The sequence below is a fragment of the Spirosoma gilvum genome (assembly GCF_054776815.1).
Genome location: NZ_BAAHBH010000020.1, coordinates 1 through 57,671 on the forward strand (window position 1 = coordinate 1; position 57,671 = coordinate 57,671).

At 49.5% G+C, this 57,671-nt stretch carries 46 protein-coding genes; 26 read left to right on the plus strand and 20 right to left on the minus strand.

The features are described from left to right. The first annotated feature begins 303 nt into the window (after positions 1-303). A complete protein-coding gene (locus ACYVFD_RS33485) occupies positions 304-636 on the plus strand; it encodes a hypothetical protein (RefSeq protein WP_461094926.1) in 333 nt (110 codons plus the stop codon). A gap of 97 nt (positions 637-733) precedes the next feature. Here ACYVFD_RS33485 and ACYVFD_RS33490 read toward each other — a convergent pair whose 3' ends face one another. From ACYVFD_RS33490 to ACYVFD_RS33500, 3 genes are all read right to left on the minus strand, one after another. Then, positions 734-994, minus strand: coding sequence for an Ada metal-binding domain-containing protein (locus ACYVFD_RS33490; protein WP_461094927.1), 261 nt, complete (start codon positions 992-994; stop codon positions 734-736). After that, positions 991-1,689, minus strand: a complete 699-nt coding sequence (locus ACYVFD_RS33495) for a 2OG-Fe(II) oxygenase (protein WP_461094929.1) — start codon at positions 1,687-1,689, stop codon at positions 991-993. Before ACYVFD_RS33495 ends, ACYVFD_RS33490 begins: the two co-directional genes overlap by 4 nt. Before the next feature lie 113 nt (positions 1,690-1,802). Further along, complete coding sequence (locus tag ACYVFD_RS33500; RefSeq protein ID WP_461094930.1) at positions 1,803-2,654, minus strand: bifunctional transcriptional activator/DNA repair enzyme AdaA; 852 nt, start codon at positions 2,652-2,654, stop codon at positions 1,803-1,805. Positions 2,655-2,870: 216 nt separating this feature from the next. Here ACYVFD_RS33500 and ACYVFD_RS33505 point away from each other — a divergent pair, with 216 nt between their 5' ends. Together ACYVFD_RS33505 and ACYVFD_RS33510 are read left to right on the plus strand one after the other, a co-directional pair. Beyond that, complete coding sequence (locus ACYVFD_RS33505; protein WP_461094931.1) at positions 2,871-3,596, plus strand: DUF4386 domain-containing protein; 726 nt, start codon at positions 2,871-2,873, stop codon at positions 3,594-3,596. Positions 3,597-3,695: 99 nt separating this feature from the next. After that, complete coding sequence (locus tag ACYVFD_RS33510) at positions 3,696-3,992, plus strand: YtxH domain-containing protein (RefSeq protein WP_461094932.1); 297 nt, start codon at positions 3,696-3,698, stop codon at positions 3,990-3,992. A 124-nt stretch (positions 3,993-4,116) separates the two neighbouring features. Here ACYVFD_RS33510 and katG read toward each other — a convergent pair whose 3' ends face one another. Together katG and ACYVFD_RS33520 are read right to left on the minus strand one after the other, a co-directional pair. After that, on the minus strand, positions 4,117-6,411 hold the full coding sequence (gene katG, locus ACYVFD_RS33515; RefSeq protein WP_461095039.1) for a catalase/peroxidase HPI: 2,295 nt from the start codon (positions 6,409-6,411) through the stop codon (positions 4,117-4,119). A gap of 151 nt (positions 6,412-6,562) precedes the next feature. Next, on the minus strand, positions 6,563-7,276 hold the full coding sequence (locus ACYVFD_RS33520) for a lysoplasmalogenase (protein ID WP_461094933.1): 714 nt from the start codon (positions 7,274-7,276) through the stop codon (positions 6,563-6,565). A 410-nt stretch (positions 7,277-7,686) separates the two neighbouring features. Here ACYVFD_RS33520 and ACYVFD_RS33525 point away from each other — a divergent pair, with 410 nt between their 5' ends. Next, on the plus strand, positions 7,687-10,290 hold the full coding sequence (locus ACYVFD_RS33525) for a response regulator (protein WP_461094934.1): 2,604 nt from the start codon (positions 7,687-7,689) through the stop codon (positions 10,288-10,290). 116 nt (positions 10,291-10,406) lie between these two features. Continuing rightward, the gene (locus ACYVFD_RS33530; RefSeq protein ID WP_461094936.1) at positions 10,407-10,691 is read left to right on the plus strand and encodes a hypothetical protein; all 285 of its coding nucleotides are present in this window, start codon (positions 10,407-10,409) and stop codon (positions 10,689-10,691) included. Positions 10,692-10,771: 80 nt separating this feature from the next. Here the strand turns inward: ACYVFD_RS33530 and ACYVFD_RS33535 are convergent, their stop codons facing one another. Further along, positions 10,772-12,310 (minus strand): serine hydrolase, encoded by a 1,539-nt coding sequence (locus ACYVFD_RS33535; RefSeq protein WP_461094937.1) that lies wholly within the window; start codon positions 12,308-12,310, stop codon positions 10,772-10,774. Between the two features lie 173 nt (positions 12,311-12,483). On the opposite strand from ACYVFD_RS33535, the gene ACYVFD_RS33540 reads away from it, so the two are divergent. The 3 genes from ACYVFD_RS33540 to ACYVFD_RS33550 all read left to right on the plus strand — a co-directional run bounded on the left by ACYVFD_RS33540 (position 12,484) and on the right by ACYVFD_RS33550 (position 16,245). Further along, positions 12,484-12,888, plus strand: coding sequence for a BlaI/MecI/CopY family transcriptional regulator (locus ACYVFD_RS33540; RefSeq protein ID WP_461094938.1), 405 nt, complete (start codon positions 12,484-12,486; stop codon positions 12,886-12,888). Between the two features lie 6 nt (positions 12,889-12,894). Next, positions 12,895-14,895 carry a M56 family metallopeptidase gene (locus tag ACYVFD_RS33545; protein WP_461094940.1) on the plus strand — a complete coding sequence of 667 codons (2,001 nt, stop codon included), beginning with the start codon at positions 12,895-12,897 and terminating at the stop codon, positions 14,893-14,895. A gap of 204 nt (positions 14,896-15,099) precedes the next feature. Then, on the plus strand, positions 15,100-16,245 hold the full coding sequence (locus ACYVFD_RS33550) for an alpha/beta hydrolase-fold protein (RefSeq protein ID WP_461094941.1): 1,146 nt from the start codon (positions 15,100-15,102) through the stop codon (positions 16,243-16,245). 113 nt (positions 16,246-16,358) lie between these two features. Here the strand turns inward: ACYVFD_RS33550 and ACYVFD_RS33555 are convergent, their stop codons facing one another. The 3 genes from ACYVFD_RS33555 to ACYVFD_RS33565 all read right to left on the minus strand — a co-directional run bounded on the left by ACYVFD_RS33555 (position 16,359) and on the right by ACYVFD_RS33565 (position 19,607). Next, entirely contained in the window at positions 16,359-17,714 is a 1,356-nt protein-coding gene (locus ACYVFD_RS33555) for a cytochrome P450 (RefSeq protein WP_461094942.1), read from the minus strand. A gap of 63 nt (positions 17,715-17,777) precedes the next feature. Beyond that, the gene (locus ACYVFD_RS33560; protein WP_461094943.1) at positions 17,778-18,641 is read right to left on the minus strand and encodes an SDR family oxidoreductase; all 864 of its coding nucleotides are present in this window, start codon (positions 18,639-18,641) and stop codon (positions 17,778-17,780) included. Positions 18,642-18,752: 111 nt separating this feature from the next. Then, a complete protein-coding gene (locus ACYVFD_RS33565; RefSeq protein ID WP_461094944.1) occupies positions 18,753-19,607 on the minus strand; it encodes an SDR family oxidoreductase in 855 nt (284 codons plus the stop codon). Positions 19,608-19,864: 257 nt separating this feature from the next. Between ACYVFD_RS33565 and ACYVFD_RS33570 the strand changes: the two genes are divergently transcribed. Both ACYVFD_RS33570 and ACYVFD_RS33575 read left to right on the plus strand, forming a co-directional pair. Next, the gene (locus ACYVFD_RS33570; protein WP_461094945.1) at positions 19,865-21,577 is read left to right on the plus strand and encodes a GMC oxidoreductase; all 1,713 of its coding nucleotides are present in this window, start codon (positions 19,865-19,867) and stop codon (positions 21,575-21,577) included. 4 nt (positions 21,578-21,581) lie between these two features. Then, positions 21,582-22,043, plus strand: coding sequence for a 3-oxoacyl-ACP synthase (locus tag ACYVFD_RS33575; protein ID WP_461095040.1), 462 nt, complete (start codon positions 21,582-21,584; stop codon positions 22,041-22,043). Positions 22,044-22,142: 99 nt separating this feature from the next. Here the strand turns inward: ACYVFD_RS33575 and ACYVFD_RS33580 are convergent, their stop codons facing one another. Then, positions 22,143-23,774: an amidohydrolase gene (locus tag ACYVFD_RS33580; RefSeq protein ID WP_461094946.1), complete on the minus strand. Its 1,632-nt coding sequence runs from the start codon at positions 23,772-23,774 to the stop codon at positions 22,143-22,145. Between the two features lie 112 nt (positions 23,775-23,886). Here ACYVFD_RS33580 and ACYVFD_RS33585 point away from each other — a divergent pair, with 112 nt between their 5' ends. Beyond that, on the plus strand, positions 23,887-25,275 hold the full coding sequence (locus tag ACYVFD_RS33585; RefSeq protein WP_461094947.1) for a TolC family protein: 1,389 nt from the start codon (positions 23,887-23,889) through the stop codon (positions 25,273-25,275). 12 nt (positions 25,276-25,287) lie between these two features. Here ACYVFD_RS33585 and ACYVFD_RS33590 read toward each other — a convergent pair whose 3' ends face one another. From ACYVFD_RS33590 to ACYVFD_RS33605, 4 genes are all read right to left on the minus strand, one after another. Continuing rightward, complete coding sequence (locus ACYVFD_RS33590) at positions 25,288-25,605, minus strand: DUF3817 domain-containing protein (protein ID WP_461094948.1); 318 nt, start codon at positions 25,603-25,605, stop codon at positions 25,288-25,290. A 283-nt stretch (positions 25,606-25,888) separates the two neighbouring features. Continuing rightward, positions 25,889-26,356: a hypothetical protein gene (locus tag ACYVFD_RS33595; protein ID WP_461094949.1), complete on the minus strand. Its 468-nt coding sequence runs from the start codon at positions 26,354-26,356 to the stop codon at positions 25,889-25,891. A 104-nt stretch (positions 26,357-26,460) separates the two neighbouring features. Then, positions 26,461-27,378, minus strand: a complete 918-nt coding sequence (locus ACYVFD_RS33600; RefSeq protein ID WP_461094950.1) for a helix-turn-helix domain-containing protein — start codon at positions 27,376-27,378, stop codon at positions 26,461-26,463. Further along, a complete protein-coding gene (locus ACYVFD_RS33605; RefSeq protein WP_461095041.1) occupies positions 27,375-29,939 on the minus strand; it encodes a M1 family metallopeptidase in 2,565 nt (854 codons plus the stop codon). The genes ACYVFD_RS33600 and ACYVFD_RS33605 overlap by 4 nt, the downstream gene beginning before the upstream one ends. Before the next feature lie 155 nt (positions 29,940-30,094). On the opposite strand from ACYVFD_RS33605, the gene ACYVFD_RS33610 reads away from it, so the two are divergent. The 4 genes from ACYVFD_RS33610 (at position 30,095) to ACYVFD_RS33625 (ending at position 35,436) form a co-directional block, all read left to right on the plus strand. Further along, on the plus strand, positions 30,095-31,366 hold the full coding sequence (locus tag ACYVFD_RS33610) for an asparagine synthetase B (RefSeq protein WP_461094951.1): 1,272 nt from the start codon (positions 30,095-30,097) through the stop codon (positions 31,364-31,366). 97 nt (positions 31,367-31,463) lie between these two features. Next, complete coding sequence (locus ACYVFD_RS33615; protein ID WP_461094952.1) at positions 31,464-33,008, plus strand: hypothetical protein; 1,545 nt, start codon at positions 31,464-31,466, stop codon at positions 33,006-33,008. 226 nt (positions 33,009-33,234) lie between these two features. Next, positions 33,235-34,767, plus strand: coding sequence for a sulfatase family protein (locus ACYVFD_RS33620; RefSeq protein ID WP_461094953.1), 1,533 nt, complete (start codon positions 33,235-33,237; stop codon positions 34,765-34,767). 168 nt (positions 34,768-34,935) lie between these two features. Beyond that, complete coding sequence (locus tag ACYVFD_RS33625) at positions 34,936-35,436, plus strand: DinB family protein (RefSeq protein WP_461094955.1); 501 nt, start codon at positions 34,936-34,938, stop codon at positions 35,434-35,436. Between the two features lie 87 nt (positions 35,437-35,523). Here the strand turns inward: ACYVFD_RS33625 and ACYVFD_RS33630 are convergent, their stop codons facing one another. After that, positions 35,524-35,871, minus strand: a complete 348-nt coding sequence (locus ACYVFD_RS33630; RefSeq protein WP_461094956.1) for a nuclear transport factor 2 family protein — start codon at positions 35,869-35,871, stop codon at positions 35,524-35,526. A 165-nt stretch (positions 35,872-36,036) separates the two neighbouring features. Here ACYVFD_RS33630 and ACYVFD_RS33635 point away from each other — a divergent pair, with 165 nt between their 5' ends. The 3 genes from ACYVFD_RS33635 (at position 36,037) to gnd (ending at position 38,742) form a co-directional block, all read left to right on the plus strand. Then, positions 36,037-36,252, plus strand: a complete 216-nt coding sequence (locus ACYVFD_RS33635) for a hypothetical protein (RefSeq protein WP_461094957.1) — start codon at positions 36,037-36,039, stop codon at positions 36,250-36,252. Between the two features lie 116 nt (positions 36,253-36,368). Continuing rightward, a complete protein-coding gene (locus ACYVFD_RS33640; RefSeq protein WP_461094958.1) occupies positions 36,369-37,097 on the plus strand; it encodes an SDR family oxidoreductase in 729 nt (242 codons plus the stop codon). A gap of 190 nt (positions 37,098-37,287) precedes the next feature. After that, positions 37,288-38,742 carry a decarboxylating NADP(+)-dependent phosphogluconate dehydrogenase gene (gene gnd, locus ACYVFD_RS33645; RefSeq protein ID WP_461094959.1) on the plus strand — a complete coding sequence of 485 codons (1,455 nt, stop codon included), beginning with the start codon at positions 37,288-37,290 and terminating at the stop codon, positions 38,740-38,742. Between the two features lie 226 nt (positions 38,743-38,968). Here the strand turns inward: gnd and ACYVFD_RS33650 are convergent, their stop codons facing one another. From ACYVFD_RS33650 to ACYVFD_RS33660, 3 genes are all read right to left on the minus strand, one after another. Beyond that, positions 38,969-40,216, minus strand: a complete 1,248-nt coding sequence (locus tag ACYVFD_RS33650; protein ID WP_461094960.1) for an FG-GAP repeat domain-containing protein — start codon at positions 40,214-40,216, stop codon at positions 38,969-38,971. Positions 40,217-40,319: 103 nt separating this feature from the next. Next, positions 40,320-43,193 carry a PVC-type heme-binding CxxCH protein gene (locus tag ACYVFD_RS33655; protein WP_461094961.1) on the minus strand — a complete coding sequence of 958 codons (2,874 nt, stop codon included), beginning with the start codon at positions 43,191-43,193 and terminating at the stop codon, positions 40,320-40,322. A gap of 241 nt (positions 43,194-43,434) precedes the next feature. After that, positions 43,435-44,124 (minus strand): 3-keto-disaccharide hydrolase, encoded by a 690-nt coding sequence (locus ACYVFD_RS33660; RefSeq protein WP_461094962.1) that lies wholly within the window; start codon positions 44,122-44,124, stop codon positions 43,435-43,437. A gap of 259 nt (positions 44,125-44,383) precedes the next feature. Between ACYVFD_RS33660 and ACYVFD_RS33665 the strand changes: the two genes are divergently transcribed. From ACYVFD_RS33665 to ACYVFD_RS33700, 8 genes are all read left to right on the plus strand, one after another. Next, the gene (locus ACYVFD_RS33665) at positions 44,384-44,827 is read left to right on the plus strand and encodes an EVE domain-containing protein (RefSeq protein ID WP_461094963.1); all 444 of its coding nucleotides are present in this window, start codon (positions 44,384-44,386) and stop codon (positions 44,825-44,827) included. Continuing rightward, on the plus strand, positions 44,814-45,680 hold the full coding sequence (locus tag ACYVFD_RS33670) for an alpha/beta fold hydrolase (protein ID WP_461094965.1): 867 nt from the start codon (positions 44,814-44,816) through the stop codon (positions 45,678-45,680). The genes ACYVFD_RS33665 and ACYVFD_RS33670 overlap by 14 nt, the downstream gene beginning before the upstream one ends. Before the next feature lie 318 nt (positions 45,681-45,998). Next, the gene (locus ACYVFD_RS33675; RefSeq protein ID WP_461094966.1) at positions 45,999-46,697 is read left to right on the plus strand and encodes an RNA polymerase sigma-70 factor; all 699 of its coding nucleotides are present in this window, start codon (positions 45,999-46,001) and stop codon (positions 46,695-46,697) included. A gap of 11 nt (positions 46,698-46,708) precedes the next feature. After that, a complete protein-coding gene (locus ACYVFD_RS33680) occupies positions 46,709-47,701 on the plus strand; it encodes a FecR family protein (RefSeq protein ID WP_461094967.1) in 993 nt (330 codons plus the stop codon). 36 nt (positions 47,702-47,737) lie between these two features. After that, on the plus strand, positions 47,738-51,226 hold the full coding sequence (locus ACYVFD_RS33685; RefSeq protein ID WP_461094969.1) for a SusC/RagA family TonB-linked outer membrane protein: 3,489 nt from the start codon (positions 47,738-47,740) through the stop codon (positions 51,224-51,226). Between the two features lie 40 nt (positions 51,227-51,266). Beyond that, complete coding sequence (locus ACYVFD_RS33690) at positions 51,267-52,730, plus strand: RagB/SusD family nutrient uptake outer membrane protein (RefSeq protein ID WP_461094970.1); 1,464 nt, start codon at positions 51,267-51,269, stop codon at positions 52,728-52,730. A gap of 139 nt (positions 52,731-52,869) precedes the next feature. After that, the gene (locus ACYVFD_RS33695; RefSeq protein ID WP_461094972.1) at positions 52,870-53,925 is read left to right on the plus strand and encodes a cellulase family glycosylhydrolase; all 1,056 of its coding nucleotides are present in this window, start codon (positions 52,870-52,872) and stop codon (positions 53,923-53,925) included. A 107-nt stretch (positions 53,926-54,032) separates the two neighbouring features. Next, positions 54,033-55,745, plus strand: a complete 1,713-nt coding sequence (locus tag ACYVFD_RS33700) for an arylsulfatase (RefSeq protein WP_461094974.1) — start codon at positions 54,033-54,035, stop codon at positions 55,743-55,745. Positions 55,746-55,986: 241 nt separating this feature from the next. On the opposite strand, the gene ACYVFD_RS33705 is transcribed toward ACYVFD_RS33700, so the two are convergent. Both ACYVFD_RS33705 and ACYVFD_RS33710 read right to left on the minus strand, forming a co-directional pair. Beyond that, positions 55,987-56,787, minus strand: a complete 801-nt coding sequence (locus ACYVFD_RS33705; RefSeq protein WP_461094975.1) for a ferritin-like domain-containing protein — start codon at positions 56,785-56,787, stop codon at positions 55,987-55,989. A gap of 14 nt (positions 56,788-56,801) precedes the next feature. Further along, on the minus strand, positions 56,802-57,518 hold the full coding sequence (locus ACYVFD_RS33710) for a ferritin-like domain-containing protein (protein ID WP_461094977.1): 717 nt from the start codon (positions 57,516-57,518) through the stop codon (positions 56,802-56,804). Positions 57,519-57,671 lie beyond the last annotated feature (153 nt).

The following is a 57,671-nucleotide window of genomic DNA, read 5'->3' on the forward strand; positions in this document are numbered from 1 at the left end:
TGTTGAAAGGCTTGCTCCAGGCTTTTTTTACCTGAGGACGGAAGGTTTTGATCTGGCTGAATTCACTCATGGTTTTCTGGGTTAGGCTACTAAACTCGCTCTTTTTCAAAACCCCTACAAGATTAGCCTACAACAGGAGAGGGGAGAAAAGTGCCCCTCGTGTTCCCCTCTCCTGTTGTAGGAGAGGGGGCAGGGGGTGAGGTAAGGTCGACCTAACAAAAGTCAATTTTGGCCCTGACAAACGTCATGTAGGTTCAGGACGGCCATGCCGTGATTTGTAATGTAATTCAAACACACAAAATCATGGCAACGCTCACACAAGTAACTTCTGACTATACTACAACCACCGATAAAAGCACACTCTCTGCTGTTGAAAAATTCATCACTAAAGCTGAGTTCTATCGCTTTGGTTGGGCTGTCGGTGCTTTAGCTATTCAGGGATGCATTCTGTCGCCCGTTCTTTTGCTGATCATGGCTAACTTTGGTGGTGGCGATTGGCAGTTTCTGGTCAGCATGCTTTGCTTCTTAGGTGTATTGGTTCCTGTCTTGTCCGCTTTACCCGTACGATATATTTTCTCCGGCTTCGCCGTTAGCCTGGTCCTGCACATACTGATGCTCGCTATCGATCTATTATAAGGACAATGGATAATGTACAATGAATAATGCATAATGTAAAATGGATAATGCCAGATATGTACCTGACCATTATTCATTTTACATTATGCATTATCCATTATTTATTAGCTTTCCACACGCTATAGGCTTCTGGCATGCACACGGCGCAGGGACGATACCCGGCCGCAGTAGCTTCCGGTTCGTCACGAAAAAACACCCGATTTTCAGCCTTCATACGCTTACCCGTTCGGCAGTTGAGCCGACCATAAATTTTACCGGGACGGTGTCCACCTAAAGTAATGGCTCCTGTTTGTATTCGGATAGCCAGTACTCGCAATCGGGCGAAGGGCGTTGGGCCGAGGTCTACATGACGGATCATGCGGCATCGTGAAAAATAAGCCCAACATTGATACGGGTACCCGACCGAACCTCACTGACACCATGCCGCATCGTTAGTCGGTAATAGCCGCGCGAGCCTTTCGTTGGACGATATTTTGTCGTGAACACAACCACCTGGCCTTGTTCGGGTTGCAGGACGATGGGTTTCGATTGCATACGGGGTCGTTGTTCGAGCATCACAAATTCCCCACCGGTATAGTCGCGGCCAGGTTGACTCAGGAACAAAACCGCCTGAAACGGAAAATACAATTCGCCGTACATATCCTGATGCAGGGCATTCCAGTCGCCAGAGCAATATTTCAGAATAAGGGGAGTTGGTTTGATTTGTCCGGCGGCATGGCAAGTTGCCAGCCACTCATCAAGATTAGTCGGGTAGCGGAGGTCAATACCGAGTTTCGCATTCCAGTCGTTGGCGACGGGAGCCAGTTGGGCAAACAACTTATGCCTGAGTTGATCAACAATAGGGGGTAAGGGATAGCTAAAATACTTGTATTCACCACTACCGTACCCATGCCGTTGCATCACGACCGTTTTGCGATATAGATCCGACGCATCGAAGAGAGCCGTTAACGTTTCACATTCATCTGCTGTAAGCAGTGGCGGTAAAACTGCATAACCTGTTTCGGAAAGAGTAGATAAGGTCATTTGATGGTCATTTCCTTCGTGGTCATTCATTGTCATTAGGTAGTCATTTTCTTCGCGTCATTTGTTGTCATTGATCGGTGTTCACTGTTTTCAATCAATGACAACAAATGACGCGAAGAAAATGACTACCTAATGACCAATATTTATCCGTTAACGCGAGCGGCTTCCCAGCCCAGCATTGCCTGTTTGCGTCCGCTTCCCCAGCGATAACCGCCGAAAAGTCCGGTTTTCTTGATGACCCGATGGCAGGGAATCAGGTAACCAATCGGGTTAGAACCAATGGCCGTTCCGACCGCTCGTGAGGCCGTTGGTTGGCCAATCGCATCCGCAATCTGATCATAACTAGCCAGCCGCCCTTCTGGTATTTTCAACAACGCTTCCCAAACCTTTAGTTGGAACGCTGACCCTCGTAGCAATACAGGCAGGGGCTTATTAAGCACCGGATTAGATTCGCCCACAATTGGGAAAATCTGGTCAGCCAACACCTGAACGGCTTCGGAATCCTGATTGAGCAATGCTTCGGGCCAGGCCGATTTCAGAATGGCTTCGGCATTATCGTCTTCATCTAAAAAATGTAACAGCGCTATTTTTCCGTTGATGGCACCCAATACGTACGCTCCGAATGGGCTATCGAATACACCGTAGGCTAATGGCAACCCCGAACCGGCCTGCTTGAATTGTCCTGGTGTAACGCCTTCGATCGTAACAAATAAATCGTGCAGGCGACCCGTACCCGACAAACCCGCTTCATAGGCAGCATCGGAAAGGGCAGCGCCTTTGCGGAGTTGGGTTTTAGCGTGTTCGAGCGTTAGGTACTGGCTGAATTTCTTGGGACTAACACCAGCCCATTCGGTAAACAGCCGTTGGAAGTGAAACTCACTCATGTTGACCTCATTGGCCAGTTCACTCAACGAAGGTTGCTCCTGAAAGGTAGCAGTCAGGTGCTCGATAGCGTGGGCGATTTGCTTATAGGTGTACGTGCTGTTGGTTGTCATTGTATTTGTGTTTTGACTAGACAAAAGTCGCCATAATCGCCCTGGTGGGAAACCCGATTCTTGCGGAGTTTTCTGTGTAATTTCTGTTTGGAGGGTTTATGTCCAAGCTGTGTCTCTAAGTTAACAGAATTCGCAAGTTCGAACGATTTGGACATTTGTCTAAGAGATCAGGCATGTCGACAAACCACATTTGTATCGTCAAACAATCGTATACAAATGAATTCGCCTACATTACCGTCAACTCGTCAGATCAGTAACCTGCTTATCGCTGGGGTTATTCTGGTCATTGCTCCTTATACAGCCTTAACCATGCTGTTCGACTACCCGAATGTGCTGCGCTACGAACCCGGCATCATCCTGACCCGCTTTCATCAGGGCGGTAGTCTGCTGATTTTCGTTTGGTGGCTCTTCGCTATCAGTGGTTTTCTCCTGCTGCAAGCCTACGTACTCATTGGGCAGCGACTGGAACCAGAGGAACCCAATCTGCGATGGGCCACGACGTTGGGTGTTATTTCGGGTATTGTGCAAATCATTGGGTTGTTGCGATGGCCTTTTGTAATACCTGTTTTGGCATCGCACTATGTTCAAACGACCGATCCCGCTACCCGACAGGCTGTTGAAGTCGTCTTTATGGCGATTCACCAGTACGGTGGTGTGCTGCTGGGCGAACACCTGGGCCAACTGCTGACCATTGCCTATACAGTTCTGCTGTCGATGGCTCTACTTCGAATAGCGTTGGTCCCGCGCTGGGTAAGTTATTTGGGGCTGGCAGCTTCAGCGATTTACTTATTGGCTCAGGGTGATCTGTTTGCTACTGTGATGCCTGGTTTTCCAGTCTGGGAACCGGCTGGTTTGGTGGGTAGTACACTTTGGCTGGTATGGCTGCTGGTGTTGGGCGTTCAGTTTCGACGTATAGATGTAGCTGCCGTTCAGAAAGCCTAATTTACCTTCCAACTACAGGTAGAGCGGGTGATGTATTTTAATAGTGAGCACTTAAAACTTTTTAGTAGGTTACATCGGTCATTAAACCAGATAGAACCTATGCCAGTTAACGCCAAACATTTAGCCACGTTTATTTTAGGAGCAGCCGCTGGAGTGGCGCTCAACAAATACGCTCAGACAGAAGACGGTCAGAAGTTGATGTCCGATCTGAAAGAAAAAGGTCTGCAACTCAAGTCGGAAGCCGAAGGCGCTATTGATAACGCACCCGAATATTTTGAAAAGCTAAAATCTCAATTAGCTGATATGCTCAAGGCTAACTTCCCGGATGCCGAAGCAACCATCAATGATGTACTCGGAAAAAAACCAGACGCGCCAAATCCAACACCTGAAGGATAGCAAAATGAAAAACTTCCCGAAAGTTTTGAACTTTCGGGAAGTTCATACCAAATGCCAAAAACAACGCCGGGCAATCTTGTCCGGCGTGTTTCGTTTTAGAGAAAGCTAAAAATTAGGTACTCGATTAAGCTAAGTCAAAGCGATCAAGATTCATCACTTTGGTCCAGGCCGCCACAAAATCAGTAACAAATTTAGCCTGTGCATCCGAGCTTGCATACACTTCGGCCAGGGCGCGCAGTTCAGAGTTCGAGCCGAAAATAAGATCGGCACGGGTTCCACTCCATTTTAGTTCGCCGGTGTTACGGTCGCGTCCTTCAAACACTTCTTTATGATCCGAAACGGCTTTCCAGGCCGTGCTCATGTCGAGCAGATTGACGAAGAAATCGTTGGTAAGTACTCCGGTTTGTGCGGTGAAAACACCGTGTTTAGAACCATCATAGTTGGCGTTCAATACGCGCAAACCACCGATCAGAACCGTCAACTCTGGCGCTGTAAGTGTTAATAATTGGGCTTTGTCGATTAGCAGCTCTTCCGTCGAAATCGTGAACTTGGCTTTCAGATAACTGCGGAAGCCATCGGCAAGCGGTTCCAGTACGGCAAATGATTCGACATCGGTTTCCTCCTGCGAGGCATCCATCCGGCCGGGCGTAAACGGAACCGTAATGTCGTGGCCCGCATCTTTGGCCGCTTTCTCAACAGCAGCACTACCAGCCAGCACAATGAGGTCGGCCAGCGACACTTTTTTGCCATTAGACTGCGTGCTGTTGAATTCTTCCTGGATACTTTCCAGCGTACCCAGCACTTTCGCCAGTTGAGTCGGATTATTCACCGCCCAGTCTTTTTGGGGAGTCAGACGAATGCGGGCACCGTTGGCACCGCCCCGTTTGTCAGATCCCCGGAAGGTAGACGCCGAAGCCCAGGCCGTCGATACCAGTTCCGATACGGTTAATCCCGAAGCCAGAATGTTTGCTTTCAGAGATGCAACGTCGGCTTCATCGACCAGCGCATGATCAACGGCCGGAATCGGGTCTTGCCAGATCAGCACTTCTGCGGGTACGTCGGGGCCCAGGTAACGGGCGCGAGGGCCCATATCGCGGTGCGTCAGCTTGAACCAGGCACGAGCGAAAGCATCGGCAAACGCGTCGGGATTTTCGAGGAAATGTCTTGAAATTTTTTCGTAAGCTGGATCAAACCGCAGAGCCAGGTCGGTGGTCAGCATCCGGGGCTCATGGCTCTTCGATGGATCGTGGGCATCAGGAATGGTACCAGCACCCGCGCCATTTTTGGGTTTCCACTGCTGGGCACCACCTGGGCTCTTGGTTAGTTCCCAATCGAAGCCGAACAGGTTTTCGAAAAAGCCATTGCCCCATTTTGTGGGTGTGTTGGTCCAGGTAACTTCAAGACCGCTGGTGATGGTGTCGCCCCCTTTACCCGTGCCAAAACTGTTGCTCCAGCCAAAACCCTGTTGCTCAATATCGGCTGCTTCAGGCTCAGGCCCCACATGCGACGACGGAGCCGCACCGTGAGTCTTACCAAATGTATGCCCTCCGGCGATCAGCGCAACGGTTTCTTCATCGTTCATCGCCATCCGGCCGAAGGTATCCCGAATGTCTTTAGCGGCTTTAATCGGGTCTGGGTTACCGTCGGGACCTTCTGGATTAACGTAAATCAAGCCCATTTGGACAGCCGCCAGTGGGTTTTCCAGATTCCGGGAGTGAATGTCGCCATCGGCATCATCGTCCGATACGAGTACCCCACCTGGTTTCTCCACACCTTCTGAACCATGGGCATACCGTATGTCGCCACCCAGCCAGGTTTTCTCAGCACCCCAGTATACGTCTACTTCAGGTTCCCAAACGTCGGGACGTCCACCGGCAAAGCCGAAGGTCTTGAACCCCATCGATTCCAGCGCTACGTTACCCGTCAGGATCATCAGGTCGGCCCAGGAGATTTTCCGGCCATATTTCTGTTTGATCGGCCAAAGCAGTCGGCGGGCTTTGTCAAGGCTAACATTGTCGGGCCAGCTATTGAGGGGAGCAAACCGCTGTTGACCGGCACCGGCGCCACCACGTCCATCGCCCGTACGGTAGGTACCCGCGCTGTGCCAGGCCATACGGATGAACAACGGTCCATAATGACCAAAATCGGCTGGCCACCACTCCTGCGAATCCGTCATCAGTGCATGAAGATCCTGCTTCACGGCTTCCAGATCCAGACTCTTAAACTCCTCGGCGTAGTTGAAGGCCTCGCCCATCGGGTTCGACAACGACGAGTTCTGACGAAGAATATTGACTTTCAATTGATTTGGCCACCAATCCTGATTTTGTGTTCCGTTACCGGCTACACTAATTTTTTCAGCAACCTTCATTGTCCCGTTGTGAAAGGGGCACTTGCTGATATCACCTGACATATTGTCCATCATGTATGAAAGATTTGGTTTAAGCGTGAACGTGGTCTGTTCTGTTATTCTCAATTTGTTTTACAAGGCAATACTAACAGGAAGTTACTTATCAATCAAATTGATTTAATTTATTATCACATCGACAATATTTATAAAAGGCGATTGGTAGTTAGAGCTGGTCAGGCACCTCGCTGGCAACCTGCTGAATCATACCGATCATAATCAGGTATTGTGCAGCGGCATAGGTGGTCATTACCAGCCAGGTTGAACCCGCAAATGAACTAAGAAACTTGTCGATAGCAATAACCGAGTCGGATATAATGAATAATAAAGCTCCCAGCATAACCTGATTATAACCAGGTAATCCTTGCCGTTGGGTAGCTAAGATTCCCATACTGTTCAGGCAGATGGCATAGACAACAACGGGCCACCAAAGCGCTTCTAATTCAGGCTTGCCGACGAATGCGGGACGCAATACAATCAAAAAAACGATGAGGTACGCGCCAAATGGAACAGCGCTTCTCCCTAACCGACTACCCGTAATTGGTTGCCCGCTAGCCCGGATCGATCTTAGGAAAGCCGTGCTGTAGCAGAGTTGCATAACCAGAAAAGCCCCCAGCCCCGGCGCAAACAGATCGACCTCCTGAATCATTAGCAGGATGTCGCCCAGCATAGCAAACACCATTCCGATCAATAGCCAGCGTATGTACGTGACAAAGCCAACCGCCCGGCAGAATTGCCAGACATACAGCATCAACAAGGCCATGATCAGCGGTTTGCATCCATAGTGCAACACGCGGATATGCAGCGTATCGCCAAGAATTTCGAGCAGTGTGATGGCTACAAATGTACGTGTGAAGGTACGGGTGGGTTTAATGACCATACTAGTAAATAGTAAAGGAGTGCTAAATGTACAGATTTCACCTGTAGAATAGAGACTGTTCGCTGAACTGTGGCACGGTTGGTAATCAAACGCTTGTATTAGCCGTGCCACAGTTTGTAATACACTCTTCTAGAATGCCTGAAGCAAGTGCTGTGTAGGCAACTGGCTACCCTTAGATATTAGTTCTGTTGATGATAAACTAGGAGTTGGTTAAATTTATTTTTTGAACAAAAACTATATTTATTATTTAGTTATTTATCTATATGGTAACTATCCGATTCTGTACAGTATTTTTATTCGATTTTAATGCCGGGTCACTCTCCACAAAATAGATCGATTGCTTCTTTCCTGACTCTGTTGAAGCATTTAGTAGGGAGAGCCATTGGATTTTGCTGACATACGAGCCTGATATGAACAGAAACCGACGCATCTCCCTGATGGTAATAGTGGGGGTACTGACAACAGTAATCATTGGTATCAATGCATGGCAGACAGTTAATCGGTTAACTGAAATGAATAACTGGGTTGTCCATACCCATCAGGTACTTAGTAAGACCCAGCGTATGCTGGCCCTACTGACCAATATGGACAATGATTTGCGTGGCTATCTGCTGAGTAACAATCTCTATTTTAAATCAGACTTTGAGAATACGAGCCATGAAATGAATAAAGAGATCAAAGCGATCCAGGTGTTAACCGTCGATAATGCAATTCAGGAAAAACGATTAAAGCAACTGGATGATCTTTTTCAAGCTAAGGTAGAGCGGAGTCGGTCTTTATTTGTAGAAGGGGCAATCACGCCAGGAATGGCCAGGTTAGATTCGATTGAACATTTTTTGAGCATTAGCAACAACTTTAATCAGGTTTTAAAAGAGTTCGACAGCTACGAAAATGTACTCCTCGAAACCCGCGTTGCACAAAGTGAACGATCAGCTTCCTATGCTACCATTAGTAATCTGGTGGGGGCTGCTGTGGCGTTACTCATGATAATAGGAGCTATCTACCTGTTATATCGTTCGTTAAAAGAAAGTAATCGGCTCAATCAGAAGCTGACCGAAAGCGAACAGCAAACTAAGAAACTGCTGGAAGCTGTACCGGTTCCTATCGTTATCATTGATCGGGAAGGTAAGTTCTATTATGCCAATCAGGCGGCTACTCAATTATTCGGTGATCAGCTCAAATTCGGTCAGTATACGGTAGGATCCAATGCCGATTACATTTTCCGATTTCCAGATGGACAACCCTATCCTGCTAAGGAAAAACCTACGTATCGAGCGCTCCAGGGCGAAAAGGTTCAGGTCGATGATCTGGAAATTCGCCTGAATGGGAAAGCGATTCAACTGCTCAGTACGGCCACGCCCGTCAACGATGCCCAGGGCAATTTACAGTACGTGATTACGTCCAGCATTGATATTAGCGACCGTGTACAATCGCAGCATCAGCTACAGGAAGCGAAGAAACTAGCCGAAAAAGCAGCCAAGCTTAAGCAGGACTTTCTGGCGAACATGAGTCACGAGATTCGGACTCCGCTGAATGCTATGCTTGGCTTTTCCGAATTGATGGAGACGACCTCACTGGATGCCGACCAACGTGAATACATTGGCCTGATTCGAACGTCGGGCAAGAACCTGCTGACGATTGTCAATGATATTCTGGATTTATCGAAGCTTGAGGCAGGCATGATCAAGCTGGAATCGATTCCGTTCAGTATCCAAATGCTCGTCGCTTCACTGCGGGCGATGTGTCAGGTATCGATTGCTGATAAAGGGCTTCAACTGGTCGTTAAACTTGCGCCTGATCTGCCAACCGTTCTCCTGGGCGATCCAACCCGACTAACCCAGATTTTATTAAATCTGCTCAACAATGCCATTAAGTTTACCAAACAGGGAACGATAACCTTACAGGTTGAGCATGGAGAAGGGGATGTTGATCAGTTAGTTCCTGTACGTTTCGTTGTTGAAGATACAGGGATTGGCATTGATGCCAACGTATTACCGACAATTTTTGACCGCTTCCAGCAGGCCGATGACTTTACAACCAGATATTATGGAGGAACGGGTTTAGGGCTAAGTATTGTCAAAGCGCTGTCGGAACTACAGGGAGGTACGGTTCATGTGACAAGTACCTTTGGCAAAGGCTCCCGATTTGTGGTAGAAATTCCGTACACCGTTGCTCCAGAGCAAACGATGCTCAATCAGCCAGACAGTTCGGCTTTAATGCCTATTTCAGAGAATGTTCGTGTTTTGGTGGTGGAGGACAACCTGATGAATCAAAAGCTAGCCATTCAGGTTCTGAAACGGTTAGGTTATCAGGTGCAGGTGGCTGATAACGGCCAAAAAGCGCTGACATTACTTGAAACGGCCGCATTTGATATCATTCTAATGGATCTACAAATGCCGGTGATGGATGGCTATGAAACAACCCGGCAAATCCGATCGAAATTAAAAAGTTCAGTGCCCATCATTGCCATGACTGCTCATGCACTGCCCAGCGAGCAGGAAGAGTGTATTAAAGTAGGTATGAATGATTTTCTGTCCAAGCCTTTTCAGTTGGAAGAGCTCCAGTTACTCATGCGAAAGTATGTATCGACGAGTGGCTCCGTTCAGAAACTCCCGTTGGAAGGAGAGCAGCCTGCACCTGCTTCAACCAGCTTTTCGATGGAACCCCTCCTGCAGGCAGTCGGCAACGATATGGAATTAGCTACTGAGTTGATCGAGATTTATCTGGCCGAGACACCGGCAGGAATCGAGAACCTTCAACAGGCGCTTGATCAGCAGGACGTAGACACAATCAAACAGATCATTCATACGCAACAGGTACATACGAAAATGTTGGGAATGCATGAGGCTACCCGCTTGATTCTGGAGACGGAAGCGCTGATCAGAGAAAAGAAAGGCCTGGTAGAGGTAGCTCCGCTCGTAGAGCAGTACATAAAGGAAGTCCAGTCAATTATACCTCAGATGAGCCAGTATATACAAACCGGGCTTACCAGTATCGAACAAAAACCGGCCTAATAACTGATCGCTATACATGGTTAACCTGCAGTTTAGGACTGATAAATCTTAAGCCTGACAAACTATTTGGGTAGAGGTCAGTTTATAAACTAGCACTCAACAAAAATAGAGACACCATGGATAAGGCTCAGAAGTTTGAGTTGATGAACAAAGTGGTTCGTGAACTGGAAGACCTGCAAAACAGCCAGACGGCACTTATTAATAAAATCAGTCAGATCGAAGTCGATAACATGAATGGTCTGAACGATTCGAAACTGGAGAAAAACCTTAGCGATATGCACGCAAAAATCGCTGATAACGTCGACTCGATCAATGAAATTTTCGATTATTTCGAGTCTAAGCGGACTCAATTTGGTGAAAAAAATGGCGCTGATATTGCCGCCATTGAAGCGACCCGATAAGACCAGTTACTAGTATGCAAAAGCCGGACGTAGAATCCGGCTTTTGTGTTTTAACGTACTGACTAAAGCACCTGAGAAACTCATTCCTGTTTCTCCTGCAAGCGTTTAAGGGCTTTTTTGCCATCTTCATTAGCTGGCCACAGCACGATCGACTTCCGGTACATAGCCACCGCTTCTTCTTTTCGTCCAGCCTGTTCGAGGGCAATGGCGTAGCTGTCGTAGGTATTGCCGCTTTTGGGGTACAGAAGCGTGTTTAGTTTGAATACTTCCAGGGTGAGCGCCTGATGATTTAGCACAGTAGCTTTCATCAGATCGAAACCAAGCCGATTCATTTCCAGCTCATCGACATAATAATGAGCCGTATCGTCTTTCAATTCGTTGAATTTGCTGATCGCATAATCGGGCCCTTTCAATACCAGCGCTTCGCCATATACCCGCACCAGCGATTGACGATACTGAATGGTCAGCGGTGACAGCCCATTTAGCAGATTGGATACCGAAATCATAATCTGGATAGGGTTATTATCAGTATTGTCATAGAAAATGATGGTTTGATCGTTGGTGAGGTTTCGGTGCAAAAACGTAGTTAAGCCAACGATGTGCCCATCGTGAAAAACGAAGTTGTTGACGGGCTCGGTCTTGCTAGTGTACACTGTCCAGCCAAGCCCATACGAGCGGGTGCTGTTGCCAGCCCGATACACCTTTCCATTGTTGAGCGTCACGGGCGAAAAAGCCAGTTTCATCAGTTCCGGGCTAATGAGTTTCCCATCGGCTAGCGCCCGATCGAACCGCCATAAATCCTGGATGGTACTTACCACATTGCTGGGCCCAACGATTCCGCCTAATTGATAATACGTATAAAACTGGTTGCGATCCAGCGAGTCGACGTTGTGATAATTGGTGAAATAAATGGCCGGGCGAGTGTACCGGGTTGTATTGGGCATGTTCCCAGATCGGACGTACGTATTGGTCATACCGGCGGGCTTAAACACAGACTTCTGCATGTAGCCGGCAAAGGGCATACGCGCAATTTTTTCCACCAGCATCGCCAGTAGCACGTAGTTGAGGTTGTTGTACCGCCAGGTATTGCCGGGCTGGTCGGCAAGTGATGCTTTTTGCTCGATCAGATGTGCGTAAACCGTTTGGGCACTGATAAGTTCGTCGGGATGGTCTTTGATATAACTATCTTCCTGTCGTTCCAGACTGGGCAAACCGGACGTGTGCGTCAACAGATGGCGAATGGTGACGGACGGGTAGGGGAAATCAGGGAAATAGGTAATTACTGGATCGTCCAGCTTTAGTTTTCCTTTTTGTACGAGTTGCAAAACGGCAATCGCTGTAAAGGGTTTGGAGAGCGAAGCCAGATTGAAATGAGTCGTGTCTGTATTTTTTAGATGTCGGTTAATATCCGCATAGCCAACGGATTTCTGATACGTGATTTTTCCATGTTCGGCTATCAGGATGCTCCCATTAAATAGATGATGATTGGCCAGCGATGTCAAAAACGAGTCGATACGGGCTGTTCTTAACTGGATCGTGCTCTGCTGAGCAAATGCAGGAATGGTAAGCGTCATTAATAGAAGGAGAAACGGGCTTGTGTACCTAGTGTTTGTTGCCATGGTCGTTTGAGCTTGATTGAATTGCAGAAAATAGCGTTGAACTGGCATCCTTGATAAGAAATATTTCTTATGTTTAGGCCGTTGATTACCAGATTCAAGGCAATAGTAGGGAAATTTTTTGAGATAAGAATAAGTTCTTAGGTTTGTTAAGAAATTTTTCTTAGGTTTGGCTTATGAAGACGGAAAAAGACGATAATATCTCCTCATCTGAACCTACAAAGTCGGAGCTGGAGATTCTACAAATCCTGTGGAAGTACGGCCCATCGACGGCCCGCTTCGTCAACGACCATTTGAATCAGCATACCCGAAAGGTCATTTATATGTCGACGCTGAAACTGATGCAGATTATGGTTGAGAAGGGGTTTTTGAAAAAGGACGAAAGCCAGATGAAGCACATTTATTGGGCGGCTGTGGAAGAGTCAAAAACCAAGGGAGCGCTGCTGGATCGGGTGGTCGATACACTCTTCAACGGCTCCGCAAGTAGTCTGATGATGCAGTTGCTGGGCAACAAAAAAATTGACCCCAGCGATATGGAGACGTTTCGGGAACTGATCAAAAAAATGGACGAAAAACAATAGTGCCTTATGGATGCAACGCTTTTCACTCAGTGGTTTTCCGAACGGCAGGTTAGCGCCATCTGCTGGACCCTGATTCATTCCCTATGGATCGGGCTGGTTGTGGCGGCTCTGGCTGGACTGGTCATCATGGTAACCCATCGCTCTTCGGCGCACCTCCGTTACCAGCTTCTCTGCGGTTGTCTGATTCTGTTTGTAGCCGCTACGGGCTTTGTCTATTATCAGGAACTGGACATGGCCAATTTTTATTCCGCTAACACGAATGGAGCAGGTGGCAATGCACCAATCGCTGATTTAGTAGCCGGGCAGCAACAAGCAGTTTCTGTTCAGGAAGTACCCGTAGGCACACGTCTAATTGCATTGATCAATGCCAATAGCACTTGGATCGTTGCGGTCTGGTTGCTGTTTTTTGTGTTGAAAAGCGTCAGAATGGCAAGTGGCCTGCTCTATATCCATCGGATTCGGTCGTATAAGGTATATGCACCGACCGGCGAGTGGCAGCAAAAAGTTGGGGAGTTCAGCAAGCGGCTTGGCATTCGGCAGTCAATCACCTTATTACAATCGCAACGGGTGAACGTCCCCGTGACGGTCGGTATCCTGAAACCGGTCATTCTGGTACCGATTGGTCTGTTGACTCAGCTACCAGCCGAACAGATCGACACCATTCTCTGGCATGAGCTAGCGCACGTCTGGCGACGCGATTACCTGATGAACCTGCTACAAAGCTTGGTTGAAACCATTTTCTTCTTCAACCCAGCCCTGCTTTGGGTTTCGGCTCTGATTCGTGAGGAGCGGGAAGTATGTTGCGACGACATTGTACTGGCCCAGACTACTACGAAGAGTCATTATCTGGAAGCCCTGCTAGCTTTTCAGGACTACACACATTCGCCTACCAGCTATGCTATGCCGCTGGGCTTTCGAAGTCAACAACTGATGGATCGGCTCAAGCGTATGATGACACAGGAAAACAAACGGTTGAGCATCGCCGAAAAGCTTGTCCTATTGTCGGGACTGGTTTTGCTGTTAGCGTCTGCGTTTGTATCGAAGGCGACTCCCGAAGTTCGCCAACTGGTGAAAGCGTCCTTAAAGAAGTCGGTCGTTTTCCGAACGAACACCCCTGTTGAGACATTTCGTCAGCCAATAGCTGAAACAGAACGGGGTCAAGTGGCCGCTAAACCAACGCTAACTAAAGCGCAACCAGTCAGTGAGTCGACGCTAGAGCCAGCCGTTTTGCCCGATAGCAACCGGATTTTTACGAGCATTCTGTTCGCCAATAACAACCACGATCGGGCCAATCGGGAGATGATGGTGAAGGATGATCAGGGCAATCGGTATCACCTCAGAATTACGAACAGTCAATTGGTTACACTGGATATAAATGATAGAACAATTCCCGAATCTGATCTGGACCTGTATCAAACCTTACTTCAGCAGATCGACCGGGCGCTGGCCGAAAAACAGCAGCAGAAAAAGGAACATATTGACCAGGCCATTACCCGCATGAAGGCCGGCCGGGAAGAGCAATTTCAACGGGATAAAGAAGCTCGACTCGCGAAACAGGCTCATCTGGCGCAAGGGAGTTTGACCGGAAAGACGGAAATGCCAGCTCCAAAGAAATCCCTTGAACCCGTTCAAAACCCTGACAAGCTTAGTCAGGCATTTAACTATCCAAAGAAGCCGGGTTTTTCACCAGCCGATAGTATCGCTAAAGTGCAGAATTGGGGTAAGAAAAAACTGCCTGCGCCACCTGATATTCGCTACGATCAGGAGCGGGTTCGGGGTGTCATTGATGCGTTAGTTGCCGAAAAGATCGTTGCCCATCCATCGGATGTAGACTGGTTTGGCCTGAACTCCGACGAACTCATCGTAAATGGACAGAAACAACCCGACGCCTTGCAACAGCGACTGAAAGCCCAGTTCGGCATCAAACCCAACTACGGATTATACTACGGACCGATCAAGATGATCGGCACGGGCATCTTTCTGGACAAAGAAGACATGAGCCGTTGACAGTAGCTGAATGTTATAAAGCCTAATAAGTGCGACAATAGTTTGTGGCCGCTAATGTCAAGAGAAATCGTGGCTTATTCCCTTAACCACCGCACCTCTTGCATTTAACAAAAGTCGCTCAAAGTCTTAGTGTAAAAAGTACGTAATGATAAAAAAGCGTAGTAGATTCGTAGCGATTTGTTAAACCCTTGCTTTACAAACCTTATGACTCTACAAAATCGGCTACTGCTTTTCAGTTGTCTGTTGCTTCAGACCGCAGCGCTCCTGGCCCAAGTTCCCCGAATGCCACCCGTTAAATCGCCGGAAGTGACTGACGGCGGATTGATCTTCCGGCTACGGGACCCGAATGCCAAAGAAGTGATTCTTGACATCGAAGGCGTCTCACGCGAAACGATGAACAAAGACGATCAGGGCGTCTGGAGTTTTACCAAAAAGCTCGAACCGGATGTGTATGACTATGCCTTTGTGGTCGATGGACTGCGCATTCCAGATCCGGCTAATCCCGTAGCCAAACCCTGTTATCAGTGCAACGGGCAGAGTCTGGCGCACATGCCGGGCCCGGCTTCGCTGAGCTGGGAGATCAAAGATGTGCCTCGTGGTGTTGTCAGTCATCACGTATATCGTTCGGCGGTGATGGCCGAGGACCGGGATTATTATGTGTACCTGCCGCCAAACTATGACCCCAAGCGTAAGGAGCCTTATCCTGTGTTTTTCCTGCTGCACGGCGCTACGGGTACGGCTCTGTCCTGGATCGTAAATGCACAGGCTAATATCATTCTGGATAATCTGATTGCGGAAGGTAAGGCCAAACCGATGATTATGGTCAACACGCTGGGCTACGGCGGCAACGAAAAATACACGGCCGAGGTACTTCAGGAAATCATACCGCAACTGGAAAAAACCTACAATGCCGCCAAAGACAGAACCCAGCGGGCTATTGTCGGCTTATCGATGGGTGGGGGAACGGCGTTTTATACCGGCCTGAACAACCTGGATCATTTTGCCTATGTTGGTGGGTTTAGCAGTGCTGTTGGGATGGGTGGACCACGTCCTGCCGCTTCGGCATCCACTAATCCGGCCACGACAACGCCATCGGAGGAGCAAATCAAAGCCATGAATGACAGCTTTGCCAAAGCCTATCCGAATCTGGATGAGAGCGCCAACAAACAACTGAAGCTCTTATGGGTTTCGTGCGGAGTCGATGACTTTTTGTATCAGAACAACAAGTATTTCAAGCAATATTTGGCGTCGAAAAAGGTCAATTATAAAGAGGTCGAGACGCCCGGTGGACACACGTTTATGGTCTGGCGCCGGAACCTTACCGACATTGCGCCACTCCTGTTCCGATAGGGGTGTATGTAAGGAGGTAAGCTGTTTACACTTTAAAAATAAGCTAAAAAATGAGTGTGCATTTTAAACTGTGGCACGGCTAACAGTCTCCAAAATCGGAAGATAAGTAAGGACTACGCTAAATGAATTCGGATAGGCTGATTGGGGCGGAGCGTAATCAGAGGTTTTGGTACAACATGCTGATTCGACACCGGTTTAAACGAAAAATGACGGGCCAGCATACCGAGCAAAATCTGCATTTCCATCAAGGCAAACTGATTACCGATGCATAGGCGTGGACCGCCACCAAAGGGTAAGTACGCATACGAGTGAAGCTGATCTTTGAGGCCACCCGCAGCAAATCGGTCAGGATCAAAGCGGTCAGGGTCTGGCCAGTTGTCGGGATCGCGGTGGAGCAGATAAGGAGAAACCAGTGCCGTATCACCGGCTGGGATTGTGTACGGACCAATGTGATCGTCTTGAAAAGCCAGTCGACTCATAATCCAGGCGGGTGGATACAATCGCAATGATTCCTGAATCACCTGCATCGTGTAGGTTAGGGAACGAAATGCTTCAGGTGACGGCAGCGTCGCATCGCCCAAAATAGTGCGACATTCAGCCTGAACTTTCTGTTGTATTTCAGGATGCTGGCTGAGTAGATACAGTGTCCAGGCCATCGAAATGGCTGTGGTTTCATGACCCGCCGAAAACAGCGTCACGCACTCATCACGGAGTTGCTGGTCCGACATACGCTCACCCGTCTCTTCATCTTCGGCCGTCAGAAACATCGAGAGCAGATCATCCTGTTCAAGCTGCTGCTTTCGTCGGTGTTCAATAACGCCATAAATAAACTCATCGACGAGTACAGCGGCCTTGCGAAATCGCTGGTTGTTGGGCGTGGGCCAGTGCATCGGAAACCGGATAGGCGACAACATGCGGTTATTGGCCAGATAATTCAGCGTATCCAGCGCCGACGATAAGCCCGCCAGTTTCCCTACTGCATCTGACCCGAACAGCGTTTTGCAAACGATACGCATGGTCACATCCATAAATGCCTGCGATACGTTAAGAGGTTGTTGCTTATTTTGCTGTGTCAGCTCGGCTAACCAATCTGCCGTTTCGGTAATCATTGTATGGGTCAGGGCCGCCAGTTTCTGCCGATGGAAGGCCGGTTGGGCCAATCGCCGTTGACGTCGCCAGAAATCGCCATCGCTGGTAAGCAAACCATTACCCAGAAAAATTTTCAAAACCTGAAAGGCCGGTGATCGACCGTAATTGCGGTGATTTTCCTGCAACACATGTTTAGCATCGTCGGGGCGGAAAACCAGGTATTGATGCCTGCCACCAACGCGCAGATGCACGAGTCGTTCGCGTCGCTGCTGCAACGTATGGAGAATGCCTAGCGGATTATACAGAAAGGCGAGGGTATTTCCCAGAAGTGGTACACCCGGATGCAACGGAGTAGCAAGTTGGGCGGCAGTTGTTTCCATAAAAAAGCCGTTCTGAATAGAAATCAGAACGGCTATAAAGATAAGCCAGTAGCGGCAGAATCGCTACGAGTTGATCACCTCCCCGCCATTTACGTGAATGACCTGACCGGCGTAATACGAAGCATCTTCAGACGCCAGGAACACATACGCCGGTGCCAGCTCGGCGGGTTGTCCGGGCCGTTCCATCGGCGTATCTTTCCCAAATTCGCCTACCTCTTTCAACGTCTTAGTCGCTACGATCAACGGTGTCCAGATGGGGCCGGGCGCCACTGCGTTGACACGAATGTCCCGTTCCAGCAGATTTTGCGATAGCGACCGTGTAAAGGCCGTAACTGCTCCTTTTGTCGACGCATAATCGATAAGGGCTTCACTTCCCCGGTAGGAGACGACCGATGTGGTGTTGATAATACAGTCGCCAGCAGTCATATACGGCAGTAAAATTTTAGTGAGTCTGAACATGGCCAGAATGTTAAGCTCAAATGTTTCGCGCATTTGCTGATCCGAAATACCCGTAAATTCCGTCTGCTCTACATGGTTAGCTGCATTATTGACCAGAATATTCACATGGTCGTAGGTGTCGATGACCAGATCAACGGCATCCTGAATGAACTGTATATCTTTCAGGTCACCAGAAATTAGTAGGCAGCGACAACCTTCGGCTTCAACCAGGCTCTTGGTTTTTTGAGCGTCTTCTTCTTCGCGAGGGTGGTAAATAAGGGCCAGATCGGCCCCTTCGCGGGCAAAGTGAATGGCTACCGCCCGGCCAATGCCTGAATCGCCACCCGTGATAAGGGCAATTTTCTCTTTCAGTTTATCGGACCCCTCATAATCATCCCGAATGTAAATCGGTTCGGGGTCCATTTTGTATTCCAGGCCCGGCTGTTCGTTCTGATGCTGGGGCTTGGTTTTGATGTCCATTTGATCCATGTCTTTTTTTAGTAGGTAGGAGTGAGTATTAGGAGTGAGAATGCTGACGCAATAGAAAAAATATGCGTCAGCAACTCCTCACTCCTAATACTCACTCCTCGGTTCTATTTTTTATGCATTCACAATCGTACCTCCATTGGGGTGCAATACTTGCCCGGTGATGTAGGAGGCATTTTCGGATGCCAGAAACACATAGGTCGGCGCTACTTCGCTGGGTTGTCCGGGTCGTTTCATCGGAACGTCTTTTCCGAACTGTGCCACCTCTTCGGCGCTAACAGAAGCCGGGTTTAGCGGTGTCCAGATAGGGCCGGGCGCCACGGCATTAACCCGGATACCTTTCGTGATCAGGTTGCTCGATAAGGCTCGTGTAAAGGTCATAATGGCCCCTTTCGTTGACGAGTATTCCAGCAGATCGGCTCTACCCTGATAGGCGGTTACGGAAGTTGTATTGATGATACAATCGCCTTTCTGCAGATGGGTTACGGCCGCTTTGGTGACCCGGAAACACGAATAGATGTTGGTTTCGTAGGTGGCCAGCAGGTCTTCGTCGGTTTCCTCTTCCAGCGTTTTGTGCTGAAGCTGCAAGGCGGCATTGTTGACCAGAATATTCAGTTTGCCAAATTGCCGGACAGTATCCTCAACGATCTGCTGGCAATAGGCTTCGTCCCGAATATCACCGGGGAGAAGAAGACAGGTTTTGCCTTCAGCTTCAACGAGTTCTTTGGTTTTTTGAGCGTCGATCTCCTCACGCGGAGTGAATGAAATGGCGACATTAGCCCCTTCGCGGGCGAAGTGTACGGCCACGGCCCGGCCAATGCCCGAATCACCACCCGTGATAAGCGCCACTTTGTCTTTCAGCTTATTAGCTCCCTTATACGAGGACCGGATGACTTCTGGTTGCGGGTCCAGTTCGGCTTCAATACCCGGTTGGATATCCTGATGTTGTGGAGGAATGTCAAGTACCATAACGTTGCAATTGTTTACTCTGAATAAATCAAATGCAACGCCGGTTGTTTGAGAAATCTAGTAAAATAGTGGATTTTGTGCGCCTAGGTGGATGTTGTACTTTGTTAATTACCTGCGGTCTTTCGATGAAACCACTACCAAAGACAACTTCCTTGTTAAAAGTGATAGCCATAAACTTATTGTCAACTATTTTAACAAAAAATTCATTGTCAACTAGCTTACGTATATTCGGGTACTAAACCTGAAATCTGTTTATAATGTATATCAACGGTGATGCAAAAGCGGCCCGAACGTACGATGCCATCATAATTGGTTCGGGAATTAGTGGGGGATGGGCGGCTAAAGAGTTGTGTGAGAAAGGTTTGAAGACGCTTGTGCTGGAGCGCGGACGCGATGTTCGCCATATTACCGATTATCCAACAGCGACGCGCAACCCATGGGAGTTTACGCATCGAAACCGAATGCCGGAGACGTTTGAGCAGGCGAACCCGATTGCGACCAAATGCTATGCCCTGGATGAGGCAACGGAGCAGTTTTTCGTGAAAGATGCTGATCATCCCTACGTACAGGAAAAACCTTTCGACTGGATTCGTGGCTATCAGGTCGGAGGGAAGTCGCTCATATGGGCCCGCCAAACGCAACGCTGGAGCAAATTCGATTTTGAAGCCAATGCCCGCGACGGGGCTGCTGTCGACTGGCCTATTCGCTACGAAGACTTGGCACCCTGGTATAGCCATGTCGAACGGTTTGTGGGCATCAGTGGGAATAAAGATGGACTGGAAACGTTGCCCGATGGCGAGTTTCTGAAACCTTGGGAGCTGAACTGCGTCGAAAAGCACATCCAGAAACGGGTGGCCGAAGCGTATAAAGATCGGTACGTCATTATTGGCCGTTGTGCACATCTGACTGAGCCGAAGCAAATTCACTACGATCAGGGACGAGCGCAATGCCAGGCGCGGCACTTATGCTACCGAGGCTGTCCGTATGGAGGCTATTTCAGTTCCAATTCATCCACTATTCCCTGGGCGGCTAAAACAGGCAACTTAACCCTCCGGCCTGATTCGGTAGTTCATTCCATCATCTACGATGAACAGAAAAGCAAAGCGACGGGCGTGCGGGTCATTGATACGCATACGAAGCAAATGACCGAATACTATGCCCGGATTATTTTTGTCAATGCCGCTTGCCTGAATACGAACCTAATTTTGCTCAATTCAACCTCCCGACGTTTTCCAAACGGATTAGGCAATGATAATGGTCTGTTGGGCCGTTACGTGGCTTTTCATAACTATAGGGGAAATATTGTTGCCGATTATGAGGGTTTTGAGGATGGCTATTTCTACGGTCGTCGGCCGACAACGGCGTTCATGCCTAACTTCCGAAATGTTCGAACACAGGAAACCGATTTCCAGCGAGGGTATATGGTCGCTTTTAGTGCTTCACGGTCGGGCTGGCAACGCGGTCTGGGCCAATCGGGCTTCGGGGCTGACGTCAAAGATCAGTTGAGCACTCCCGGTGGCTGGCATGTGTTTATGATGATGCAGGCCGAAACCGTGCCACGCTACGAAAACCACGTCAGGCTGAGTACTACCCAGAAAGATACCTGGGGCATTCCGCAGCTCGTAACCGCCATTGACTATACCGACAATGACCTGAAGGTAATGGCCGACTTTTTAGAACAGGGGGCTGAAATGCTTGAAAAATCGGGTTGTAAAAACATAAAGCCATATGATGATCACCGCAACCCTGGTCTTGATATTCATGAAATGGGCGGTGTACGCATGGGCCGTGATCCCAAAACATCATTGTTGAATGCTCATAATCAGTTGCATACCGTCAAAAACGTATTTGTTACGGATGGGGCTGCCATGACCTCAACCGGTTCGCAAAATCCATCGATTACGTTCATGGCTTTAACAGCGCGAGCGGTCAACTTTGCGGTCAGAGAAATGAAACGAGGAACTTTATAACGTGTTGAATCAACAACAGCAAACCAAGGAGGCTCTTTTCGCCCTCTGCGAGTCCTACGTCGCCCAGCGAATTGATACAGCCCGTCAGGCTATGGAAGCGGCTCAGGAAGCTGCCAACTCCGAATCGAAAAGCAGTGCAGGCGATAAATACGAAACGGGTCGGGCGATGGCGCAACTCGAACGAGACCGACATGCTCAGCTATTGGCCGAAGCTCTGAAAGTGGAGCGTGATCTGAAACAACTTCAGCTTGAGAAAACCTACGAGTCGGTACAGCTGGGAAGCGTCGTTGTGACGAATCGGGGCTTATTTTTTATCAGTATTGGCGCCGGGAAACTCAATCTGGATGGGAAAGACTATTTCGCCGTTTCGCCCGCTTCACCCATTAGTAGCGCTTTGGCTGGCCGGAAAGCTGGAGATTCAGTTACGTTCAACAAATTATCGTACCAGATTTTGGAGGTTTATTAGAGTCAGGTTTGGTCAGATAATAGTCAAGGGTGGTCAGGTATGGTCAAGAGTAGAAAGCAATGTTTGACTATTTCTGACCACTCTTGACTATACCTGGCCCTAATAAACCCGCTCGCCGTTGATCCAGGTCTGACGTACTTTCGTCTGCCGGATTTTTGGGTTGGGTACCAGCATAATGTCCTGATCCAGAATGACAAAATCGGCCTGTTTGCCGGGGGCAATACAGCCACGCAGGTGATCTTCGAAACAGGCGTAGGCGGCCCAGCGGGTCATGGCCAGTAAAGCCGATTTTCGGTCAACGGCATTTTCCATCTGATAGCCACCGGCTGGGAAATTCTTGGCATCCTGCCGGGCTACGGCTGCGTGAAAACCAAACAACGGGTTGACCGCTTCGACCGGGAAATCGCTACCGAATGCAATCAGGCGGTTTTGTTTCATCAGGTCGTTGAACGCATAAGCACCTTTTACCCGAATTGGTCCCAGTCGGTCGCCAGCCCAATACATATCCGATGTGGCATGAGTCGGCTGAACCGAAGGAATAATCGAGTATCGATTGAACTTCCAGACATCGTCGGGCGAAACGACCTGAGCATGCTCAATCCGCCAGCGACGGTCATTTTTTCCTTCCAGCAAACGGCCATACAGGTCGAGCATCAGGTGGTTAGCCGAATCACCAATGCAGTGCGTATTGGCCTGAAACTTCGAGTTGTATAGCAATTTGGTAACCCGTTCGAGTTCGGAAGGGCTGAGGAGAAGAAAGCCACTGGTTTCGGGGCGGTCGCTGTAGGGTTGGCGAAGACAGGCTCCGCGTGATCCCAACGCACCATCGGCATAGAGTTTAAACGAGCGAACCGTCAATCGGTCGGTTTGGAAAGGGCCGCGTTTCAGAAAGTAATTCAGGTTGGGCTCGCCAAGGCTAATCATGGCATAATCCCGTATTTTCAGCTTACCAGCCTGTTGCAGACTGTCGATCAGGTTGATTTCGTCGGGACTGATCCCCGCATCCGATACCGTGGTGAGTCCGAGCGCTACACAGGCTTTTTCGGCATTAAGCAGCATACGGGCTTTATCGGCGGCATCGGGTCGGGGAATGACTCGTTTGATAAACTGCATCGCATTATCGACCAGGACGCCGGTAGGCTGGCCAGCGTTTAGAATAACTTCTCCACCCGCTACCTGCGAGCCACCGGTCACGTTTGCCAGACGAAGCGCTTTTGAGTTGACCAGTAAAGCATGGCCGTCTATACGCGTCAGTGCCACCGGAACGTTCGGGAAGGCTTCGTCTAATTTTTCTTTAGCTGGGAATACTTTTTCCGGCCAGTCATTTTGGTCCCAGCCCCGGCCCGTAAGCCATATTACGTTTGGGTGGGCCTGATAAAATGTTTTGAGTCGGTTAATAACTTCGTCATACGATTCGGCACCAACCAGATCGGCCTGATCGAGCACCTGACCTAGACCCAGAAAATGAGCATGGGGATCGTAAAAACCGGGGTATACCGGCTGGCCAGCCAGATCAACCTGTGTGGTAGCTTCATACTCGTCAGCCAGTGTCGGGCCGTTGCCCACAGCTAAAAATTTTCCATCTTTTATAACAAACGCATTCGCCATCGAAAAGCTCGAATCGGCTGTGTAAATGCGGGCATTTGTTACAAGCAGATCCGCCTTTTTTTTGAAGGAACACCCAGATAATAGGAGCGATAGAGTAGAAAATAGTAGAAAAAGGTGTTTCATGGTGGTTGGAGAAAAAAAGATAGTGTGCAAGTTAAACGAAAGGTTGTAAAGCTGACGGGCCAATTGCAGATTCTCTTACTTTTGTCCTACTTGTAGTTATAACCGTTAATCAATGAAACTCAGCAGTTGCCTTCTTTTTGCCTGCCTACCCTTTTTGGCTTTTTCTCAACAAACTCCTAATGCAATCCAACGCGCTCAACAACGAACTTATACGATGGCTACGCTTCCTCAGCCGGGCGAGCTATTGACCCTTCAACAGGCAGTTGATCAGGCTATTAGTAAGAACTATCAGATTCATATCAATCGCTCGCAGGAAGAAATTTCCCGGAATAACTACAGTAAAGGGAATGCGGGCTATTTGCCTTCATTGACATTTAATGGCAACTCAAACGGGAGCCTACAAAGCTTTCGGCAAACAACCATCGGTAACCTTCAGCCGCCACGGGAAGGAAGTGGTATATTTAACCGCACATCGAACGTGGGGGTTAACCTGAACTACACTATTTTTAATGGGTATTACCGTCGGTCATTTTATACCCAACTTGAGCAGTTGTTTAAGATCAGTACGGTCAATACCCGCGCAAATATCGAAGCTACAATCGCCAATGTAGCGACGAGTTATTTTGATGTAGTACGTCAGTTGCGTCGATTAATCGCTTTTAGTCAGGCACTTGATATTTCGCGGGAGCGGCTTGAGCTTGCCCGTGCTAACTACGAAGTAGGCACCCGCTCGAAAGTCGATTTCCTGAGTGCACAGGTTGATTATAATACGGATAGTGCGGCTTTGCTTTCGCAGGAGCAGGCCTTGCGGAATGCCAAAATCATTCTGAACAATGTAATAATTCGTGATCCGCAAACGGAGTTTTCCGTACGGGATACCATTGTAGCGCGTCCTAATCTTCAATTGGCTCCTCTGCAGGAATCATTAAATACTAATAACCCCTTGCTGGCAGCGGCTGTGCTTAACCGAGCCGTTGCCGATTTAAATGTGCAGTTGGCCAATTCAGCTCAACTTCCTCTGGTTACAGCGCAAACAGGCTATAACTATCAGTTTATTGATAATCAGGGTGGTTTTGGGGTGGCAACGGGGCGGACGAGCGCCATTACCTACAACGTAGTGGCGTCGATACCCATCTTCAACGGGTACAATCTGAAGCGACAGATTCAAAATGCCAAGATCAATACGATCATAGCCCAGGATCAGGAGTCGAATCAGCGACTACAACTCGTAACCGCATTGAGTCAGACATATCAGGCTTATCAAAACAGCCTGCGTATTCTGAATCTGGAAGTGTTGAATAATCAACTGGCCAATCAGAACGTCGAGATCGCTTACGACCGCTACCGAATCGGTAATTCAACCTTCGTCGAGTTTCGGGATGTACAACGCACGTCGGTCGATGCTCAGACGCGCCTGATTGAGGCCGAATACACGGCTAAAGCGGCTGAGATAGAACTGCTTCGCTTAAGCAGCACGATTACGCAGCAACTGGGGCTATAATTAACGAGGTGGTTATGCGTCCTCTGTTGCAGTCGGCAAAAACCGAAATGTCTTATGATCGGCATAGAACGTTCCGCCCGGAAGAATTGACGCCAGTAACATAAGAGCCGTTTTGCCTGCCGACCAGCCATATTCAGTTTTTGCCTGAATAATGACCAATACGTACCAGACAAACAACAGACCATGAATCGGTCCCAGAATCTGTACGGCTTCGGGATGACCGCCAATTCGTTTTAGGGGTACGGCAATGAACAACAGCAGTAGGTAGGAAATCCCTTCGGCGAAACTCACCACACGAAGCCGGATTTTAAATGAATTGAAAAAATGCATAAAACAAATTAGTAAAGATTGTCAGGTATAGAAGTTGATTGAACTTTTGTTTTTACGGCGTTTTTGTCATGCTGACGAAGGAAGCATCTTAAGGGCTCTCATCTCTCAGGTAAGCAATCCTTAAGATGCTTCCTTCGTCAGCATGACAAAAACGCTCATTTTTAGCTTACTTTAAAAAGTTTAAACACCTCATCGTTAAGTGTGGTCAAAGGTGGTCAGGTATTGTCTATACAACTTTATCAAAACAATTCCTGACAACTCCTAACCATTCTTGACTATTACATTAAAAGCTCCGAAGCCACGGCCGGGTTGCTAATGGTGAAAATGGCCAGGGAATCGCTATCAGGATCAGCAACAAGGTAATGGTGAAATAGATAGCTGTCGTCTTAAACTTCTCTTGTGCCGTCGGCTGGCGTTTCGCTTTACTTGACCCAATGGTCATAATTACCACAGCTGTGAACATTAGCCCAATGTGGATGAGGCTGAAGAAGCGAAATTCGGGCGATTGGCTGGCATTGGGCGAAAACTTCCAGTAATAACTCACAATTGGACTTAGGGAGTATAAGTAAAAACCAACCAGCAACTGTGTATGGGCAATCGACGTAGCCAGTACGCGTAGCGTTTGATCGACACGCTGGTACGTACGACCTCGCAACCAACCCGAATAGCTAGTGCCCAACGCGGTCAGTAAACTTCCCAGAACCAGCCAACGCAGGGCACTGTGAACAACCAGAAGAATAGGATAAATCATTGAACTGTCGGAGCCTGAATACTACCGCAAAGGTCCAACAGCTTGCCGAAATGCGTTTAGGCAGAAACAGGGTAATTCTGGTCAAAATCAATCATTATAGAATTTTAAACTGCACCATTATCAACGAACTGACTCCTGAACTGGGTCGGTGTTAGCCCCGTGTATTTACGAAATAGTTTTCCAAAGGTCGACTGATCGGGGAAACCCATTTCATACGCGATTTGTGCCACGGTCAACTCCGACTGAACCAGCAGGACCTTGGCTTCCAGTACAACCCGTTCATCGATCCATACGGAGGGCGATTTGCCGGTTCGGCTTTTCACCACCTTGTTCAAATGATTCGGGCTAACGGCCAGCCAGTCGGCATACTGACTAGCCAGCCGGGTTTCGCGGATACGAGTCGTTAACAGGCCCAAAAAGCGCTGAACAAGCCGTTCACCTACCTCCGTTTTAGAGGCCATCGTGCCCACATACGCCCGATCGATTTCCGCAAATAAGGCTAGCAGGTAAGGTCGGATCAACTCAGGTTTTGTTGCCCCGTTTTCCTGATATTCGGTGGTGAGCCGGTTCAGGATCGTGCGGATAAACTGCGATTGCTGATCTGATAAGCTTACGTACGGATTGCCTGTCAACTTCAGAAAATCGAAATCCGTATCGTTACCAGTGCCTAAAAACAACTCCTGACTGATAAACGACATAAACCCAATCGAATCGGGCCGGATAGTGTGCAGCGTAAAAATCTGAAAGGCGGGTACAATCACCAGTTCTTTTGACCGAAGCGTGAAAGGTTGATGGCCGATAGTAATATCAACCTGCCCACGTTCAACCATAATTAGGGCATGGTTGCTGGTACGCGATGGGGGTAGCGGCAGCTTGATAACCGGCCAACTGTATTCCAGTGGCGCAATAATAAACTGGTTGAAATTTTCCTTAAACCGATCGGCCCACGACGCATCCCGGATCAGGAAAAGCTCGCGGGCCATCGCCGGACTGATGGCTGGAAACAGGTCACTAGGCGTCATAGATGATACAGCAACTTACTCGCCCGAAACGGCCCGTCTGCCGCCTGTAACAGCTTAGCCCGCAAGCGTGGGTTGTAATTGGGGCGGTCGGCCAGAAACTTACGAACCAGTTGAACAGTTTCGGGTGTTTGATAACTCGACAGGGTCGACCGAAGCCACGATTCAGGAAAGAAAATATCGCCCGTTCGTTGAATCTCTTCCAGCAGTTCCAGACTCTTGAGCAAATACTTAGACGACGTTTCAGTCCGCAGTGGATGGTGAAGATACCCCAGTGCCGCCGTTACCCAGGCTTCGTGTTCGCGATTGGCTTCGGTAGCCAGCGACGCAAAAAACTGATCCCGTTCGGCCACGTTAGACGACAGAGCAGGCATCATAAATTCCAGTCGTTTCTTACGGTCCGGGTTCTTGATGCGGGCCAGTTGCTTCGCCAGAATGCCTTCCGCTGGGTAGTCGCGAACGGCTAGGGCCAGCGCCAGACTGGTGTAGTCGTCTTCGGTAAGGGTTACGCCCGTTGGGGCTTTCTGATCGCGCCAGATGGCATACAATCGGTCGCGGGCTTCCAGGCTAAGGGCAATGTTCTGATACAACCGGAACAGGAGTTTTTTCTTACCGGGGCTGGTCTCCTGTTCCATGGCCTGCCATGCAGCCTGTTCAATCGAAGCCGCTAAAGCAGGGCGTTTTTCTGGCCGGGTAAAATTCCAGAAAATATCCGATAGCTGGCTGGTTATCAGGCGTAGATTCAATTCTTCCGATTCTATACGTAACATGTTCTGGTACCCAAAGGCTAATTGCTCGGGTGAAATTCCCTGACCGGATACCATGTTTTCGTACAAATTAATGTACGTAGCAGCCCGTGTCACTGGATTTTTTGTGTCTTCCAGAAGGACGACTGTCGCTGTATCGACGGGAAAAATTCCGTATCCCTGCCCCGACGAGTTGAAGGTGACATACATAGGCGTTGGTTTACCAATGGCTTCTTTCAATACAACCTGCGGTTTGTCCATATGCACGGTCAGTTCTTCCCGGTGATCGCGATAGACCAACGCTATTTCAAAACTCTGTGGCCAGAATCGGTTGGAGCCATCTTCGCCCTGCTGCGAAATCACAAACCGGTTAATGGTGCCGCCTTTGCCATCCCATTGGTACGAAAACTTCGGTCGTCCGGTTTCATTTACCCACACCTTGTTCCAGGCTTGGAGGTCGGCGGGGGTATGTGTATCCAGAATCGAAATCAGGTCGTTCCAGGTCGCATTGCCGAACGAGTACTTTTTCAGATAGTCACGCAGACCGTCGCGTAGGGCCGTTTTGCCCATCAGTCGTTCCAACTGCCGCATCATGATCGGGGCCTTATGGTAGATGATTCCCCCATACAGCGTTCCGGCTTCCTGCAAATTGGCCAGTGGTTGGCCAATCGGGTTAGCGCCTTCGGTCCGGTCAACGGCGTAGGCCGCCGGAAAATGATCGACCACAAACTGGAGATCATAATTAGCCTCCGGTGAGGACACTTCCGTAATCTTATCGGCCATGAAGTTGGCAAATACCTCTTTCAACCACACATCGTTGAACCAGCGCATCGTTACCAGATCGCCAAACCACATATGCGCCGTTTCGTGCGAAATGAGCGTCGCCCTGGAAAGTTTCTGATCGCGGGTGGCCCCATTATCGAGAAACAAACTTGCTAATCGGTAGTCGATAGCCCCAACGTGTTCCATGCCACCATACTGAAAATCAGGTATGGCTACAAAATCGAACTTCTGGAATGGATACGGAATCTGTGTATAATCTTCCAGAAACTTGAGCGCATCGGCATGAAGGGTAAAAATAGGGTCAAGGCTCAGCCGAATTTTGGTGGTATCGGTTTCGCGGTGGAATAACGTCATTGGGCGTCCGTTGAGGGTTCGGCTGATGGGGGTAAACTTTCCGGCAGCGAACGAAAACAAATAGGTGGGGATCACCTCCGACTGACGGAAGTTGATGGTTTTTCGATCACCCGACTTTACTGAGTCGTTGACGGCCGCATTGGTCATGGCCTGCCAATGGTCGGGAATCGTGAGCGATAGCTGGAATTTAGCCTTCAGATCGGGCTGATCGAAGCAGGGAAATACAGTTCGGGCGCGGTCAGGAACGAGCAAGGTGTATAAATACTCATCATTCCGATTGAGCGATAAATTGCCGGCTGTAAATTGTATGAAAATTGTGTTCATTCCCGGCTTCAGAAAAGCAGTAGAAATGAGTATATGTTCGCTCTCAAAGACAATCGGAATAGAAACCTTATTGACAGAAACATTCTGTACCTGAGTCTGTTTCTCTTTGAAATCGAGCTGGAGCGGGGATGCGTTTTTGGTCCAGTGAAACGTTATAGACTCAGTCGCTGGAATAGGTTGGTTTTTTTGCGCAGGAATGTCGAACTTTAAAGCATAAGCCACCTCCTGGATCGTTTGTTTCCTGGCTTTGGCCAGCGTCTGCGATACGCCCGTTTCCACGGCTGGGGATTGACTGAGGGCGGGGTGTTGGCTCCCGAACATGGCTAGTAGAAGAAGTGCAGTAATACCGTAACGCATCATAGGAAGTTGTTGGTAATCATGAATTGTCATTAGATGGTCATTGATGGTCATTTGTAGTCATACTTTGTGGATCAGCAAATGACCACGAATGACAATCAATGACTACTTAATGACCATACATACCATGAATTAGGTCAAAAATAATGCACGCTATGAAACAGCACTTATCTTTTCTGCTGGTATTGCTGGCCATTGTTGGTCGGGCGGTTCCTACCCTGGCCAATTACGTCCTGATTCCGATGGATGATCGGCAGACCAATCACCTGAAAGCATATGGCATTGCCTACAAAGTACTCAAAGACGATGAGGATGTTGAATGGCTGTTGAACTACCGGGGAGGCAGCTTTATGATGAAATACACTAAGTCGGTCGAAACCGAATGCCGAGTCCGTGGCGTATCGTTCGACGCCATTTCGGATTCGCAGGCGGAGTCGATTCGCCAGCAATTGTCCAACCCCGATGTGAACATGAATGTGGTCAAGCTTCAGAAAGCGGCTAAAATCATTGTGTATTCACCTGCCAAGGTCGGACCGGCCGAATTTGAAAATACGGATGCTGTTTTGCTGGTGCTAACCTACGCTGAAATACCGTACGAACTGGTGTACGACGAAGAAGTGCTGAAAGGCGACTTGCCCAAATATGACTGGCTGCACCTGCACCACGAAGATTTTACCGGGCAATATGGCCGCAACATGCATCGGCAGTCGCTGGCCGATATAAAGGCGCAGGAAGACATTGCCCGTAAATATGGTTATGCGAAAGTATCGCAGATGAAACTGGCCGTTGCCAAAGGCATCAAGGAGTTCTGTTCGGGTGGAGGCTATCTGTTTGCTATGTGCTCCGCAGCCGAAACGCTCGATATTGCCCTCGCGGCTAATGGCGTCGATATTGTGAGCAGCAGCTACGACGGCGACGGTATGGACCCCAACGCGCAGGAGAAGCTTGATTTCAGCAAGACGTTTGCATTTGGCAACTTTACGCTCGAATCCGACAATGGCTACCGTGGTTTTTCGACGTTCTCGGACATTAATTCGGCTGCAAATCGGGGATTCGACGAGCCCAGTGGTTTCTTTGAGCTATTCAATTTTTCGGCCAAGTGGGATGTTATTCCAGCCATGCTGACTCAGAACCATGAGAATATTATCAAGGAATTTTTTGGGCAGACAACGGCCTTTCGCAAAGGAGCCGTAAAGCCCAGTAGTTTAGTGATGGGCGAAGGTAAAACCTCTGACCGCTATCTGTATGGTGAGATGGGCAAAGGTCAATGGACGTTCTACGGTGGCCACGATCCCGAAGGGTTACGCGGTGGGGGAGGTTTTCGGAACCCAACGGACTTGAATCTGCATCCTCATTCGGCAGGGTATCGGCTTATTCTGAATAACGTGTTGTTCCCGTCGGCCCGTAAGAAAAAGCGGAAAACGTAGGAAATGATGAATTATGAATGAGAAATGATAGATTGATGCATAGATTCTTGGGGATAGTTCGCTTATAAGCGTAAATCGTTTGTGAACCCCTATTCCTATGCCCCAAATCCTCCACGCTGGTCCTGTACAGGTTCGTTATGAGAATGGCTTCCTGCGCTACTTTACCCATGAGAATACCGAAATCCTTCGGATGATCTATTTCGCCATTCGCGACCAAAACTGGACCACAGCCGCTTTTACCATTACCGACGAAGAAGTAATTCAGCATCCTGACACGTTCCAGATTCATTACCGCTGGCAGATCGATGAATTGGGCATTCAGATGAGCGGGAATGTGGCCATACGGGGTGATGAGGCCGGGACCGTTTCGGTCGAGTTTTATGGAAAGGCGATTAATTCGTTCCAGAAAAACCGCATTGGCCTTTGTATACTGCATCCAATTGAGGGTGTATTGGGGCAACCCGCTCAAGTTACAGCACCCGATGGTACCCAGACCGACGCCCATTTTCCAACATTTATAAAACCCGATCAACCCTTTCTGGACATACAGACACTGCGCTGGAAACCGGCTTCGGGCATTACCTGGCAACTTGATTTTGAGGGTGATGTGTTCGAAACAGAAGACCAGCGGAACTGGACTGATGCATCATTTAAAACGTATTCGACTCCGCAGGTACTACCCAAGCCGGTTACCGTTTCGGTGGGCGATGAGTTTCGCCAGCAGGTAGTGCTCAGCATAGCCAACGAGCCATTGACGTCGCGGGCCGATGAAGAAAAAATCCGTGAGCTAGAGCAGTTTGCCGCCGAAGTGGATCCGGTCCATCCACGTATCGGCGTCGGGCACCGAGCTGGTGGCCCTGCGCTCACTGATGGGGAAGTAGACTTACTGCGTCGGCTCAATCTGTCGCATCTACGCACCGATGTATTTTTTAGCCTTCCCAATTGGCAGGAATTACTCAAGCAGGCTATCGCTGAGGCACAACGGTTGGCGATCCCGCTTGAACTGGCTCTATTTTTTGGCACTGAGCCCATTTCAGAAGTAAGCAGGCTTCAGCAATTTTTGCAGACACAATCTGTGAGTATTCGCACGGTACTTCTCTTTAATGCCGCCACCCTGACGACATCCGACGACCTGCTGATGGCCATTGTACCCATCCTACGAAAGTCATGGCCTAACACAGCTATTGGCGGAGGAACCGACGGGAATTTTGCCGAACTGAACCGAAATCCGTTCAATTTTGATCAGGTCGATTTTGTAACCTATGCCGTTAGCCCGCAAGTCCATGCGGTCGATGACCTGACCCTATTGGAGAATATTGCCGGACAGGCTGAAACTGCACTATCAGCACAGAAGTTGAGCGGTGGAAAACCCGTTCATATTTCGCCTGTTACGCTCCGACTCCGATTTACAACCCTGGCCGAAACAGCAATCGAGCGGCTGAACGCGCCCACTGACCCCCGTCAGGACACTGACTTTGTAGCCGACTGGACCCGGCAGAGTATGGACACGTTAGCCAGAGCGGGGGTCGAGTTTATAACCTATTATCAGACGCATGGACCGGGAGGATTACTGAGTGACGATACCACCTTTCCGGTATTCCGTGTTGTTGAGCAGTTTGCCAGTAATCCCGGCTACCAATAGCCCTAACAAAAGCAGATGTAAGCGGAAACAAGTTACTTTTAATCCCTTAATTAAAAGAGCGCGGATTCTCGTTTAAAACGGTTACTGAGTTGCTCCGGTATCAATCGAGAAAACCTATTACAGCCTAGGACAGAAAGGTAAGCCAGTCAACGTAAATAGGGCCTATTGTTTAAATTGTTGCGTGTAGTTGATAGATAATATTCCAGAGATGAATCGTTTGATGTTGATGCGACGGATAACCTACGTTCTGATGCTGTTGCTACCGTTAGCAGCGTTCCGGTTTAGTCCAATTGAGCATAAGCCTCCTCAGCGCCCGAATATCGTCATTATCTTCTCCGACGATCATGCCCTGAAAGCCATTAGTGCCTATGGCAGTCCATATATTCAGACACCTAATATTGATCGAATTGGACGGGAAGGGGCTGTGTTCAATAATATGTTCTGTACCAATTCGATCTGTGCGCCCAGCCGGGCTACGCTACTGACGGGTAAATACAGCCATATCAACGGCCATCGCGACAACTACACAACCTTCGACGCCAGTCAGCCCATGTTTCCGAAATACCTGCAACAGGCAGGTTACCAGACGGCCTGGATTGGTAAATGGCATCTAAAGGCCAATCCCCAATACTTCGATTTCTGGGAAGTACTGCCCGGCCAGGGGTTGTATTACAGCCCCAACTTTATTCAGATGGATGGTAAAACAGTCCGTCGGGAGGGGTACGTCACGAACCTGATCACCGACGATGCGCTGAACTGGCTCGACAGTGGCCGGGATGCCTCTAAACCCTTCTGTCTGGTGATCGGCCACAAAGCACCCCACCGGGAATGGCTGCCTGATACCACTGATTTACATGCGTTCGATGGCAAAACGTTTCCGATGCCGTCCACATTTTATGATACCTACGAAGGTCGACTGGCTGCCCAGCATCAGGATATGCAGATCGCAACGCCCACCATGCGATTGGGGCTGGACCTCAAAGTCGACATTGATACCATGCCGATCATCAAACGTATGAACCCGGCTCAGCTAAAAGCCTGGAAAGCCTATTATGACCCACTCAATGAAGCGTTTAAAAAGCAGAATCTGACCGGCAAAGCCCTCGACAACTGGAAATACCAGCGATATATGCACGACTACCTGGGTTGCGTACTGTCGGTCGACCGAAATATTGGGCGTGTGCTGGAGTACCTGGACAAACACGGCATGCGCGAGAATACACTGGTCATGTACTCATCGGATCAGGGTTTTTATCTGGGTGAGCACGGCTGGTTCGACAAGCGGTTTATGTACGAAGAATCGATGCATATGCCGTTGCTGGTACGTTATCCGCCTACAATCAAACCTGGAACGGTAACCAACAGCCTGTTTGTGAACACGGATTTTGCCCCAACCATTCTCCAGACAGCAGGTTTGCCCGTCCCAACTGATATGCAGGGTAAATCGTTTCTGCCAATACCCAAAGCAGGAGCAGGCCGTAAAGCCGTGTACTATCATTATTACGAATATCCGGCCGATCACCGGGTGTTACCGCATTTCGGCATCCGGACCGATCGGTATAAGCTCATTTATTTCTACGGAAAGGGCGAGTCGTGGGAGTTTTTTGATCTGAAAACCGACCCGAATGAGCTTAAAAACGGCTATAGCCTTCCTAAGAATCAAGCGATCATTCATCAGTTAAAGAGCGATCTGAAAAAGCTGGCCAGCGAATACCAGGATACAGAAGCCGTTGAAATGTTGACGAAAGCGGGAATTTAGAGATTATTGTAGGAAACTGAAGCGGCTAAAAACAGGTAAAACTAACGTTGAGCTTACTTTATGATTAGTCAGTACGATTAACGTAAGAGACTGTGAATCAATGTAGGTCTTTACGAAGGGACTATCCGAACATGTAAACAATCTGTTTTTAGGTAAAATACGGCACGTATGACGAATCAGGAAGTAAGTAACGAACTAGACTCAAAGTTTTCAGAACTATTACAGTTGTTGTCACCATTGAGCGAGGATGAATTGAATCGGGTTCCGTTCGAAGAAAGCTGGACAGCCGCTCAACTAGGCGATCACTTGTCCAAAGCCTATAACATCATGGGCATTCTGACAGCTACAACGGCACCGCCTGATCGACCTTTTGACGAAAAATTGGCAGGCTTGCAAGCGCTGTTTCTGAATTATTCCATCAAGATGAAATCGGCCCCCGAAATTACTCCCGACAGCGGCCCGTTTGAGAAAGCTGAGTTGATAGGTCGCTTGACTACGCAAACCCAATTGCTGGTTTCCTATGCCGAACACAACGATTTAACCTTGCTTTGCCTAAATGGGGCGATTCCTCAAGTCGGCACACTGACCCGATACGAATGGCTTCTGTTTTTGGCTGTCCATACCCAACGCCACATTCGTCAATTGAAAAACATCATTCAGCACGTATAGAGATTTCAATCGCTTTACGTCAGTTCATTTACTGGTCTAAAGCGATTGAATAATCAAAGTCTGATGACAGTACTACCAGAAAACTATTTACTTCTTTCCTTCCAATAGAGGTCGTGGGTCGAACAGCACCTTAAACGACTTGATTTTGCCCTCCTCCGTGACATACCAGCCACTGCTGAACAGTTTTGGGCCTCCCATGTCGATGGTGTACCACAAACAGACCTCATCGCCGTCGACAAAGACCTTCTGGATATCGTATTTGAAGCGCATTTTCTTCATATCCTGAATATAAACGTCGCCACCATCGCGGGTGCCCATAACGCCAACAAACGACATGTCGTCGGTGATTAAACTGCGGGCTGTGTCGAAATCCTCTTCGTTAAGTGCCTTAATGAACTCCAGAACGGTTTCTTTGGCCTGTGTTGTCATTTCCATGGTTGTATTCGTTAAAAACCTGTTCAGATATAATAACTCCACTGACTTTTTGTTTGGATCTACCCCCTGAACCTGTCCCTACAAGCCTACATAGGCTAACAATCGGTGTGATAGTTGGTTAAATTTTTACAGGTTTGAAAAAGCAGCGTGTAAACGGTAGCGCTTATGACACTTGAGAAACTATTCAATATCATCACCCCGCTCATGGGAATTGCTGTACTGGGTCTTATTATGATCGGCTATGGATTTGTAAACCCGTCGCAGCAAAATAATGTCCTCCAGTTTATTTTCGGTATTCCAATTGCCCTGGGCGCTATCGGCATTCATTTCCTGATTCCGGCGAATGGTTCAATACAATACGCTTTACATGTGGATTATTGAAGCTATACTTGTCGGATTTCTGTGTTATGCTTTCCCAAGAATGTATCCTCTCTTATAGAAAAGTGGGTTAACGGGCTGAGCAATGGCAATAAACAAACTGTATTTATACACTGTACATGAACCTGTCGAATAACAAAATTCTCATAACTGGTGGCGCATCCGGCATTGGCCTTGGGCTAACCGAACGATTTGTAAAAGAAGGTAACACTGTTATCATCTGTGGTCGACGGGAAGAGCTGCTGACCGAAGTAGCTGATCGATTGCCCAATGTCATTACACGTACCTGCAATTTGTCGTTGGCCGACGAGCGACAGGCCCTGTATGAGTGGATTGCTGCCGAACACCCCGATCTGAATGTGCTGGTCAATAATGCTGGTATTCAGCAATGGATGTCGATTACGGATAATGACTTTTTTGAACGGGCAAAGGCCGAAATAATGGTGAACATTGAAGCGCCACTGCATTTGACCTCGCTGTTGATCAACCTGTCTTCGCTGAAAACCATCCTAAATGTAACCTCTGGATTATCGTTCGTGCCACTGACGAAAGTACCGGTCTATTCAGCAACCAAAGCATTTTTTCACTCGTTTACGCTGTCATTACGGCATTTGCTGGCGGCCAAAACTATTGAAGTGATCGAGGTAATACCCCCTGCGCTCAATACTGACCTGGGTGGAAAAGGGCTCCATGATCAGGCCCCACCCGTAAGCGGATTCATTGATGCTGTGTTTGAGCAATTAAAACAGGGCAAAACCGAACTAACGTATGGCTTCAGCGAAGGCATGGCCAAAGCTACCCCCGACGAATTAAGAGCCGCCTTCAACCGGATGAATCCGTCCCTATAAGCAACGTATGCTTTTTTGAACAGTCTGTCAAAACCAGTGTCCTGGTAATGTCAGACTATTTGTTTTCCGGGCAGATAATCGTGTACAAATTGTCGAACGGGAAGTCCCTATATTTGCGCGTCAATAGCCGGTTGGGTACGTCCATCGACTCGCTAAACTAAACGTGTATCATTCACCAAATAACATCATAATGACAGAATCTGCAGATATCGGCCTGATTGGTCTTGCCGTAATGGGTGAAAACCTGGTGCTCAACATGGAGAGCAAAGGGTATACCGTAGCCGTTTTCAATCGTACGGTTGAGAAAGTCGACCATTTTATGCATGGACGAGGGGCTGGAAAAAACTTCATCGGTGCTCATTCGATTGAGGAACTGGTCGCTTCGCTGAAACGTCCTCGCAAGGTGATGATGCTGGTAAAAGCCGGACAGCCCGTGGATGATTTTATCGAGCAGATCATTCCGCATCTGGAACCGGGCGATATTATCATTGATGGCGGTAACTCGTATTTCCCGGATACCATCCGTCGGACCAAATATGTTGAAAGTAAAGGGTTGCTCTACATCGGAACTGGTGTTTCGGGCGGAGAGATCGGCGCGTTAACTGGCCCGTCCATGATGCCGGGAGGAAGTGTAGCCGCCTGGCCTTTCGTGAAAGAGATTTTTCAGTCGATTGCCGCTAAAGTGGACGACGGTACGCCCTGTTGCGACTGGGTTGGCAGTGATGGCGCTGGTCACTTTGTCAAGATGGTGCACAACGGTATCGAGTATGGCGATATGCAGATTATCGGCGAGGCTTATCAGGTCATGAAAGACTTGCTGGGTCTGAGTGCCGACGAAATGCATGAAGTCTTCAAGAAATGGAATACCGAAGAGCTGGATTCCTACCTGATCGAAATTACGGCCGACATCATGGCGTACAAGGATGAGGACGGCACGCCGATGGTCGATAAAATTCTTGATACAGCCGGACAAAAAGGGACGGGTAAATGGACCGGAACGGCTGCGTTGGATGAAGGTATTCCGCTTACGCTGATCGGTGAATCGGTATTTGCCCGGTTCCTGTCGGCGCAAAAAGACCTGCGTGTAGCGGCCTCAAAAGTGATTAGCGGCCCCAAAGCCGAATTTACGGGTGATAAGGCGCAACTGCTCGATGATTTGAAAATGGCCTTATACGGTGCTAAAATCATCTCGTATGCACAGGGCTATAACCTGTTTATGGCAGCAGCAAAACAATACAAATGGCAACTGAACTACGGCGATATTGCCCTGATGTGGCGCGGTGGTTGTATTATCCGCTCGGCGTTCCTGGGCGACATCAAAAAAGCCTTTGATAAAAATCCCGAACTCCCGCACCTGCTGCTCGACGATTTCTTCAAAGATAAGATCGAAGCGGCACAGGCTGGCTGGCGTCGGGTATGTGCCGCTGCGCTGAGCAATGGTATTCCCGCTCCGGCGCTTACCTCGGCATTATGCTATCTGGATGGTTTCCGCAGCGAATGGCTACCGGCTAACCTGTTGCAAGCCCAGCGCGACTACTTTGGCGCTCATACCTACGAACGGATCGACAAACCACGCGGTCAGTTTTTCCATACTAACTGGACGGGTGAAGGGGGGGACACCGTCTCGACGGCTTACAATAACTAATTCGCTATACGTATAAATAGAACGCGGATCTTTATGATTCTTATGATTTACACTGATCATAAGAATCATAAAGATCCGCGTTCTATTTTTTCAGACTAAACGAGTTGGTAATTCATCAGCACAATGACACAACTAAATGAATAATGTACAATGAAGAATGAAAACGGGGCAAATTAACTGGCCTTCATTATCCATTGTACATTATCCATTATCCATTATCCATTATTCATTTTTTAATCTTATTCTCAAGCAGGAACACGCCGTTTTTGTTAGCGACAATGATGTCGGGTTTTTTGTCGCCGTTCATGTCGTGCACCGTAACGTTCAGGCCCGAGCCTGAATCAGTGTCGATAACGTGCTCCTTATAGTACGGCTCTTTGCCGGGTGTGAATTCGAACCACATCAGAATGGCCGGGTCGCTGTCGCCGGGGTCGCGACCGTGGTGCGCCAGAAATCGCTTGCCGGTGATGTAATCCTTCCGGCCATCGCCATTCAGATCGGCCATGATAGACGAATGGGTTTGGGCGGTCGTGTTGCTCATCAGATGCGTTTTGAAATTGATCTGCCCCTGTTCGTCGGTGATCTGTTCATGCCACCACACACCCAGCGCGTGAGCCGACGCACTGACAACATCGGCCTTTCCGTCGCCATTGACATCCAGTATCTGCATGTGGGAGCAGGGCTCGCCCAGATTAGCCGGATGAAAGACCCAATCACCGGATTTTTTGTCCGCTTTCCCTTCAAACCATCCTTCGCGGATCACTACATCGTTGAAGCCGTCTTTGTTGATGTCGCCGAAGCCAATGCCGTGCGAGAAAATTTCAGTGCCCGGTACATTCTCTTTGCTGAGAGGGTAGCGTATCCATTCGGTTTCGCCGGGTTTGGATGGCGCTTTCAGCCAAACGATCTGCTTTTTATCCTTATCGCCACACAGAATATCGAGCCGTCCGTCGCCGTCGATGTCGATAAAACCGGGCGACTCGTTGGCAATTCCCATTGAGTTTGCCAGTATGTGCTTTTTCCATTCTCCTGATGCATTGTTCTTCGGATTCTCGAACCAGAAGCCGGGTTTGCCGGGAAAGTCGATAATGACCACATCGTCCCAGCCATCCTGATTGACATCCATGCCCATATTGAGGAACGAATCGCTGTACTCCTTGCGCGGATCGTATGTACGGGAAGGAGCCATTTCGTGACGGGTCCAGTTGGGCGCTTCGAACCAGTAATACCCGGCCACGATGTCCATTTTGCCATCCTTGTTCAGGTCAGCCACGGCGGCCCCTTCTGAAATGAAGTCGCGGGTCAGCGTTGTCTTTTTAAAATTGCCTTCGGGAACAGCCTGTTTGGTAGCGCGTTCGGTGCTGGTGGCTGCGGCCTGTTGCTCCCGAACTTTTAACAGCGTTTTATCCTGACTGTAGGCATTAGTTAGCCAGTAGCAAAGCAGGGTTCCGCTAAGTATGATTTTCGTTTTCATAAATTCATCGATTATAGACCACAGATTTTTATGATCGATATGATTTACACAGATCATAATTAATCATAAGAATCATAAAAATCTGCGTTCTATCTGTCTAAAACTATTCGCCCAATACTTTGGCAATTAACGCCTGAATTTCGTGGCTCTCGTGTGAGTGATCAAGCTTACCAACGCGGTCGTTAAACTCTTTCAGCAATTTCTTCGAATCGTCGGTGTTGATAGCCCCGATCCGCTGAATCATGTAGTTCAGATGCTTTGGCATTTTCGATTTCTGCGCCAGATCCAGCGCCCGTTTCATGTCGACAGCGGCCAGCGGTTCGGCGGCATACCACAGCATGAGCGGCTGGTTGTGGTCGTCTTTATCCTGTGCTTTCTGAACCAATGCATCTAGTACATCCCAACGCTGCGCCGGTTCCAGTCGACCCATTGCCGAAGCCAGATACATCCGAACCATTGCCGAATTGTCGTTTTGGGCCATGATCGCAAACTGCTTCAACGCTTCGGGTGATACCTGCTTGTCCTCAGCCAGCAACTGAATGGCCCAGCTTCTGACGTATTCGCTTTCATTCGACAGCAGATCGGTCAACTCCTTGTCTGTAATGCCTTTGGTCACGTGTAAGGCCCAGAGTGCGCGAAGCTTACGGGTTGGGTCGGGATTTTGCGCCAGAATTTCCTTTAGGGCTTTATGGACTTTCTTGTTCGGGCCACGTTCCTGTAAAATGGCTCGGGCCTGGCGCACGTACCAGTCGTTCGGGTTGAGTTGAGCTTTCACCAGATCCATGTCCGAGACTTTCCGCAAATCGACCTGCACCCATTTGTCGTTATCGTGGGAAAGCTTGAAAATCCGGCCCATCGTTTTGTCGTGCACGTCGGGATTTGGGCTGTGGCACTGGTTTTTATCGTACCAGTCAATCACCCAGACCGAGCCGCTGGCATCGTATTTAAAATTCAGCCACTGCGACCACGAATCGTTCATGACAATGAAATCGGGCTTGTGCGTCACCGAATAGCCCGTTCCCGCCCGCTCAGGGTGATCGTGGTTAAAGCGGGCCCCGTTGATGTTGTTCATGAAAATATCGTTCCGATACTCCTGTGGCCAGCTATTGCCGAGGTAGATCATAGCACCCGAATGGGCATGACCACCACCCGCCGAGGCCGACCGGAAATTGCCTGCGTGAGGGCCACGCTCACCCACCCAGTGCACATGATCGGCGTGGGTTTTGATGTCGTCGTAGGTGTAGGGGTTAAAGTGTTTTCCGGCCTGCCGCTGGTAGCGCCCGCCCTGAATCATGTGGTACATGTGCGGAATTACACAGGCCGTGATGAACGCATGGCCGTAATCGTTGAAATCGAGCCCCCAGGGATTGCTGGTTCCTTCGGCAAATAGTTCGAACTGGTGGTTGGTTGGATGAAACCGCCAGACACCCGCGTTCAGCTTGGTTCGCTCCGAATCGGGTGCTCCCGGTTTGCCAACGTTGGAGTGGGTAAAGACGCCGTGGGTTCCATACAACCAGCCATCGGGCCCGAAGCGCAGGCTGTTGAGCGTTTCGTGCGTGTCTTCAAGTCCCCAGCCGTCGAGCATTTTTTGGGGTGGTCCCAGCGGTTTGTCGGTTTTAAAATCAGCCGGAATAAACAGCAGATAGGGGGCCGCGCCAACCCACACACCACCCATGCCCACTTCCATACCACTCACCAGATTCAGTCCTTCGATGAACACTTTCTTGCTGTCGAGGGTGCCGTCGCCGTTGGTATCTTCAAAAATGTAAATCTTGTCGCGGCCTTGGCCTTCGGGAGCCGGAACGGGATAGGTGTGCGATTCGACCACCCAAAGCCGACCACGCCAGTCGACGGTAAAGCAAATCGGTTTGACAATATCGGGTTCCGAAGACGCCAGCGTCATTTTGAAGCCGTTAGGCAGGGTCATGGCCTGAGCCGCTTTGATGCCCGAAAGTCCGGCGTTCAGGACGGGGTCGAGTGGGGGCAGAATGATGATGTCCTTCTGTTTCAGTTCGTTCGGGAATGTTGGGCGCGTGGCATAGAACTGAAAATCATCGAAATTGATGTGCGCCCACTTGTCGTGCGGTATGTACGGAATCTGCGAAATGCCGGTTTCGTTGTCGACAATGCGGATGTAAATGTCCTGATTAAGGTACGGTTGCAGGTCGACTACGACGGGTTGGAGCGTAGCGCGACCCTGGCCGGTGCTGTGAAAAATAACCTTATCGGTGCTGGTCTGTACGATTTCGACGCGGGTATCCTGCAAGGCGCCCCCCGACACTTTAAAGGCCGCAAACGGCTGGGTGACGGTAAAAGGTACCGACGTTAGTGTACCCGTTTGCCTGGCGTTGGCTGTACCGCCACTGCTCAGGAAATACTTACCGTCGAAACCGATGTGCATATCTTTTTCGTGAACCGGCGAAGGGTCGTCCTGGGCGAAAACTGGATTAGAAAAGGCATCACCGGTGGCCTTCCAGTCTTTCAGGGTGCCAGTTTCAAAGTTCAGGTTGAGCGGCTGGCCGTTTTTCATTGGTGTCTGTCCGGCCACGGTGGCATCGGAAATGGGGCCTTCAACGACCTCAAAATTGCCGACCATGCCAGCCACCCGGTGGCCCGGAACGGTGCAGTAGTACGTATCGCTTTTATCGGCTTTGAAGATGATGCTGGCTTTGGTCCCTTTTTCCTGAAGAGTTTTGCTCTTAATGCCCAGCTTTTCGAGGGCAATATCGTGCGTCATTAACTCGCCGTTGGTGATGGTGATGCGCACCCGATCGCCCTTGCTGGCTTTCAGGGTTGGATTCCGGGCGCCATCCTTCGCAAAGAAGCCGAGCATGGTTGCTTCCAGTGCGTACTCCCGGTCGACCTTTGTCGTGTCCTGAGCAACAGGTTTGGTTTTGGATGATTGGGACAGAACAACTGTTGCAGAAGCTAAGAAAGTAACAACCGTTAACGGTATAAGATGACGGAGATTAGGCATAGGAATAGGTTTTTATTTTTCTGACACGATTAACAGTATTTTCATGATGAACCTGTTTAAACTTTTATTTCAATTGCTTTTTGTCATCCCGAGGAAGGAGGGATCTTTGGTATGAGCAAGAACATTGGCTATTTATCGAAGATCCCTCGTTCCTCGGGATGACAAAGCACTCAATACTAGTCGATTAGAAAAAGCTTAAACAGCCTCCTTGTCAATCCTATTAATCCTGTTAGAAAGAAGATTATAACTCATTTATTGTCAGATCTCTAAATTCAACCTGCGCTACGCCACCACTGTGAATCTGGACGGCAATAACGCCCTTCTTCGGGATTTTGCTGTCCTGCTCTATATAGTCGCAGGTTTTTACGCCATTAATATACAGTTCGTGATGGTTGCCTTTGCAGCGGATGATGTAGCTGTTCCAGCCGTCTTCTTTCAGAATGTGCTTGAGCGTTCGTAAATCACCGCCAACAAGTTTCTCCCGGCGGTGTTCATCGTACAGGTCGCCCCAGTAGCCATTGCCAATATCAGCCTGATAACCAATGATTTTAGTTCCTTCAATAATCGACCGGTATTGGATTCCGCTGTTGATCATGCCTGTTTTAGGGTCACCGTATAGCCGGAACAGGCAGCGGAATTCAAAGTCGCCATACTCTTTCAGCGTGTGCAGATACGTATTTTCCGGTATTTTTTTTATGCCATCACCACTGTGAATCACGCTGTCTTTTACCGACCACCAGCTTGCCTGCGCCGGATCGACAGTTTTCCAGCCATTCAGCGTTTTGCCGTCAAATAACGATACCGCTTTTACTGTCGACTGTGCAAACAATGAAAAATAGCTAAGAAGCAGTAGTATTGAGGTAATCCATGTGCGTTGAAATTGCCTGGGTAAATCTTGTAAGGAAAAACGGTGAGACCAGTTTGAATTCATACTGTCGAGGTTTAGGTGACGTCTAATTTACTAAAGCAACAGGTACCCGTAAAACTCCCTATTCGTACGAAAGAAAATGACCGAATTTGTTAATCGATTAAGCTGATCTGAAATTAATTGGAAGAGCTAGTTGGGGCAATGTTTTTAGTTGATGTTGTCAGAGCTATTGATCGGAAAAGTTTTACAATTGATCCTGGCTGTAACAAGCGAAAAAGATAACAGTTATTCAATTACACTTGTCATGCAAAAATCATCATCCATGAATAAAGTAGACCAATGCTGGATCGTAGTTGCTTCGAAAGACCACGTCATGCGGGGTGTTTCGGGAGGATTTATGCAGGCTAATCACGGAAAAAAAGCCCCGCTGCAACGGACCAAGCCCGGCGACTGGGTAATATTTTATTCCCCAAAGCAGGTGCTGGAGCAGGAGGAAAAGTGCCAGTCGTTTACCGCCATCGGGCAAATAACCGATGGGGCGATTTATCAGGTTACCCTAACCGACGATTTTGCTCCGTTCCGGCGTAATGTCCGGTTCTATGATTGTCAGGAAGCGTTAATACTGCCACTCATCAACGATCTTAATTTTATTCAGAACAAGAAATCCTGGGGCTATCCGTTTCGCGTCGGCTTTTTTGAAATCGGTCAACAGGATTTCGACCTGATTCGCAACCAAATGCTCAACGATACGCATGAAAACCACTGAAAATGCATCCGCTTTCCGGCATCAACAAGTCGAGGTAGAAGGGGTGTCGCTACACGTTGTTTCAAATGCTCAGGAAAATAAACCGGCCGTGCTGTTTCTGCATGGATTCCCCGAAAACTGGCAGTCTTTTGACGCGATCATGGCAGGTCTTCAGAACGACTTTCATGTACTGGCACTCGACCTGCCCGGTATTGGTCAGTCGGGGAAAATTGACGCCAATGACAAAAAGACAATTGCCCGATATGTGAAAGGCGTGATCGATGCGCTGGGCCTGAAAGGCGTAACGTTGGTCGGGCACGATGTCGGCGGTATGATTACGTACGCGTATGTGCACACCTACCCGAACGAGCTGGAAAAAGCGGTTATCATGAACGTAGCCGTTCCGGCCATCGATCCATGGGCGCAGGTCAAGCAGAATCCGAATGTCTGGCATTTTCGGTTCAACACCATTCCCGACCTGCCCGAAACGCTGGTAATGGATCGCCAGCGCCCCTTTTTCGATTATTTCTTCAATACCATATCGGCGCAACCAGACAAGATTACGGAGCAGGCCCGAAACACCTATGCCGAAGCCTACGCGGGTTACGATGCTCTGCACACGGCCTTCGAATGGTACCGAACCTTTGCCCAGGATGAGAAAGACAACGAAGCCACAAAGGGCCAGACCATCACCACGCCGGTGCTGTACCTCCGGGGTGAACGTGAATACGGGAATATGGACGAGTACCTGAATGGATTTCGCAGTGGTGGTCTAACCAACGTACAGGGACAAGTAATTCGGGGCAGCGGCCATTACGCCCCCGACGAAGCCCCCGATGACGTAGTGGGACTATTAAGGGAGTTTTTGAGATAGGTAGATTAACCCCTCAGACGCTGTTCGAGTTGCATTTACGGCTGCTTTCTGTGATGTCGGATTCGTCAATCCGACATCGTGAGGTTTCTTAAAACCTCGTGAGTCGCCTAAACGAGGTTTTAAGAAACCTCACTGGTCAGGTTGAAGAACCTGACCTCACGAACTTTCTAAAATTGTCCCCGACCCAGGCCCTCTTCTGCAACTAACTGTTTTTACACGGACAAGGAAATAATTAAAAAAAATCTTTAAATCGACTAAGGGATAAAGCTGAATTTTTGGACTTAGTAGTATGCAGGTTACCTCTATCTGCCTTGATCTATGTCCGAAAATCTACCTGGTCGATCCAACGCTCCCAATCCGTTTCATAAACCGGAGGCTGAGCCGGTGGTTATGGACGCCGAATTCCTGATTCGGCAAACGTTTGAAACCGATGCCCGTCGCGGTTACGAACTACTGTTTCGGCGCTATTACCGGGCGTTGTGCAGTCAGGCCGTTCGGTTTGTGCATTCGCGTACGATAGCCGAAGACCTGGTGAGCGAGGTGTTTTTCAGCTTCTGGAAAAATCAGGTACATCAGCATATTACCACTACCTATCAGGCGTATCTGTATTCGGCGGTGCGAAAACGTGCCTATACGTATCTCCGTCAGGAATTTCAGCAGGAATCAATTCCGGCGGTTGAAACCGAGGAGGCCGATACCGTATCGGTGCTGAACCCCGAGCAACTGCTGCAATATACTGAGCTTTATCAGCGGATCGAAAAAACGGTTCGTGCCCTACCACCGCAATGTCAGCGCGTGTTTGTGATGAGCCGCTTCGAAGGAAAAAAGCATCGCGAAATTGCCGATGAACTTCAGATTTCGCCCAAAACCATCGAAGCTCATCTGAGCCGGGCGCTCTCTCAACTTCGGCAGACACTTCAGTTAGGGCTGTTTTGCTGGCTAACGGCCATTCTCTTTGTTCAACCATCCACTCAACCGAGCCATCCGGCATCGGCGCAAACTGTTGTAACTCAATGAAACCGGCTACTATGAGAGAAACGCTGTTTGAGCACTTTGCAGGACGCTCAACGGCCCTGCAACGAACAATGATTGCCGACTGGCTCCAGGAACCCGCCAATCAGTCGCAATATGTAGCCTGGCTCGACGAATGGGAACAACAGCACTTGCAATACCTCGCCGATGAAGACAGTGCGTTCCAACAACTAACAAGCCGAATCGAATCCTGGGAGCAGCAGCACCAGTCTACTACCGAAGAGGCAGAGCAATCCGTTCGGGTTCGTCCGCTGATAAGCCAGCCTCGGTGGTTGGCTGCGGCTGCCGTTGCTTTGTGTCTGCTGGCGGGAGGATATGCAGGTCGGGAAAAATTGCTGTACAAAACAATGGAAACGGCCTTTGGCGAAACCCGGCAGCTGACTCTTCCCGATGGTTCACAGGTGACGCTCAATGCGCATTCTTCGCTTCGGATTCCAAGGTTTGGCTTTGGCGATAAAACGCGGGCGGTGTGGCTAACGGGCGAAGCGGCCTTTTCAGTCAAACATACGATTACGAATCAGCGCTTTGTGGTGCATACAAACCGGGGGGTTGATGTGGAGGTGCTGGGAACGGAATTTGACGTATATGACCGGCCGGGTGGTACAAAAGTAGTACTGAGCAAGGGGGCTATTCAGCTCAATTATGCCAATGCAGCCAAACCCGTTCGGCAACTGAAACTGAAGCCGGGCGATGCCGTAAGTGTCGATCCGGCCGGGCATTTAACCCAGACCCATACGGTCGAGCCTGAGATCAGTACTGCCTGGCTCAATCACCGATTTGTGTTCAAGAGTACGTCTGTCCGTGAAATTGCTCAACTCCTTCGCGATACATATAACCTACGTGTGGAGCTGAAAAATCCGAATTTAGCCAGCCGCACTGTTACGGGTTCTTTTCAGGCAAACAACGCCGACGAGTTTCTGCAAGTGGTGGCCGAACTGCTGGAGATCAACTACAAGCAGAAAGACAATACCGTTACTTTTTTCGAATAACCTACTGACTTCCTTACTCTTACTACCTAGTTACCTATGCGTTCACATATAACCACCACTGTACTGCATGGCTTGCTGGTAGGTTTGGTGCTGGGCGGTCCACAGCCCGCCAGTAGCCAGACCATTGCCATGGCCCGACAACAGACACGCACAGCAGCGACTGCCCCGATCGTTGTGACCCGTCGACTGGCCGATGTGCTGAGCGATCTGAAAAGCCGGTACCAAACGGACATTTTATTCGAAGATCGGACCATCGCCAACCTGACTGTTCCGGCCGATATTCTGACCGGAAGTACATCGCTCGAAAATGCCCTGAGTCGTGTGTTGAAGCCGTTTAACCTGCGTTATAAACAGGTGAAACCCGGCACATGGGTGGTGTTGAACCGGAAAATAACGCCCTCATCGGCCGATGCCCGATTTCCCATAACGTCATCGACCGATGAGGGACTGCCCGATACGAATCCGCTGAATACCAGTCCGTCTGTTTCCGCTACGGCGTCGATCATGGTAGCCCCCGAAGATATATCCATCAGCGGAGTTGTTCGGGGAAGCGATAACAACAGTCCATTGCCGGGGGTGAGCGTGGTCGTGAAGGGTACCAACCGGGGCACCACAACCGATGCGAATGGACGCTATCAGCTCAACATCCCTGAACCGGCAGGAGGGACCCGGATTACGCTCGTGTTTTCCTATGTCGGGTATGAAGCGCAGGAAGTGGTGGTCAACAACCAGTCTGAGATCAATGTCCAGCTAAAGGAAAACAACCAGTCCCTCAATGAGGTGGTCGTGGTGGGCTATGGTACAGTTCGGAAAAGCGATCTAACCGGCTCGGTGACATCGCTGAAAGCGCAGGACTTAACCCGAGGAACGAACGTGAACCTACAGCAGACACTGATAGGCCGGTCGCCGGGGGTGCAGATTTACCAGAAAAGCGGTGAACCCGGCGCTACCATGAGCGTACAGATTCGGGGTATAACCTCCATTACGGGTAACAATGATCCTCTGTACGTCGTGGATGGCTTGCCTGTCAACGACGGTACGGCCATTGGGTCAGCTAGTGCCGGAGGAACCACCAGCAATCCGAACAACCGGACACCGTTGAACAGCCTGAATCCGTCTGATATTGAGTCGATTGAAATTCTGAAAGATGCGTCGGCGTCGGCCATCTACGGGTCACGGGGGGCCAACGGGGTCGTGATCATCACGACCAAAAAAGGCAAGGATGGCAAGCTGAAAGTAGAGTACAATGGTACCTATGGTGTACAGAAAGTAGCCCATACCCAGCGGTTTATGACGGGCGATGAGTACACGAAGGCGATTAACGAAATCATCGATCTGGGTAAGCTAAGTACGCCCAAAGTGACGGGGCCTAATGCCAATACAGACTGGCAGGGACTGCTCCTGCGCGACGCGCCTATCCAGTCGCACGACCTATCGTTTAGCGGAGCCGGGGGCAATACCAAATACTACATCTCGGTTGGGTACTTCAATCAGGATGGGATCATGCTGAAATCGGGCACGCGTCGGTACAATGCCCGCATGAACCTGGAAAATGGCGTAGCGCTTAAATACAACGTAGGGATCAGCCTGACAACTTCCTATACCCGCGACTATTACAACGCGACCGGGGTAGGTTTAAACGACAACGCCAGTGCCTTGTATATGGCGCAGAACTACGACCCAACAGCACCTCCGTATAATGCCGACGGCTCGTTTTATCGCTCTCCCTTAATGGCTCCGATGGACAATCCGCTGGCTGTTATCAATGGGCAGTACGGCATGGGTGACACCTACCGAACCTTCGGAAACATTTATGCCGAGTACTTCCTGATGCCTTCGCTATCGGCCAAAGTGCGGGTTGGCGTTGACCTGAACGATAACCAGCGGTATTTCTGGATTGACCCGACAACCTTAACCGGGCTGTCGTACAATGGGTATGCCGACGTGCGCGATGGAAAACGAGGCTACTACTTGGCCGAAGGAACGCTGAATTTCAACAAGGAATTTAAGAACCACCGCATTGTTGCCGTTATTGGGTCTACCTACGAACGGTATACATCCAGCACGCTGATCGCCAACTCCCGTTCGTTTGCGCTGCCCGACCTGACGTTCGATGCGCTGGGCACTGGCGACAATACACTGAATGGGGTAGGGAGCGGACGTCAGGAAAACAAACTGGTTTCGTTTCTGGGGCGGGTCAACTACTCGTTTATGGGTAAATACCTGGTTACGGCGTCGCTCCGGGCCGATGGCTCTGCTCGTTTCGGACCGAATAAGCAGTTTGGATATTTCCCATCGGCGGCTGTGGCCTGGCGGATACAGGATGAAGATTTCCTGAAAAACAGCCGGACGATCAGCGAGTTGAAATTACGGGCCAGTTATGGCGCTACGGGCAACCAGCCAACAGCCAACTACCTCTATTTTTCGACCTTTTCGGCCGGACGCAATGCGGTGTTCAATGGCACCAAAGTCAGTTCACTGCAACCATCGCGCAGTGCCAATCCCGATTTGCAGTGGGAGTCGGCGGTTCAGGCCGATATAGGTATCGATTTTGGGTTTTTCAACGGGCGGCTGAGCGGTAGTTTAGATTACTACAACCGTAAGACCTCCAATCTCTTATACGACATTCCGCAACCGGCCAGCACCGGCTTTGGGAGCCGCACTGAGAATGTAGGCAGTATGCGGAACACCGGCCTGGAGTTTGCCCTGAAAGGCGTTGTCCTGAACAAATCAGCGCTGAAACTGGATGCTGGTTTCAATATTACGACGCTGAAAAACCGGGTATTAAGTCTGGGTAATGTGAGCCAGTCAATCGGGTCGGGGCCGGGTAGTATTGGTCAGGTCAGCATCCTGAAACCGGGCGAATCCATTGGGTCGTTCTACGGCTATCTGGTTGACGGTGTATGGCAAACGGGCGATGATTTCGGTCAGGCACAAACTGGCGTTCGGCCCGGCGACCTGAAATACCGCGATCTGGATGGGAATAAAGTTATCAACGCCAGCGACCGGGTGATACTGGGTAAATCGCTGCCTGATTTTTACTACGGATTTAATACAAGCCTGTCCTATAAAGCGCTTGTGCTGGACGTGTTCTTTGAAGGGTCGCAGGGGGCAAAGATGCTGAACAGCAGTCTGGTCGATTCGTACTATCCGGTCGATTATCGGCGGAACAAACTGGCCGAACCATACCTGAACCGCTGGACACCCACTAATCCGACCAACGACTACCCGTCGTTCCTGCCCAACGACGTGCAGGGGCAACGGCAGGTGACCAACAAGACGGTCGAAGACGCGTCGTATTTACGTCTACAGGCCATTCGGGTTTCGTACAAATTGCCACTGCTAAAAAATCGATACATCAGCAGTGCATCGGTATTTGTAAACGGGCAAAACCTGGCCACCTTCACGAAGTATTCCGGTGCTGATCCAGCTGCGAATGCGCTGGGTGACAATATTTTACGGATCGATTATAATACCTACCCGTTAACCCGAACCTTTACCGGTGGTCTGAATCTCCAGTTCTGATGCTGAAACCCGTATTCGTTCGTCATCTCCTTGACTAATCATGAAAAAGACGTTCAATTATATACTTCTGACCAGTTGCCTGCTGGCGCTTGGGGCCTGCGAAAGTGCGCTGGAGGTAACGCCAAAGTCTGAATTTTCACCGGGCAACGTCCTGACATCCGAAAGTGGCATCAAGTCGCTGCTGTTCTCGGCCTATGCCCAGGAGCAAACCCAGACCAACTCCCGCTTCGTTATCAACGATTCGGAAGTATCTACGGATGTGGGATTTAACACGGGCGGAGCCGAAAATGGCCAGCTGATCACCTTGGTTAATTTCACCTGGGACCCCTCGCTGGGTACGTTCAATGACGACATGTGGGGACCAAACTACCGATCTATTCGCGATGCCAACGGGGTAATTGAAAACATTGCCAACGTGAATACCAGCGACGCCAATAAAAAGCTGTACAGGGCCGAAGCGCGGGTACTTCGGGCGCAGGCGTATGCGAATCTGTACAGTTTCTTCGGGCCCGTTCCGCTTCGTACATCAACCACCCAGCCTGGTCAGTTAGCTCGTGCCACCGACGCCGAAATGCTGAATTTCATCGAAACAGAATTGACACAATCCATCCTCGATTTACCCGACCCCGGTAAGGAAGAAGCCTACGGGCGCTTGAATAAGGGAAATGCCAGCGGGATTCTGGCTAAGTTTCTCCTGAACACCAAGCAATGGCAGAAAGCCGCCGATGCCGCCAAAGCCGTTATCGATTTGAATTACTATTCACTGAATCCGAACTACGTAAACCTGTTTCGGATCGAAAACGAAGGCAGCAGTAACCGCGAGATGTTGCTGGCGCTGCAATGCCGCACCGAAGATCCGTTTGGCAACTGGTATCAGGCTGGCGCGTTGCCACCTGCCTACAAAAGCAGTCCACAGTTCCCGAACTACGTCTACAAATCGACCATGTCCAACTTCGCAACGCAATATCGGTTACGTACGGCGTTCACGAGCAGTTTTGCGCCCAACGACAAACGCCTTCAGCTCATCTGTACCAGCTACGTGAACAACAGCGACCAGACGGTTGATCTGTCGACGGGGGACAATGCCCGCAGCTTTAAATACTGGGATAACAATACTGTTGGCAATAACAGCGGTACCGATGTGCCGGTCATTCGCTATGCCGATATTCTGCTGACTCGGGCCGAAGCTCTGAATGAGTTGAACGGGCCAACGACAGAAGCATTTGCGTTGATCAATCAAGTGCGTACCCGTGCCGGAATCGCAAACCTGACGGCAGCCGATACACCAACCAAGGAGGCTTTCCGAACTGCGATTTTCAAAGAACGGGGCTGGGAGTTTTATTCAGAAGGCAAACGCCGGGAAGACCTTATTCGTCAGGGAACCTTTATCTCGCTGGCGCAGGCTCGGGGCGTTACCAATGCCAAACCTGAGCGGGTGCTGTTCCCCATTCCGCAGGTAGAGATCGACGCCAACAAACTCTGTGTGCAAAACCCTGGCTACTAAACGGATTGTCATTGAGTAGTCATTAAATGGTCATTATTTGTCATTCGTAGAATGTCCTGAAACGACAATAAATAACTACGAATGACCACAAAATAACCAGCAATGACCATCTTATGACTACTGAATGACTACAAAAAATATGAAGCGAGTATTAACAATTGTGCTGTGTTTGGTTGTGGGAGTAAACCTACAGGCACAAACCAAATGGAGTACTGAAAAAGCAGCTCAGTGGTATCAGAAACAGGGCTGGGTGCGTGGCTGTAATTTTCAGCCCAGTACGGCCATCAACCAGTTGGAAATGTTTCAGGCCGCTTCCTTCGACCCGCAAACCATCGACAGGGAACTGGGTTGGGCTGAGGGGCTGGGCCTGAACGTAATGCGCGTTTTTCTGCACCATGTGGCCTGGACATCCGACCCCAGTGGTTTCAAGAACCGATTGAATCAATACCTCCAGATTTCGCAGAAGCACGGTATCAAAACCATGTTTGTGTTTTTCGATGATTGCTGGAACGACGAATATCACCCCGGTAAGCAGCCGGAGCCCAAAGTGGGGATTCACAACAGCGGCTGGGTGCGCGACCCCGGTACCATGATCCTGAACCACCCCGACAGCCTGCCCATGCTCGAAAAGTATGTGAAAGACATAATGACTACGTTCAAAAATGACGATCGTATTCTGCTTTGGGACTTGTATAATGAACCCGGCAACAACCAGTATTTCGGGAAAAGTCTGCCGTTGGTAAAAGCTGTTTTTAGTTGGGCGCGGGCTGTAAATCCATCACAACCGATCAGCGTGGGTGTGTGGAGCTGGGGGGATAAGTTTTCTGAACTGAATAAATTCCAACTGGAAAACTCCGACATCATCACCTACCATCAGTACGGCTATATCGACAAACACAGGAAGATTATCAGCGATCTGCGTCAACATAACCGACCGCTGATCTGTACCGAGTATATGGCTCGTCGGAACGGTAGCTTATTCCAGACAATTATGCCAATATTGAAACAGGAAAACATAGGAGCCATCAACTGGGGGTTTGTGGCTGGTAAAACCAATACTATCTATGCCTGGTCGACGCCGATGCCGGATGGTAAAGAACCTGATCTGTGGTTTCATGACATCTACCGGAAAGATGGAAGCGCCTTCAGCGACGACGAAATCACGACCATTAAATCCCTAACCGGGAAAAAATAATTATAGGACTTTCGCATAGAGCCGTGCCACGGTTACTAAGCAATCATGAAGAACCGTGGTACGGCTCTATGCGAAAGTCCTAAACTAGTTTCTAACCACTCATCTGTATGAAAAAAGGCCTGATTCTGGTGCCCATCGTACTACTAGCCACAGTCTCGCTTGTTCTGTTCAGCGGATTCGAGACAAAACGCCCGGATGCCCAACAGCCGCTAGCTGCTCGTAAGCCAAACATCATTGTGATCATGGCCGATGATATGGGCTTTTCGGATTTAGGGTGCTACGGGGGAGAAATCCAGACGCCCAACCTCGATTATCTGGCTAGCAACGGCATTCGGTATACGCAGTTTTACAATACCTCACGCTGCTGTCCGACGCGGGCGGCATTGCTGACGGGACTGTACAACCAGCAGGCAGGCATTGGTAAAATGACCGATGCCGAAGATGAACCCGGTTACCGCGGGCACCTGACCGAGAATACCGTGACGCTGGCCGAAGTGCTGAAAACCGCCGGTTACCGAACCGCCATGACGGGCAAGTGGCACGTGTCGAACACCACGGTACAGAAAGATCCAAAGGAGCAATTGGCCTGGCTGAACCATCATAAAGATTACGGGGATTTTGCCCCGCTCGACCAATACCCAACCAGCCGGGGATTCGACAAGTACTTTGGCAACATCTGGGGCGTAGTCGATTTCTTTGATCCGTTCAGTCTGGTTAGCGGGACAAAACCCATTAAACAGGTACCTAAAAATTACTACCATACCGATGCCATCAACGACACGACGGTTGCTTACATTAACGAATACGGAAAGTCGTCAGCCCCGTTTTTTATCTACGTAGCCGAAACCGCTCCGCACTGGCCGCTGATGGCCCTGCCCGAAGATATTGCCAAATATAAAGACACCTACAAAGTAGGGTGGGAGGCTATCCGCAAAGCCCGGTATCAGAAAATGACCAAACTGGGACTGATTGATCCGGCCAAAACACCCCTGTCGAAACGCTGGCAGGACGACCAGACCTGGGAAGCCAACCCAGATAAAGAATGGGATGCGCAGGCGATGGCTGTTCATGCCGCCATGATCGACCGGATGGATCAGGGTATTGGTCGTATCATTAAAGCCCTGCGCGAAACCGGCCAACTGGACAACACGCTGATCCTGTTTCTGTCGGACAACGGAGCCAGCCCCGAAAACTGTGCCGCCTATGGCCCCGGCTTCGACCGGCCGAGCGAAACCCGCGATGGGCGAAAAATTGTGTATGACCTGAAAAAGCAGATTATGCCAGGGGCTCAAACTTCGTATGCCTCCATTGGGCAGCGTTGGGCTAATGTCGCCAATACACCTTACCAGTACTGGAAAGCAGAGTCGTATGAGGGCGGTGTGCATACCCCACTGGTTGCCTTCTGGCCGGCCGGGATTACCGCCAAAAAAGGAAGCTACAGCGCGCAGGTAGGGCACGTAATGGATTTTATGAACACGTTTGTCGAACTGGCTGGGGCGAAATACCCGGCTACCTACAAAGGCAAAGCCATAACCCCTACGACCGGTATCAGTCTGGTGCCTTCGTTTCAGGGTAAGGCAACCGCCGGGCATGGATCGCTGTTCAATGAGCATTTTGGAGCCCGCTACGCGCGTTCGGGCAACTGGAAACTGGTATCCGCCAGCCGCGACACGACCTGGCATCTGTTCGACCTGGCTACCGACCGAACCGAAACGCAGGACGTTGCCGCTCAGCACCCGGATAAAGTACGACAACTGGCATCTGAATGGCAGCAGTGGGCCAAAACACATCAGGTATTTCCCAAGCCGGGTAAGAAGTGATGCTTGCTTCTTGCTCGGCCGCGATTGTATCGCGGATGCACGAGATTTGCGTCTGCGACGCGTCAATTATTGATTACTAGTCTTTTGCGTCACAGACGCGGACCTCAGTCATCCGCGATTATATCGCGGAGGGGCGCCGATATAACGAATAAACGAATCACCCGTCCGGTGATAGACAAGTAGGTCGGACAACGCCTGACCATACCTGTCTATCACCGGACGGGTGATTCGTTTGTACCTGCTAGCCCAGGAAAGGCTTCACAATCTCCAGTACTTCTTCTTTGGTAAGTGGCTCATCGTAGGCTTCGGTAATGCCTTCCAGCGATACCAGGCCATTCAGGATACCAGCCAGATTGATGCCCTTCTGAACAACGTTGTCCTCCCCTTTGTATACCATTGCGCCTACGGCTGGTGGTAAACCCGACGGACTAGCCAGCGGAATCCAGCCTTTTTGGCCGCGCAGGAACCGAATCCGGGCCGCGTGGGTGGCTTCGGTCGAGTGGATTTGCAGGGCTGTCTCCAGAATAGGTTTCGCATTCATCAGGTTCGGAGCCTGGCCTTTGTAGGCCCGAACGCCTGTATCTTCAAACGCCTGCGAGACGGCCGCAAAGGTTTGAAAATTGCTGAACACATCCGGGAACATGCCTTTGGCTGTAAAGTCGAACTTGGGTTCAGAAATAGCCTTAGAACCCAGCACCTTTTTGAGCAGTTTGACGTGGAGTTCTTCGTGTTGGCGGATGAGCTCGAACGCAGGTTTGTACTGCGAAGGAATCATCGTCAGGTTGGTGCCTACGTCGTAAAAACGATATTCCAGATACTCCAGCGTCAGCGCAAAGTTGAGAACGTCTACTACATTATCGGGCAATGTCATGCCCTGCCCGTAGGCTGTATTGAGGGCTGATGCCAGGATGGTTGGTGCGGCAACGGCCACTGTCTTTTTGGTTAATGCGCTAAACAGTCCGCGACGGGAAACGTGTTCCATCCGTCCGATAAAGTCACCATCAACCTGTTCGAGTTCGTTGAATAGATTTTGTAAGTTCATGAGCTTAGATAGGTTTAGGAGACGGCTGTCGGTAGATTACGACCATCGATTTTTTCAAGGATATACTTTTGGGCTTTAGGCAACACTTCCGATGGCTCCATTTTCATGAACAGGCCGTCCATGACGATGTTATCGCCCGAAAACGCCGTTTGGTTCATGTATTCCATCTCCCGGATGATCGATACATGGCGAGCTTCGAGCGAAACAATTTTACCTGCTACTTTCAGATTTTCGGGATCGGTCAGGTATTTACCACCCCCTGTATACGCGGCTGTACCTACCTCGGCAAACATGCGGGAAGCCTCTAGCACGTCGGTCCGCTGGCGGAAGTTGATGCTGCTGAAATCGAAGGTTAGGTCGGGAATGCCAGCACCACCCAGCGCGGTACGGTAAAATGCCCGGTGAGTGACCTCATGGTTACGCAAGTCCTGGAACAACTGCATTTCCATGGCAGTCATGCCCTGATAAGGATTGGACAGTACAAGCTGATAAAAAGTGGCTTCGAGCTGTTCGAGGACAAAGGCATAGTTCAGAATTCCCAGATCGCCCCCAGGTAGTGTAATGACATCGCCAGGTGCCGCTGCCCGTGCCCCATTTGGACTGACCTGCATATCGGCTGTGGAACAGGCTGATAAAATACCTCCGGTTACCGCTGCGGCCCCGACAGTTCGCAAAAACGATCGCCGTTGGACGGAAATCGTCTCAGGCGCAGTTTGCGTAGAATTGTGCATGTTTTTCATTGAGTAAATAAATAATTGTTAGTACTGGTTGACTTACAATTATTGGGGGCAACAGGTTATGCAAAGTGAGGAAATGGGGCAATCGGTAGTATGCACTACTGGTTGGAAGAATAAAGAATTAATAGATGTTATATAGGACCATTG

What these genes read in the sequence shown, in the direction of transcription:
- ACYVFD_RS33485 (WP_461094926.1), top strand. Translation starts at nt 304, where the DNA reads ATGGCAACGCTCACACAAGTAACTTCTGACTATACTACAACCACCGAT.
- ACYVFD_RS33490 (WP_461094927.1), bottom strand. Translation starts at nt 994, where the DNA reads ATGATCCGTCATGTAGACCTCGGCCCAACGCCCTTCGCCCGATTGCGA.
- ACYVFD_RS33495 (WP_461094929.1), bottom strand. Translation starts at nt 1,689, where the DNA reads ATGAATGACCACGAAGGAAATGACCATCAAATGACCTTATCTACTCTT.
- ACYVFD_RS33500 (WP_461094930.1), bottom strand. Translation starts at nt 2,654, where the DNA reads ATGACAACCAACAGCACGTACACCTATAAGCAAATCGCCCACGCTATC.
- ACYVFD_RS33505 (WP_461094931.1), top strand. Translation starts at nt 2,871, where the DNA reads ATGAATTCGCCTACATTACCGTCAACTCGTCAGATCAGTAACCTGCTT.
- ACYVFD_RS33510 (WP_461094932.1), top strand. Translation starts at nt 3,696, where the DNA reads ATGCCAGTTAACGCCAAACATTTAGCCACGTTTATTTTAGGAGCAGCC.
- katG (WP_461095039.1), bottom strand. Translation starts at nt 6,411, where the DNA reads ATGGACAATATGTCAGGTGATATCAGCAAGTGCCCCTTTCACAACGGG.
- ACYVFD_RS33520 (WP_461094933.1), bottom strand. Translation starts at nt 7,276, where the DNA reads ATGGTCATTAAACCCACCCGTACCTTCACACGTACATTTGTAGCCATC.
- ACYVFD_RS33525 (WP_461094934.1), top strand. Translation starts at nt 7,687, where the DNA reads ATGAACAGAAACCGACGCATCTCCCTGATGGTAATAGTGGGGGTACTG.
- ACYVFD_RS33530 (WP_461094936.1), top strand. Translation starts at nt 10,407, where the DNA reads ATGGATAAGGCTCAGAAGTTTGAGTTGATGAACAAAGTGGTTCGTGAA.
- ACYVFD_RS33535 (WP_461094937.1), bottom strand. Translation starts at nt 12,310, where the DNA reads ATGGCAACAAACACTAGGTACACAAGCCCGTTTCTCCTTCTATTAATG.
- ACYVFD_RS33540 (WP_461094938.1), top strand. Translation starts at nt 12,484, where the DNA reads ATGAAGACGGAAAAAGACGATAATATCTCCTCATCTGAACCTACAAAG.
- ACYVFD_RS33545 (WP_461094940.1), top strand. Translation starts at nt 12,895, where the DNA reads ATGGATGCAACGCTTTTCACTCAGTGGTTTTCCGAACGGCAGGTTAGC.
- ACYVFD_RS33550 (WP_461094941.1), top strand. Translation starts at nt 15,100, where the DNA reads ATGACTCTACAAAATCGGCTACTGCTTTTCAGTTGTCTGTTGCTTCAG.
- ACYVFD_RS33555 (WP_461094942.1), bottom strand. Translation starts at nt 17,714, where the DNA reads ATGGAAACAACTGCCGCCCAACTTGCTACTCCGTTGCATCCGGGTGTA.
- ACYVFD_RS33560 (WP_461094943.1), bottom strand. Translation starts at nt 18,641, where the DNA reads ATGGATCAAATGGACATCAAAACCAAGCCCCAGCATCAGAACGAACAG.
- ACYVFD_RS33565 (WP_461094944.1), bottom strand. Translation starts at nt 19,607, where the DNA reads ATGGTACTTGACATTCCTCCACAACATCAGGATATCCAACCGGGTATT.
- ACYVFD_RS33570 (WP_461094945.1), top strand. Translation starts at nt 19,865, where the DNA reads ATGTATATCAACGGTGATGCAAAAGCGGCCCGAACGTACGATGCCATC.
- ACYVFD_RS33580 (WP_461094946.1), bottom strand. Translation starts at nt 23,774, where the DNA reads ATGAAACACCTTTTTCTACTATTTTCTACTCTATCGCTCCTATTATCT.
- ACYVFD_RS33585 (WP_461094947.1), top strand. Translation starts at nt 23,887, where the DNA reads ATGAAACTCAGCAGTTGCCTTCTTTTTGCCTGCCTACCCTTTTTGGCT.
- ACYVFD_RS33590 (WP_461094948.1), bottom strand. Translation starts at nt 25,605, where the DNA reads ATGCATTTTTTCAATTCATTTAAAATCCGGCTTCGTGTGGTGAGTTTC.
- ACYVFD_RS33595 (WP_461094949.1), bottom strand. Translation starts at nt 26,356, where the DNA reads ATGATTTATCCTATTCTTCTGGTTGTTCACAGTGCCCTGCGTTGGCTG.
- ACYVFD_RS33600 (WP_461094950.1), bottom strand. Translation starts at nt 27,378, where the DNA reads ATGACGCCTAGTGACCTGTTTCCAGCCATCAGTCCGGCGATGGCCCGC.
- ACYVFD_RS33605 (WP_461095041.1), bottom strand. Translation starts at nt 29,939, where the DNA reads ATGCGTTACGGTATTACTGCACTTCTTCTACTAGCCATGTTCGGGAGC.
- ACYVFD_RS33610 (WP_461094951.1), top strand. Translation starts at nt 30,095, where the DNA reads ATGAAACAGCACTTATCTTTTCTGCTGGTATTGCTGGCCATTGTTGGT.
- ACYVFD_RS33615 (WP_461094952.1), top strand. Translation starts at nt 31,464, where the DNA reads ATGCCCCAAATCCTCCACGCTGGTCCTGTACAGGTTCGTTATGAGAAT.
- ACYVFD_RS33620 (WP_461094953.1), top strand. Translation starts at nt 33,235, where the DNA reads ATGCGACGGATAACCTACGTTCTGATGCTGTTGCTACCGTTAGCAGCG.
- ACYVFD_RS33625 (WP_461094955.1), top strand. Translation starts at nt 34,936, where the DNA reads ATGACGAATCAGGAAGTAAGTAACGAACTAGACTCAAAGTTTTCAGAA.
- ACYVFD_RS33630 (WP_461094956.1), bottom strand. Translation starts at nt 35,871, where the DNA reads ATGGAAATGACAACACAGGCCAAAGAAACCGTTCTGGAGTTCATTAAG.
- ACYVFD_RS33635 (WP_461094957.1), top strand. Translation starts at nt 36,037, where the DNA reads ATGACACTTGAGAAACTATTCAATATCATCACCCCGCTCATGGGAATT.
- ACYVFD_RS33640 (WP_461094958.1), top strand. Translation starts at nt 36,369, where the DNA reads ATGAACCTGTCGAATAACAAAATTCTCATAACTGGTGGCGCATCCGGC.
- gnd (WP_461094959.1), top strand. Translation starts at nt 37,288, where the DNA reads ATGACAGAATCTGCAGATATCGGCCTGATTGGTCTTGCCGTAATGGGT.
- ACYVFD_RS33650 (WP_461094960.1), bottom strand. Translation starts at nt 40,216, where the DNA reads ATGAAAACGAAAATCATACTTAGCGGAACCCTGCTTTGCTACTGGCTA.
- ACYVFD_RS33655 (WP_461094961.1), bottom strand. Translation starts at nt 43,193, where the DNA reads ATGCCTAATCTCCGTCATCTTATACCGTTAACGGTTGTTACTTTCTTA.
- ACYVFD_RS33660 (WP_461094962.1), bottom strand. Translation starts at nt 44,124, where the DNA reads ATGAATTCAAACTGGTCTCACCGTTTTTCCTTACAAGATTTACCCAGG.
- ACYVFD_RS33665 (WP_461094963.1), top strand. Translation starts at nt 44,384, where the DNA reads ATGAATAAAGTAGACCAATGCTGGATCGTAGTTGCTTCGAAAGACCAC.
- ACYVFD_RS33670 (WP_461094965.1), top strand. Translation starts at nt 44,814, where the DNA reads ATGAAAACCACTGAAAATGCATCCGCTTTCCGGCATCAACAAGTCGAG.
- ACYVFD_RS33675 (WP_461094966.1), top strand. Translation starts at nt 45,999, where the DNA reads ATGTCCGAAAATCTACCTGGTCGATCCAACGCTCCCAATCCGTTTCAT.
- ACYVFD_RS33680 (WP_461094967.1), top strand. Translation starts at nt 46,709, where the DNA reads ATGAGAGAAACGCTGTTTGAGCACTTTGCAGGACGCTCAACGGCCCTG.
- ACYVFD_RS33685 (WP_461094969.1), top strand. Translation starts at nt 47,738, where the DNA reads ATGCGTTCACATATAACCACCACTGTACTGCATGGCTTGCTGGTAGGT.
- ACYVFD_RS33690 (WP_461094970.1), top strand. Translation starts at nt 51,267, where the DNA reads ATGAAAAAGACGTTCAATTATATACTTCTGACCAGTTGCCTGCTGGCG.
- ACYVFD_RS33695 (WP_461094972.1), top strand. Translation starts at nt 52,870, where the DNA reads ATGAAGCGAGTATTAACAATTGTGCTGTGTTTGGTTGTGGGAGTAAAC.
- ACYVFD_RS33700 (WP_461094974.1), top strand. Translation starts at nt 54,033, where the DNA reads ATGAAAAAAGGCCTGATTCTGGTGCCCATCGTACTACTAGCCACAGTC.
- ACYVFD_RS33705 (WP_461094975.1), bottom strand. Translation starts at nt 56,787, where the DNA reads ATGAACTTACAAAATCTATTCAACGAACTCGAACAGGTTGATGGTGAC.
- ACYVFD_RS33710 (WP_461094977.1), bottom strand. Translation starts at nt 57,518, where the DNA reads ATGCACAATTCTACGCAAACTGCGCCTGAGACGATTTCCGTCCAACGG.